The organism is Streptomyces sp. NPDC055815 (assembly GCF_053616475.1).
Window position 1 is genome coordinate 1 of sequence record NZ_JBSHDU010000060.1, and the last position, 52,907, is coordinate 52,907.

The 52,907-nt window shown below is 71.7% G+C and carries 43 protein-coding genes and 3 pseudogenes; 24 read left to right on the top strand and 22 right to left on the bottom strand.

Annotated elements, in window-relative coordinates; all coding sequences use genetic code 11:
• Positions 1-2 precede the first annotated feature (2 nt).
• The 3 genes from ACWGN5_RS30265 to ACWGN5_RS30275 form a co-directional block, all read right to left on the bottom strand.
• Positions 3-1,043 carry a TolB family protein gene (locus ACWGN5_RS30265; RefSeq protein WP_453520997.1) on the bottom strand — a complete coding sequence of 347 codons (1,041 nt, stop codon included), beginning with the start codon at positions 1,041-1,043 and terminating at the stop codon, positions 3-5.
• A complete protein-coding gene (locus tag ACWGN5_RS30270) occupies positions 1,040-2,317 on the bottom strand; it encodes an MFS transporter (protein ID WP_453520999.1) in 1,278 nt (425 codons plus the stop codon). Before ACWGN5_RS30270 ends, ACWGN5_RS30265 begins: the two co-directional genes overlap by 4 nt.
• Before the next feature lie 103 nt (positions 2,318-2,420).
• On the bottom strand, positions 2,421-3,803 hold the full coding sequence (locus ACWGN5_RS30275) for a CBM96 family carbohydrate-binding protein (protein ID WP_453521002.1): 1,383 nt from the start codon (positions 3,801-3,803) through the stop codon (positions 2,421-2,423).
• A 297-nt stretch (positions 3,804-4,100) separates the two neighbouring features.
• Between ACWGN5_RS30275 and ACWGN5_RS30280 the strand changes: the two genes are divergently transcribed.
• Positions 4,101-5,309, top strand: a complete 1,209-nt coding sequence (locus ACWGN5_RS30280; RefSeq protein ID WP_453521005.1) for a HupE/UreJ family protein — start codon at positions 4,101-4,103, stop codon at positions 5,307-5,309.
• 72 nt (positions 5,310-5,381) lie between these two features.
• On the opposite strand, the gene ACWGN5_RS30285 is transcribed toward ACWGN5_RS30280, so the two are convergent.
• A complete protein-coding gene (locus ACWGN5_RS30285) occupies positions 5,382-6,200 on the bottom strand; it encodes an SDR family NAD(P)-dependent oxidoreductase (protein ID WP_453521008.1) in 819 nt (272 codons plus the stop codon).
• A gap of 1,156 nt (positions 6,201-7,356) precedes the next feature.
• Here ACWGN5_RS30285 and ACWGN5_RS30290 point away from each other — a divergent pair.
• Complete coding sequence (locus ACWGN5_RS30290; protein WP_453521102.1) at positions 7,357-9,735, top strand: SpoIIE family protein phosphatase; 2,379 nt, start codon at positions 7,357-7,359, stop codon at positions 9,733-9,735.
• Positions 9,736-9,783: 48 nt separating this feature from the next.
• On the opposite strand, the gene ACWGN5_RS30295 is transcribed toward ACWGN5_RS30290, so the two are convergent.
• Both ACWGN5_RS30295 and ACWGN5_RS30300 read right to left on the bottom strand, forming a co-directional pair.
• A complete protein-coding gene (locus ACWGN5_RS30295) occupies positions 9,784-10,875 on the bottom strand; it encodes a PP2C family protein-serine/threonine phosphatase (RefSeq protein ID WP_453521011.1) in 1,092 nt (363 codons plus the stop codon).
• Positions 10,876-10,904: 29 nt separating this feature from the next.
• Positions 10,905-11,114 (bottom strand): annotated as a pseudogene (locus ACWGN5_RS30300) (aggregation-promoting factor C-terminal-like domain-containing protein); the annotation flags it as partial.
• A 79-nt stretch (positions 11,115-11,193) separates the two neighbouring features.
• Between ACWGN5_RS30300 and ACWGN5_RS30305 the strand changes: the two are divergent.
• Positions 11,194-11,781 carry a DUF2165 domain-containing protein gene (locus ACWGN5_RS30305; RefSeq protein ID WP_453521014.1) on the top strand — a complete coding sequence of 196 codons (588 nt, stop codon included), beginning with the start codon at positions 11,194-11,196 and terminating at the stop codon, positions 11,779-11,781.
• A gap of 113 nt (positions 11,782-11,894) precedes the next feature.
• The gene (locus ACWGN5_RS30310) at positions 11,895-12,533 is read left to right on the top strand and encodes a TetR/AcrR family transcriptional regulator (protein WP_453521017.1); all 639 of its coding nucleotides are present in this window, start codon (positions 11,895-11,897) and stop codon (positions 12,531-12,533) included.
• On the opposite strand, the gene ACWGN5_RS30315 is transcribed toward ACWGN5_RS30310, so the two are convergent.
• Positions 12,530-13,018 carry an ATP-binding protein gene (locus ACWGN5_RS30315; protein ID WP_453521020.1) on the bottom strand — a complete coding sequence of 163 codons (489 nt, stop codon included), beginning with the start codon at positions 13,016-13,018 and terminating at the stop codon, positions 12,530-12,532. The genes ACWGN5_RS30310 and ACWGN5_RS30315 overlap by 4 nt on opposite strands.
• Positions 13,019-13,257: 239 nt before the next feature.
• Between ACWGN5_RS30315 and ACWGN5_RS30320 the strand changes: the two genes are divergently transcribed.
• Together ACWGN5_RS30320 and ACWGN5_RS30325 are read left to right on the top strand one after the other, a co-directional pair.
• A complete protein-coding gene (locus ACWGN5_RS30320; protein ID WP_453521023.1) occupies positions 13,258-15,207 on the top strand; it encodes a family 20 glycosylhydrolase in 1,950 nt (649 codons plus the stop codon).
• Positions 15,208-15,394: 187 nt separating this feature from the next.
• The gene (locus ACWGN5_RS30325; RefSeq protein WP_453521026.1) at positions 15,395-16,762 is read left to right on the top strand and encodes a pyridoxal phosphate-dependent decarboxylase family protein; all 1,368 of its coding nucleotides are present in this window, start codon (positions 15,395-15,397) and stop codon (positions 16,760-16,762) included.
• A gap of 45 nt (positions 16,763-16,807) precedes the next feature.
• On the opposite strand, the gene ACWGN5_RS30330 is transcribed toward ACWGN5_RS30325, so the two are convergent.
• Positions 16,808-25,003 (bottom strand): SpvB/TcaC N-terminal domain-containing protein, encoded by an 8,196-nt coding sequence (locus ACWGN5_RS30330; RefSeq protein WP_453521028.1) that lies wholly within the window; start codon positions 25,001-25,003, stop codon positions 16,808-16,810.
• Positions 25,004-25,248: 245 nt separating this feature from the next.
• Between ACWGN5_RS30330 and ACWGN5_RS30335 the strand changes: the two genes are divergently transcribed.
• From ACWGN5_RS30335 to ACWGN5_RS30350, 4 genes are all read left to right on the top strand, one after another.
• Positions 25,249-25,386 (top strand): hypothetical protein, encoded by a 138-nt coding sequence (locus ACWGN5_RS30335; protein WP_453521031.1) that lies wholly within the window; start codon positions 25,249-25,251, stop codon positions 25,384-25,386.
• A 123-nt stretch (positions 25,387-25,509) separates the two neighbouring features.
• On the top strand, positions 25,510-26,709 hold the full coding sequence (locus tag ACWGN5_RS30340) for an NAD(P)/FAD-dependent oxidoreductase (protein ID WP_453521033.1): 1,200 nt from the start codon (positions 25,510-25,512) through the stop codon (positions 26,707-26,709).
• Between the two features lie 28 nt (positions 26,710-26,737).
• Complete coding sequence (locus ACWGN5_RS30345; RefSeq protein ID WP_453521036.1) at positions 26,738-27,712, top strand: sigma-70 family RNA polymerase sigma factor; 975 nt, start codon at positions 26,738-26,740, stop codon at positions 27,710-27,712.
• A gap of 231 nt (positions 27,713-27,943) precedes the next feature.
• Positions 27,944-28,678, top strand: coding sequence for a DUF899 domain-containing protein (locus tag ACWGN5_RS30350; RefSeq protein ID WP_453521039.1), 735 nt, complete (start codon positions 27,944-27,946; stop codon positions 28,676-28,678).
• Positions 28,679-28,704: 26 nt separating this feature from the next.
• Here the strand turns inward: ACWGN5_RS30350 and ACWGN5_RS30355 are convergent, their stop codons facing one another.
• From ACWGN5_RS30355 to ACWGN5_RS30380, 6 genes are all read right to left on the bottom strand, one after another.
• The gene (locus ACWGN5_RS30355; RefSeq protein ID WP_453521041.1) at positions 28,705-29,571 is read right to left on the bottom strand and encodes an NmrA family NAD(P)-binding protein; all 867 of its coding nucleotides are present in this window, start codon (positions 29,569-29,571) and stop codon (positions 28,705-28,707) included.
• 34 nt (positions 29,572-29,605) lie between these two features.
• Positions 29,606-30,262 carry a DUF1326 domain-containing protein gene (locus tag ACWGN5_RS30360; RefSeq protein WP_453521042.1) on the bottom strand — a complete coding sequence of 219 codons (657 nt, stop codon included), beginning with the start codon at positions 30,260-30,262 and terminating at the stop codon, positions 29,606-29,608.
• 175 nt (positions 30,263-30,437) lie between these two features.
• Positions 30,438-31,274, bottom strand: coding sequence for a DUF2182 domain-containing protein (locus tag ACWGN5_RS30365; protein ID WP_453521045.1), 837 nt, complete (start codon positions 31,272-31,274; stop codon positions 30,438-30,440).
• Between the two features lie 135 nt (positions 31,275-31,409).
• On the bottom strand, positions 31,410-32,261 hold the full coding sequence (locus ACWGN5_RS30370) for a sulfurtransferase (RefSeq protein WP_453521046.1): 852 nt from the start codon (positions 32,259-32,261) through the stop codon (positions 31,410-31,412).
• Positions 32,262-32,286: 25 nt separating this feature from the next.
• Complete coding sequence (locus tag ACWGN5_RS30375) at positions 32,287-33,642, bottom strand: MBL fold metallo-hydrolase (RefSeq protein WP_453521048.1); 1,356 nt, start codon at positions 33,640-33,642, stop codon at positions 32,287-32,289.
• 17 nt (positions 33,643-33,659) lie between these two features.
• Positions 33,660-34,790, bottom strand: coding sequence for a molybdopterin-dependent oxidoreductase (locus ACWGN5_RS30380; protein WP_453521051.1), 1,131 nt, complete (start codon positions 34,788-34,790; stop codon positions 33,660-33,662).
• Between the two features lie 253 nt (positions 34,791-35,043).
• Here ACWGN5_RS30380 and ACWGN5_RS30385 point away from each other — a divergent pair, with 253 nt between their 5' ends.
• Together ACWGN5_RS30385 and ACWGN5_RS30390 are read left to right on the top strand one after the other, a co-directional pair.
• Positions 35,044-35,601 (top strand): hypothetical protein, encoded by a 558-nt coding sequence (locus tag ACWGN5_RS30385; protein WP_453521053.1) that lies wholly within the window; start codon positions 35,044-35,046, stop codon positions 35,599-35,601.
• A gap of 90 nt (positions 35,602-35,691) precedes the next feature.
• Entirely contained in the window at positions 35,692-36,393 is a 702-nt protein-coding gene (locus tag ACWGN5_RS30390; protein ID WP_453521104.1) for a class F sortase, read from the top strand.
• A 24-nt stretch (positions 36,394-36,417) separates the two neighbouring features.
• On the opposite strand, the gene ACWGN5_RS30395 is transcribed toward ACWGN5_RS30390, so the two are convergent.
• From ACWGN5_RS30395 to ACWGN5_RS30405, 3 genes are all read right to left on the bottom strand, one after another.
• Positions 36,418-37,185 (bottom strand): MBL fold metallo-hydrolase, encoded by a 768-nt coding sequence (locus tag ACWGN5_RS30395; protein ID WP_453521056.1) that lies wholly within the window; start codon positions 37,183-37,185, stop codon positions 36,418-36,420.
• A gap of 105 nt (positions 37,186-37,290) precedes the next feature.
• Entirely contained in the window at positions 37,291-38,268 is a 978-nt protein-coding gene (locus tag ACWGN5_RS30400; RefSeq protein ID WP_453521059.1) for a GlxA family transcriptional regulator, read from the bottom strand.
• Between the two features lie 4 nt (positions 38,269-38,272).
• Positions 38,273-39,664: a glycosyltransferase 87 family protein gene (locus ACWGN5_RS30405; protein ID WP_453521062.1), complete on the bottom strand. Its 1,392-nt coding sequence runs from the start codon at positions 39,662-39,664 to the stop codon at positions 38,273-38,275.
• 113 nt (positions 39,665-39,777) lie between these two features.
• Between ACWGN5_RS30405 and ACWGN5_RS30410 the strand changes: the two genes are divergently transcribed.
• Both ACWGN5_RS30410 and ACWGN5_RS30415 read left to right on the top strand, forming a co-directional pair.
• A complete protein-coding gene (locus ACWGN5_RS30410) occupies positions 39,778-40,947 on the top strand; it encodes a molybdopterin-dependent oxidoreductase (RefSeq protein ID WP_453521065.1) in 1,170 nt (389 codons plus the stop codon).
• A complete protein-coding gene (locus ACWGN5_RS30415) occupies positions 40,944-41,363 on the top strand; it encodes a hypothetical protein (RefSeq protein WP_453521067.1) in 420 nt (139 codons plus the stop codon). Before ACWGN5_RS30410 ends, ACWGN5_RS30415 begins: the two co-directional genes overlap by 4 nt.
• Here the strand turns inward: ACWGN5_RS30415 and ACWGN5_RS30420 are convergent.
• Genes ACWGN5_RS30420 through ACWGN5_RS30430 form a run of 3 tightly spaced genes read right to left on the bottom strand, consistent with a single transcriptional unit; the run spans position 41,339 to position 43,304 of the window.
• Positions 41,339-42,001: a class I SAM-dependent methyltransferase gene (locus ACWGN5_RS30420; protein ID WP_453521070.1), complete on the bottom strand. Its 663-nt coding sequence runs from the start codon at positions 41,999-42,001 to the stop codon at positions 41,339-41,341. The genes ACWGN5_RS30415 and ACWGN5_RS30420 overlap by 25 nt on opposite strands.
• The gene (locus tag ACWGN5_RS30425; RefSeq protein WP_453521073.1) at positions 41,998-42,630 is read right to left on the bottom strand and encodes a TIGR04282 family arsenosugar biosynthesis glycosyltransferase; all 633 of its coding nucleotides are present in this window, start codon (positions 42,628-42,630) and stop codon (positions 41,998-42,000) included. Before ACWGN5_RS30425 ends, ACWGN5_RS30420 begins: the two co-directional genes overlap by 4 nt.
• Positions 42,627-43,304, bottom strand: coding sequence for a glycosyltransferase family 2 protein (locus tag ACWGN5_RS30430; protein ID WP_453521106.1), 678 nt, complete (start codon positions 43,302-43,304; stop codon positions 42,627-42,629). Before ACWGN5_RS30430 ends, ACWGN5_RS30425 begins: the two co-directional genes overlap by 4 nt.
• A 135-nt stretch (positions 43,305-43,439) precedes the next feature.
• Between ACWGN5_RS30430 and ACWGN5_RS30435 the strand changes: the two genes are divergently transcribed.
• A complete protein-coding gene (locus tag ACWGN5_RS30435; RefSeq protein ID WP_453521076.1) occupies positions 43,440-44,162 on the top strand; it encodes a response regulator transcription factor in 723 nt (240 codons plus the stop codon).
• Entirely contained in the window at positions 44,159-45,271 is a 1,113-nt protein-coding gene (locus ACWGN5_RS30440; protein ID WP_453521079.1) for a sensor histidine kinase, read from the top strand. The genes ACWGN5_RS30435 and ACWGN5_RS30440 overlap by 4 nt, the downstream gene beginning before the upstream one ends.
• A gap of 47 nt (positions 45,272-45,318) precedes the next feature.
• On the opposite strand, the gene ACWGN5_RS30445 is transcribed toward ACWGN5_RS30440, so the two are convergent.
• The gene (locus ACWGN5_RS30445) at positions 45,319-46,380 is read right to left on the bottom strand and encodes an NAD-dependent epimerase/dehydratase family protein (protein WP_453521082.1); all 1,062 of its coding nucleotides are present in this window, start codon (positions 46,378-46,380) and stop codon (positions 45,319-45,321) included.
• A 200-nt stretch (positions 46,381-46,580) separates the two neighbouring features.
• On the opposite strand from ACWGN5_RS30445, the gene ACWGN5_RS30450 reads away from it, so the two are divergent.
• From ACWGN5_RS30450 to ACWGN5_RS30475, 6 genes are all read left to right on the top strand, one after another.
• Positions 46,581-47,591: a hypothetical protein gene (locus tag ACWGN5_RS30450; protein WP_453521085.1), complete on the top strand. Its 1,011-nt coding sequence runs from the start codon at positions 46,581-46,583 to the stop codon at positions 47,589-47,591.
• A 259-nt stretch (positions 47,592-47,850) separates the two neighbouring features.
• Positions 47,851-48,096 carry a hypothetical protein gene (locus tag ACWGN5_RS30455; RefSeq protein WP_453521088.1) on the top strand — a complete coding sequence of 82 codons (246 nt, stop codon included), beginning with the start codon at positions 47,851-47,853 and terminating at the stop codon, positions 48,094-48,096.
• Between the two features lie 54 nt (positions 48,097-48,150).
• Complete coding sequence (locus tag ACWGN5_RS30460) at positions 48,151-48,516, top strand: SRPBCC family protein (RefSeq protein ID WP_453521091.1); 366 nt, start codon at positions 48,151-48,153, stop codon at positions 48,514-48,516.
• 88 nt (positions 48,517-48,604) lie between these two features.
• Positions 48,605-49,057, top strand: a complete 453-nt coding sequence (locus ACWGN5_RS30465; protein WP_453521094.1) for an SRPBCC family protein — start codon at positions 48,605-48,607, stop codon at positions 49,055-49,057.
• 70 nt (positions 49,058-49,127) lie between these two features.
• Positions 49,128-49,730, top strand: a complete 603-nt coding sequence (locus ACWGN5_RS30470) for a DM13 domain-containing protein (RefSeq protein ID WP_453521095.1) — start codon at positions 49,128-49,130, stop codon at positions 49,728-49,730.
• A 463-nt stretch (positions 49,731-50,193) separates the two neighbouring features.
• A complete protein-coding gene (locus tag ACWGN5_RS30475) occupies positions 50,194-50,670 on the top strand; it encodes a hypothetical protein (RefSeq protein WP_453521098.1) in 477 nt (158 codons plus the stop codon).
• A gap of 72 nt (positions 50,671-50,742) precedes the next feature.
• On the opposite strand, the pseudogene ACWGN5_RS30480 reads toward ACWGN5_RS30475, so the two are convergent.
• Positions 50,743-50,895: pseudogene (locus ACWGN5_RS30480) on the bottom strand (IS5 family transposase); the annotation flags it as partial.
• Between the two features lie 278 nt (positions 50,896-51,173).
• Here ACWGN5_RS30480 and ACWGN5_RS30485 point away from each other — a divergent pair.
• Both ACWGN5_RS30485 and ACWGN5_RS30490 read left to right on the top strand, forming a co-directional pair.
• Positions 51,174-51,566 carry a hypothetical protein gene (locus tag ACWGN5_RS30485; RefSeq protein ID WP_453521100.1) on the top strand — a complete coding sequence of 131 codons (393 nt, stop codon included), beginning with the start codon at positions 51,174-51,176 and terminating at the stop codon, positions 51,564-51,566.
• 777 nt (positions 51,567-52,343) lie between these two features.
• Positions 52,344-52,907: pseudogene (locus ACWGN5_RS30490) on the top strand (transposase family protein); the annotation flags it as partial.

Consider the following 52,907-nt stretch of genomic DNA (forward strand, 5'->3'; position numbering starts at 1 on the left):
GGTCAGCCGAGGGCCGCCGGGGAGTGGGCGTTCCGCTGCAGCAGGCGCGGCTTGCCGGAGCCGTCGGCGGGGACGGACCAGAGGTCCTTGGTGCCGTCGTCGTGCTGCTGGGCGTAGGCGAGGGTGGAGCCGTCGAGCCAGGCGGCCTGGTCGTCCACGCTGCGGGTCTCGGCGGTGGTGGTCACGCGGCTGGTGGCCAGGTCGAGTACGGAGAGGCGCCAGCCGCGGGCGGGGTCGCCGTCGACGGGTGCCTTGAAGGCGATCCTGGTGCCGTCGGGGGAGAGCGAGGGGCATTCGACGCGGTCGCGCAGCGTGCGGACGGTGCGTGCCGCGAAGTCGCCCTGGACCAGGTAGCGGTGGCCCTTGGTGTACATGGTCGCGTAGAAGGTGTTGTCGTCCTTGGTGAACGTCACGCCCCAGTAGTTGACGTCGGCCGCCTGGTAGGGCTTGCCGTCCTTGACGACGGAGAAGGTCTCCAGGGTCTTGAAGAGGGTTCCCGTCCTGGTGTCGTAGATGCCCGTGCGGGTGGCGAAGTTGAGGGTGGCGTAGCTGTCTCCGCCGACGAAGGCGGTCCAGGAGACCATGCGTCCGCTGGCCGAGACGCGGACCCGGTTGGGGACGCCGCTCACCGGGATGGTCTTGCGTTCCTTGAGGTCGGGTGACATCACGCGCATCGTGACGGTGCCGAGGACCCCGTCGGCGTAGAGGCAGGCCACCGTGCCCGCGGCGGCGTAGACACGGTCGCACTTGGTGTTCGAGACGGCCCGTCGGCCGTCAGGGTCGTCCTTGTCGGCCGTCGTGACCTGCCCGGTGCTCGTGAGAGTCAGCAGCCGTGGACCGGGCGCCAGGGACACGGTCTCGGCGGTGACGGTCGTGTCGGGGGCCTGGGCCGACGAGCTGTGCCGGGCGTAGCCGACGGCGACGGCGACGAGCGCGAGGGTGGCGGCCGCCATGGTCGCGATGCGGGCCGTCCGCGAGGACCGCTGCGGCGCGGGGGACGGGGCCGAGTCGGGCTCGGCGTCGAGGGTCGGCTGCGTGGTCATACGGTTTCCTCGGTGTCGGTAGGGGTGGTGGGTCGGACGAGCAGCAGGAACGCGGTGGCGGCGACCGCCGGGACGACCAGGGCGGCGGCGCACCGGACGGCGACGAGCGGGCCCCACAACTGCCAGGCGAGCCCGAAGAGGACGGAGGAGGCGAGGTACGCCAGCGCCTGCCCGGTCTGGATCAGGGCGAGGCCGGTGGTGCGCAGGTGCTCGGGAAGCACGGGACCGGCCAGGGCCATCAGCACGCCGTCGGTGGCGGCGTAGAAGAAGCCGTAGAGCACCAGCACACCCGCCACCAGCGGCCACCCGTGCAAGGAGCCGGACAGGAGCAGGTAGACGCTGAGCAGGGCGGTGTAGCCGCCGAGTACCACCGGAACACGGCCGATGCGGTCGGCCAGCGCTCCGACCGGGACCGCGAGGAGGAGGTAGACCAGGCTGGTGCCGACCGCGAGCAGCGGGAAGCTGCTCAGGGAGACCTCTTCCCGCCGCTGCAGGAGCAGGTAGACGAAGCCGTCGCCGATGACGGCGAAGCCGAGCAGGCACGCCGCGACGAGCAGGCGGCGCACCGGGGCGGACCGCAGCAGGGCGGTGGCCGCGCGTGGCGAGGCCACGGCGGCGGGCGGCCGTGCGTCGTGCCGGTCCCGCACGAAGAGGACGAGGACGAGGACGCCGAGCGCCGCGATGCAGAAGCTGGTGACGAGGACGGCGTCGAAGGCCTGACCGCTCGCCGCGAGGACGGCCAGGGCGACGAGCGGCCCGAGGAACGCGCCGAAGCTGTCCATCGCCCGGTGCACGCCGAACGCGCGGGCCAGGGCGTGCGGCGGGGCCGACAGCGTGATCAGGGCGTCCCGGGGTGCCGTACGGAGTCCCTTGCCGGCCCGGTCGACGGCGATGACGAGCCCGAGCGCACCCGCCGTACGACCGACCGCGAGGAGCCCGAGCTTGGCCAGCGCCGACATCGCGTAGCCGACGCCCGCGACGGCCTTCGGCCTGCGGACCCGGTCCGCGACGTACCCGCCGACGAGCCGCAGCAGCGCGGTCGCCCCGGTGTGGAGCCCGTCGAGCATGCCGTACGCCAGGGGGCTCATGGACAGCCCCACCACGAGGTACACGGGGAGGATCGCGGTGACCATCTCGGCGGAGACGTCGGTCAGGAGACTGACCGTGCCGAGCGCGAACACGTTGCCGCCGACGACCCTGATCCCGAGCAGCCGGGAGGGGCCTGCGGCGGATGCGGAATCGGCCCCTGGCCTGTCGATCGAGGACAGATACATGCGGGCGGACCTTTCGGGGCGGGAGGGGAGTGGGGAGTGGGGGAGGCGCCCTCCCCGAGGTGCCCTCCCCTTCCGGGGAGGGCACCCGTCGCTCACGTGACCGTCAGTGGCAGGAGTTGGTGCCGCTGTCGGTGAAGGTCTTGCCCGCCTGGGGGACGAACTTCCAGTCGTAGCTGTTGGAGTGCAGGGTCAGCTTCAGCACGCCCCACGTGTTGGCGTTGCGGACCTCGCTGTTGGGCTGGATGGTGCCGAAGCCGCCCAGGCCGGTGCCGCCCATGCCGGCGACGAACTGCCGGATGCCGCGGGTGCTGTCCAGGCCGCCGGTGGCGTTCATCGGGGCGAACCGCTCGTAGTTGTGGTTGTGCCCGGTGACGATGACCTCGGCGTTGTTGTCGTACAGCGCCTGGTACAGCGGCTGCACCGAGGTGGCCGGACCGTGGCTGGCGCCGGAGGTGTAGCGCGGGTGGTGCCAGTACGCGACGGTGCACGGCTTCGTGCTGGCCGCCAGGTCGCTCCGGAGCCACTGCTCCTGCGCCGAGCCGGCCGCGCAGGACACGACCGAGCAGTTGGAGTTGAGCGCCACGACGTGCCAGGTGCCCAGGTCGAAGGAGTAGTAGCCCTTGTTCGGGTCACCCGCGGATGCGCCGAAGTAGTTGAAGTAACCCGAGGCGCCCGAGGTGTGGTACTCGTGGTTGCCGGTGGCCGGCTTGGTGCGCGCCTTGAACCGGCCCCACGTCGGGTCGTAGCAGTTGGTGTAGTCGGCGGCGGTGCCGTCGGGGTAGGCCGTGTCGCCGATGGCCATGACGGTGCCGCTGATGCCGTCCAGGAGGTTGGCCGTGGCCTCGTCGCCGCCGGTGCCGCAGTCGGCGATGTCACCGGCGCCGACAAGGACCGGGTCGGCCGACGGCGCCGAGGTGGAGGTCGTGGGCGTGGGGGTCGGGCCGGTGCCGGTGGTGATCACCAGCTGCGGGGCGTCGGCGCCGGACTCGCGGGAGTCGTAGTACGCGCCGTCGGCGTTGCCGGAGGTGCCGCCGAAGCCGAAGGTGCCGTTGCCGGTCACCACCGAGGTCACGTCGATCTCGACCCACTGGTCGTTCGAGACCGCGCCGAGGGACGCGAGCGTGGCGCCGTCGATGACCGGCTTGTTGTTCCACGTGACCGCGGTCTCCGACCACGTGGTGTCGCTCATCGACTTCCAGGTGCCGCCGGCGGCGCTGTTGCCGGTGCTGGTGACGCGGATCCGCAGCTTGGCGCTGGACACGGTGGCGGTGAGGCCGCTGACCGTGAACTTCAGGTACGACTGGCGGACCGGCGAGTTGTCCACGGTGAACAGCGACGACGTGCCGTAGTTCGTGGACGGAGCGGTGTCCTGCACATAGGTGTCGGCGACCGGTGTGAAGGTGCTGGTGGCCGCGCTGGCGGCCGGCGCGAGGGTGAGCAGAGCCGCGACGGCGGCGGTGGTCGTGGCGACCGCGACGGTCGCCAAGGACGCTCTTCGGATGTGGCGGGTGCCCATCACATGAATCCCTTTCGAGATGAAGGTGTCGCCTCCTGCGCGAGGCAGTGAGGAACCTAGGGATCCGCTATGAGCCACGACTACATGCGCCGCATGAATCTTGGGTGCCGTTCACATGAGCTTTCTCCCCTGTGACCTGGGCGTATTGACAAGCCGTCGGAACCCGCCCGTCCGATGGTCGTGTGTCACCGACTGTTCAGCGGGGCACCACGGAGACGACATGGGCACGTCACGCGTTCCCCTTCTCGTCCGGCTCCACTCCTCGGCGTGACGATCGCGACGCCGACGCCGGGACATCCGGGCGCACCCCGCAGAACGACCGGCGCGTGGCTCCGCCTCGCGCTTGGTGCCGTGGTCCTCGTGGGCCTGATGCTGTCGTGGGCGGCCCCGACCGCCTCGGCGCACGTCCCGACGACGGACGGGACGTCCGTGATCCGTCAGGACGGGGCGTCCGTGCGCTACACCCTGGAGCTCGACTACGACACGCTGACGAAGGCCGCCGGCCTCGGCGCGCTGCCGTCCGGCACGAAGGACACCGAGCACACGGCCTTCCTCGACACCCACCGCGCACAGCTAGCCTCGTACCTCTCCGAGCGTCTCACCCTCACCCTCGACGGCTCACCGTGCCCCGCCACGCTCGGCGACACGGGGATCGTGAAGCGGCAGCGGTTCCTCTACGCGCGCCTGCTCCTCACCTACCGCTGTCCGGGCACGGGGAGCGGCGAACTCACCGTGCGGTACGGGGTGTTCTCCGAGGCGGACGCCATCGGCGCCGAGCACACCAACATGGTCGACTACGAACTCGGCGGATCCGGCGGCAGCGACGTCTTCGACACCGGCCACCGCGAGCTGAAGGCCGGCCACAGCGCCGCCGCCGGCCATGGCTCGTCGCATGCCGGCGGCCCGGACCTCTCGTGGTCGTCGACGGGCCGGTTCGTGACCCTCGGCCTGGAACACATCCTGGGCGGCATCGACCACGTGCTCTTCCTGGTCCTCCTGCTGCTCGGCGCGGAAGGATGGCGCAGCGTCGTCCGCCTCGCGACCAGCTTCACGCTCGCGCACAGCGTGACGCTGGCCCTGGCCGTGCTCGGCTGGGTCGAGGTCCCCGCCGAGATCGTCGAACCCCTCATCGCCCTGTCGATCGTGTACGTCGCCGTGGAGAACATCACGCGGGGCGAGTCGCGGCACCGCGTCCTCGTCGTGTTCGGCTTCGGCCTGCTGCACGGCCTGGGCTTCGCCGGGGCCCTGGACTTCACCGGCGACTTCAGCACCCGACTGCTCGTCTCGCTCCTGAGCTTCAACGTCGGCATCGAACTCGGCCAACTGGCCATCGTCCTCGCGGTGTTCCCGCTGATCCTGCTGGCGCGCCGCCGCTCCTGGTCGACCCTCGCCCACGCCGGCGCGGCCGCGGCCGTCGGCGTCATCGGCCTGATCTGGTTCGTCCAGCGCCTGCTTCCTCCGGGCGGCGTCGCGTAGCCGTACGAGCGGCCGGCCCGCTCTCCACTCAACCGAGGCCGCCCAGGGCGGCGGCCCGGCCGTGACCATCGGTCAGGTCCGCGGGGCGCGCGGCTCCAGCCGGAACTCGAAGCCGAGGGTGCCGGGGTCGAGCGCGGTCGCGCCGCCGTCGACCGTGAGCACCGCGCCGTTCACGAACGAGGCGGCGGGCGACAGAAGCCAGGCGATCGCCTCCGCGACCTCCTGCGGCTCACCCGGCCGCCCGGCCGGCAGGACCCGGGTCACCTCCTCGTACGCGGCCTCCAGACCGTTCCCCTCCAGGCCCGCCTCGTCGGCGAACCGGTTCATGCGACGGTCGGCCATGTCGGTGCGCACCCAGCTCGGGCACACGGTGTTGGCGCGCAGTCCCGCGCCCCCGTAGTCGACCGCGAGCGAGCGGGTCAGCTGGAGCAGCGCCGCCTTGGAGGTGGCGTAGGCGGCGTTCCCGACGCCGTTGCGCAGGGCGGACACCGAGGCCACCGCGACCACCGCGCCGCGGGCGTCGAGCAGGTGCGGGAGCGCGGCGCGCAGCAGCAGGAACGGACCGGTGAGGTTGGTCCGCATGACCTCGTCCCAGTCCTCCAGGGTCACCTCACCGACCCCGCCGCCCCGCCCGATGCCGGCGTTGAGCACCAGACCGTCGAGTCGCCCGTACGTGCCGACGACCGTCTCGACGAGCGAGGCCACCGCGGCGGGATCCCCGATGTCCGAGGGCACGGGCAGGGCGCCGGTCTCCTCGGCGACCAGCCGCAGCGGCTCGGGGCGGCGCCCGGACACCGCCACCTTGTGTCCCGCCCGGGCCAGTGAGTGCGCGGTCGCCGCGCCGATCCCCGTCCCGCCTCCCGTCACCAGGTACACGCGCTCGTCCGCCATGTCCGCCGCCTCTCCCGTGTCACGTCCGCCGTCCCGGTGATCTTAGGCGGCGGACCGAGCCAGGAACGTCCCGCTGCGCGGCAGGGAAGGTTCCGGCGGATCTGCGTCATGATGACCCCATGGACGATCAGGCTTTCGCATGGGTGACCCTCTTCAGCTACGAGAACGTCGCCGGCGCCCCGCGGGCAGGCCACCTGATGGCGGTTTGACTACGGGACCGGGGCATCGACTGGCATCCGTTCGCCGACGACGAGCTCAGGGTCGACCTGATGTGCGGCGTAGGCGCGGACGGGCGCTGGCACGGCACGATCGCCGTCCGTCTCCGTGCCGACGCCCTTCACCGGCTCGGGCTGCATCCTGACCAGCCGACATCGGCGCCCGCGGACCCGCTGCCGCCCAAGTGGTGGGGCCCCTGGGCCCGGTGACAGAGTGCCTCGCCCCACACGCGTGGTGCGAGGTTTGCCCCACGAGGCTGCGTGGGCATGGGAAGCGACGCCCACCACTCTGTGGGCGAAGCCGACTCAGGGGGAGCACGGATGCTGGAGCAGGCGTTGACGGCGTTGGCCACCGCGGGCGGCCTCGCCGTGGTGCAGGCCGCGGGCACGGAGATGCGTCGCGGCGCTCGCGAGCCAGGGCAGCTTCTCCGTCGGCGTGGTGGCCCCCGGAGCCCACGTCACCTACTACGGCACCTCACCGGCCTGGGCCGCCGGTCCCGACTACGTCGACGCGCTCTCCGACAGGAACCGAGCGGGCGCGCTGCTGCCCGAGACGTACGTGCCCCTGGCGTTACCCCGGCGCAGGGGCCGGGGCGGAGGCCGAGGGCAGGTCCTCGACAACGTCACGACCCGGCCGTCCTGGCGGCGGCACATTCCCGTACGGCCGACGGCCTCGGCTGGCTCACGCCAGGGTGGCCACGGATCGCCGCTAGGTGACGGCCGGAACCGTACGGCCCGTCGACGGGCTCGACCCGTCGGACCCGGCTCGCCTGAACGGCGATGTCGCGGCGGCGCGCGTCCTGGCCGGCGATCAGGTGATGCGGCAGCCGGCCCACGACGAGCCCTGGGTCCGGCTCGCCCTGGCCTGGCGGAGCTCCGGCGGGAGCGGCGGAGCGGACCGGTGCACTGCGGCCGCGACCGCGCGGAAGGATGATGGGACCATGGAAGGGCTACCTTTCACCCCTCCCGCCGGGGCGGACGAAGGCGGGCACCTCGGTCCGCCCCCGGCCGCTTTCGCCCTGCTCGCCGCAGACGGAGTGCTGGTCGGGTGGAGTCGTGAGGCCGAAGCCCTGCTGGGTTATCCCGCCGCGCAGGTATTGGGACGCCCTGCGGCGGACCTGCTCGTCCCCTCGCACGGCGACCCCGAAGGACCGGACGAGGTGCGGTTCGGTGGGACACGCAGTGCCGTCGTGGACGTGCGCCACCGCGGCGGACACACCGTACGCCTCGCGGTGACGCTGAGTCCCCTGATCCCCGCATCAGGCGGGGACTCCACCGGCCGGGCCCCCTCCGCCGTCCTCATGGCCACCGAGCTGGAGGGGCTTCGCTGGTGGGAGACCCGACAGGCGATGCTGCAGGGGCTCGTGACCCAGTCCCCGGTGACCCTGACCATCTACGGACCCGGCGCGCGCCTCCTGTGGGCCAACGCGTCCAGCGTCCGGGAGCTAGGCGGCGACCTCGCGGCATCCCTGGGCCGCTCCATGACCGAACTCTTTCCCGGCGACGTCCTCACCACCCAGCATCTGGCGCCGCCCGAGGAGTTCGTCCAGCAGATCCTCGAGACCGGTGAGCCGGTCATCGACGTGCACTTCCGAGGGCGCGCCCCGGCCGACCCCCGCCGTGAGCGCGTCTGGTCCTCGTCCTACTTCCGCCTCCTCGACGGCCGGGGAGACCCGGTGGGCGTGTGCGAACAGTCCATCGACGTCACCGACCACTACCGGGCGCAGCAGCGCCTCGCGCTCCTCGCGGAGGCCGGTGCGCGGATCGGGGCGACGCTCGACCCGTCCGGACCGGCGGCGGAGCTCGCCAAGATCGCCGTGCCGCAGTACGCCGACGCGGTGCTGGTCGACGTGGCGGCGGAGGTGCTCGACGGAGAGGAACCGCGGCCCGTCACGGGAGGGGACCTGGTGCGCATGGCCGATTCGGACGAGGAACGCTCCCGGGTGGGCGAGCGGGTCGCGTACGCCGCCGGATCGTCGCAGGCCGAGGGCCTGGCCGGGGGCCGTACGACCGCGGACGCCGCGGTCGCGCCGAAACGGCTGTACGTCCCGCTGATCGTCCGGGGGATGCCCTTGGGCCTCGTCACCTTCGTGCGGGGCGACGACTCGGAACCCTTCGACGACGGCGATCGGTCGGTGGCGGAGGAGCTGGCGTCCCGGACCGCCGTGTGCATCGACAACGCCCGGCGGTACCGCCGGGAGCGCACCGCCGCCTTCACGCTCCAGCGCAGTCTGCTGCCACGATCCCTGCCAGAGCTGAGCGCGGTCGAGGCGGCGAGCCGCTACCTGCCCGCCGACAGCCACCTCGGCGCCGGCGGCGACTGGTTCGACCTCATCCCGCTGTCCGGCGCCCGTGTCGGACTCGTCGTGGGGGACGTCGTCGGCCACGGCCTGGGAGCCGCTGCCACCATGGGGCGCCTGCGCGCGATGGTGCGCACCCTGGCCGAGCTGGACCTCGCGCCCGACGAACTCCTGGCCCGGCTGAACGATCAGGTCGGCAAGGACGCGTCCGACCAGAACGTGAACGGCTCGGACGACAACGGCGCCGTCGGGGCGACGTGCGTCTACGGGATCTACGATCCGGCGTCCCGGACGAGCACCTGGGCGGCGGCGGGACACCTTCCGCCGGCCGTGGTGCAGCCGCACGGTCCTGTCAGCTTCCTCCGTCTGCCACCGGGGCCCCCGCTGGGCGTGGGACGGCTTCCGTACGAGAGCGCGGAAGTGGCGCTCGCCCCGGGAAGCCTGGTCGTCCTGTTCACCGACGGCCTCGTGGAGGCCCGGGGGCAGGGCGCCGACGTGGGGCTGGCCCGCCTGGCGGCCGTACTCGGGGAACAGCGGGAATCGTCGTCCGACCTGTTGTGCGCCCAGATCGTCGCGGAGCTGGCGTCGGACCAGGTGCGGGACGACGCGACGCTCCTCGTCGTACGTACCCGTGCGCTGGACGCACGCCAGGTGGCGGCCTGGGAGCTGCCCTCGGACCCCGCCCTCGTCGCACGCGCACGGTCGATGGCCGCCGATCAGCTCGGGGCGTGGGGGCTGGACGATCTGGCCTTCACCACGGAACTGGTGGTCAGCGAACTGGTCACCAACGCGATCCGCCACGCCTCCGGCCCGATCGGTCTGCGCCTGATCCGGGACCGTTCCCTCATCTGCGAGGTCTCCGACTCGCAGCACACTTCGCCGCATGCCCGTTACGCGGGCAACGACGAGGAGGGCGGACGTGGCTTGTTCATGGTCGCCCAGCTCACCGAGCACTGGGGTACGCGTTACATGCCGACGGGCAAGACGATCTGGGCGGAACAGGCCTTGCCCGTGCCGTGACGGCCACGCGCCGCCGTGGGGCGACACCCCGCCCGCGAGCCTGTCGGCTCAGGTCGTGCGCAGGCGTACGGCCAGGGCGGCGATGTCGTCGTCGAGGCTTCCTCTGCTGTGACGGAGGAGGTCGTGGTGCAGGGCCGTGAGCAGGTCACGGGGAGGCGTGGGGGGCTGTCGGCGCATCCAAGCCGTCAACGGGAAGAACTCACCGTCCCGGGCGCGGGTTTCGGCGATCCCGTCCGTGTAGAGGAGGAGAACTTCGCCGGGCGCGAAGCCGAAGGCGTCCGCACGGTACTCGTCGCCGATCATCTCCGCGAGGCTGAGCAGCGGCGAGGGGACGGACGGCTCGAGGACACGCACGGCCTTGACGCTGTGGACCAGGGGTGGGGGATGTCCGCAGTTGACGATGGTGATCTGGCTGCCCTCTTGCGGGATCTCGACGAGCAGCGCGGTGGCGAAGCGCTCCATCGGCGCCTCGGGGGGATGGGCGGCATTGTGCCGGGCACAGCTGGCGTCGAGCCTGCGGGCGACGTCGGCCATGGAGGCCTCGCCGTGGGCCGCCTCCCGGAAGGCGTTGACGATCGCCGCGGCGGCCCCCACGGCCGGCAGGCCCTTGCCCCGTACGTCGCCGATGAGCAGCCGTACCCCGTACGGAGTGTCGACCACCTCGTAGAAGTCCCCGCCGATGCGGGCTTCCGCGGCGGCCGCGAGGTACAGCGATTCGATCTCGACGTTCCGGAAACGGTGCGGCAGCGGCCGCAGCACCACCTGCTGGGCCGCGTCGGCGACGAGCCGCACCTGAAAGAGCGTGCGCTCCCGCTGAAGCCGGACGTGGCTGCCGTACGCGGCGGCCACGGTGACCGCGATGATCCCCCCGCACGTCCACCACGTCCCGAGGTCGGGGAAGACGAGGCTGAGGCCGATCATCAGGAGCACGCAGACGGTCCCGAGGAGGACGGTCGGGAGGACCGGCCACATGGCGGCGGCCAGGGCCGGCGCCGCGGGCAGGAGGCGGCTGAAGGCCATCTCCGGCGGCGTGGCATAGGCCAGGCCGGCGATCACGACGGTCAGGATCACCGGCGACAGTCGCACGAGCCTGCCGTGGCCGTGGTTCCGACGGAACCGCGACCGTCCGGACTCGATCATGAATCCCAGAGTATCCGCGAGGGGCCCGCTCAGCGACGTGACGGCCGGGCCCCGGGTGCGACGGGGCACGCCTCCCGGCGCGCGAGGTCACTGACTCGCAGGGAGCACGCCGCGCACGGGGTGCCGTACCGCGACGTGATGTAGTCGAGGCCCCACTCGATCCGGTCGGCCGGGTTGGTCTGCCAGTCCGCTCCCGCCACGGCCATCGTGTCGCCGGGAAGGGCCTGCGGGATGCCGTACTGAAGGCAGCGACAACGGGGAAGGGACGGTTCGACCCGCGGTCCAGGCGTCTGTGGGACGACGAGGGAGGACACATCCATGGCACAGGCCCATCGGCCGACCGGCACCGACTCCGACGACCGTGCCCCGACATCCACCCGGCGGAACCGGCTTCTTCGGCTGGGCGCGCCGCCCGTCGCGGCGGCCGCGCTGACGGCGACCGTCGCGCTGTACGTGACGTTGGTCGCCTTCGGGAACATCACGGACTTCGGGACGAACCAGCAGTTCGTCCAGCACGTCCTGAGCATGGACACCACGTTCAAGGACCCCGACCTGATGTGGCATGCGATCGAATCCCCCGCCCTGCAGAACGCCGCCTACGTGGCCGTCATCGTCTGGGAGACACTGGCCGCGGTGGTCCTCCTCGCAGCTACCTGGTTCTGGATCAGGGGCCTGCGTCGTGACGCGTACGAGCGCGCCCGGGCGGCAAGCACCGTGGGCCTGGTGATGGTGCTGCTGCTCTTCGGGGCGGGCTTCCTCGCGATCGGCGGGGAGTGGTTCGCCATGTGGCAGTCGCCCGACTGGAACGGTCTGGACGCCGCGGCCCGCAACGTCGCCCTGGCCGCCTTCACACTCCTCGTGGTGCACCTGCCCGGTGTTCGCCGGGCGGATGCCGAACGGACCTGACGCGCGGAGGTCGAGGTCGGACCAAGTGGTCACGTCAGGGGAGGAGATCGGGGACCACTGAGGCGCGCGAGCCGACTCGGCCTGCGCGGGGCTTCCGTGGCTAGAGTGCCCGCGTGAGTACACGAGGGTCCCGGGGGCCTTACACCAAGACCGCCGCCAGGCGACAGGAGATCCTCGACGCCGCCCTCGCGGCCTACGCCGAAGCCGGCAGCCGGGGGGTGTCCGTGCGGGACATCGCCCAGCGGGTGGGGATGACCGACGCGGGCGTGCTGCACCACTTCGGCAGCCGTGAGGCGCTGCTCACCGCGGTCGTCGAAGCGCGCGACACCGCCGCCTCCGAGGCGTACACCCCGGAGACCGTGCTGTGGCGGACCGAGCTGCTCGCCGAGAACGCCGCCACGCCCGGCCTGGTCAAACTGTTCCTGGACATCGCGGCCGCGTCCGCGGATCCGGACCATCCCGGACACGCGTTCTTCACCGAGCGCTACCGGGGGCTGCGGCAGCGGATCGCGGCCCTGCTGCTCGCCGGTCCGCCCGCGGGGGCGGAGGACGACGGCCCCGCGTCCGCGCGCGACGCCGACTGGGCCGCCCGGGTCCTGCTGGCCGCGACGGACGGCATCCAGCTCCAGTGGCTGCTCGAGCCGTCCATCGACATGGCCGGCGACCTCGGGCGGCTGCGCGACGTGCTGCTCGAAGCTCTGCGCGAGGACGGTGGCGCGGGGCCGGGCCCCGCACCTCAGCCGAAGGATTAGCCGGCGCCCGAGGCGAGCGTCGCGGCCACGCGTGTGCCGCGTGCCGTGCGGACGACCGCGCAGTCCGTGGTGTAGGCCCGGACCAGGTCCATGCCGCGGCCGCAGCACGCCTCGACGCCGTCGGCGGGGAGGCGGGTGCGCCGGGTGCGCCACCGGCCGCGGTCGTGGACCTGGACCGTGACCGTCCCGTCGCCGGCCGTGAGGAGCACGGCGACGTCGGGGCTGCCGCTGTGCCGGACCGCGTTGGCGACGAGTTCGGTGACGACGACGGCCAGGGCCTCGTCGGCCCGGCCGTCCAGGTTCCATCGGCGGGCCGTGTCCCGGGCGAAGCGCCGGAGCGCGGGGACCGCCTCCGCGGTCGCGGCCATGACGGACACGGCCCGCCGGGTGCCGTGGAGGCCGGGGCCGGGCTGGTGGGGGATGGCGTCCGGGGGGAGGCCGGGTGTGTGGGTCCGCACGGCTGCGGGGGAGGCGGGGATGGGCATGTGGGGGGCTCCTTGCGCCTGTGGGGGAGGGGCGCGACCGACGGGGTCGAAACCGTCCGTTAAGCGACAGTAAGTCCCAAAACTTTGGATGTCTAGGTTTTCGTGCCACGACGCGGCTGGTGAGGGTCCCCTTGACGTGAGCCCGACAAGTCGCTGAACTGGTCAAGTGGTGTAGACCATTGGTCTAGGCCAGCCCTCTGTTTGTGGTGGGTCCCCTCCCTGCTCCGATCGAGGTTCCCGTGAGATTCCTGCGCTTGTTCTCCTGCGGCGTGCTGACCGCGCTCGTCGCCCTGGTGCTCACCGTCTCGGTTTCGGCCGGCCCGGTTGCGGCGAAGCCGGCGGCGAATCCGAAGCCCCTGACCATCCCCGCACTGCAGCAATGGACCGGCAGTACAGGCTCGTTCGTGTTCGGCGACACCACGCGGATCGTGTCGTCGACCGCACACGCTTCGGCCCTGGCGTCGACCAGTGAGGTGTTCGCCGATGACCTGCGGGCCTTGTCGGGCCTCACGGTCGCCCGATCGACCGGCACCACCGCCGATCTGCGGGCCGGTGACATCTTCCTGTCGCTCGGCTCGACCGACAGTCAGCTCGGCGTCGAGGGTTACGCGCTCACCGTCACCGACAGGATCACTATCAGCGCTCGTGACGACCGGGGCGCGTTCTACGGCACCCGGACCGTGCTTCAACTGCTCAAGCAGGGAGCGTCGATCCCGCGGGGTACGGCGCGGGACTGGCCGCTCAAGCCGGAGCGCGGTCTGATGGTGGACAACGGGCGCAAGTACTTCACGCCGCAGTGGCTGCGGGATCACGTGAAGGAACTGGCCTATCTGAAGATGAACTACTTCCACCTGCACCTGTCGGACGACAAGGGCTTCCGGATCGAGAGCAGTTCGCACCCGGAGATCGTGTCGACGCAGCATCTGACGAAGCAGGAGGTGCGGGACCTCATCGCGCTCGCGGCGCGGTACAAGATCACGATCGTGCCCGAGATCGACGCGCCGGGCCACATGACCCCGATCCTGGCCGCCCACCCCGAGCTGAAGCTGGTCAGCAGTGCCGGCGTGGTGCAGGACTCGTACGTCGACCTCTCCAAGCCCGCGGCATACGCGCTGATCAAGGACCTGTACGACGAGTACCTGCCGCTGTTCCCCGGCCCGTACTTCCACATCGGCGCCGACGAGTACCACGTCGACTACAGCGCCCACCCGCAGCTGGAGCAGTACGCCAAGGCCACCTACGGTGCCGACGCCATCGGCAAGGACGCCTACCTCGGCTTCATCAACTGGGCCGACGGGATCGTCCGCGCCGCCGGCAAGACCACCCGCGCCTGGAACGACGGCATCGGCGGTGGCGTCGCGGTCGCCGTCAACACCGACGTCATCATCGAGTTCTGGTACGACTACGGCAAGTCGCCGCAGGCGCACATCGACGCCGGGCACCTGATCTCCAACGAGAGCTGGAGTCCCACGTACTACGTGCTCCATGCGAGCGGCCCGGGCGGCCCGGCCAGCCAGTGGGGCTACGACACGTGGAACCCCGACCTGTTCCAGGGCGATCAGAGCATCACCAACGCGTCGAAGTCCAAGAACCTCGGCTCGAAGATCCACGTCTGGTGCGACAACCCCGAGGTGGCCACCGAGGAGCGCGTCGCCTCCGACATCAAGCAGGGGCTGCGGATGCTGGCCCAGCAGACCTGGGGCTCGCCGAAGCTGGTGACTCCCTGGTCGAACTTCGTCCCGGTGATCAACACGATCGGCCGCAACCCCGCCTGGACGACGTCGGTCCAGATCGGCAACCTCGCCGCGAACAGGCCGGTCACCGTCTCCAGCGCCGAGACGGCGAACCTGCTCGGCGTGAACGCGGTGGACGGTGACTACTTCTCACGCTGGTCCAGCAACTACGCCGACAACGAGTGGATCACCGTGGACCTCGGAACGGCGCGGCAGATCGGCCGCGTCAAGCTGTCCTGGGAGACGGCGTACGGCTCGGGCTACAAGATCCAGACGTCGAACGACGCCGCCACATGGACGACCGTCCACACCACGACCACAGGTGACGGCGGCACCGACGACCTGACCGGCCTCTCCGGCTCCGGCCGCTACGTCCGCATGCAGGGAACGGCGCGGGCGACGCAGTTCGGCTTCTCGCTGTACGAGTTCGAGGTCTATGCGCCCACCGGGGTCTAGCACGGACGCGTGACAGCCCCTCGGCGGCGGTGTCTCCCGCCGCCGCCGAGGACCCACAGAGCTCCAGGGAGCTCCGGCGAGCCTGCGAAGTCCACCACCCGCACGCAGGCGCGGCGGGGCGTCGCCCCATCGCGGCCCGTCCGCGGTCGGCTTGCGGGGCGGCGGTGACGGTCGCATAGTCCGAAGTATGGACGCGCGTGAGGCGGCGCTCCGACAGGCGTACGAGCATGCTGTCCGGTGGCTGGCGAGCCTGTCCGACCGCCGGATTCCCGCACGTGCCTCGGTCGACGAGATCGTGACTGCGCTCGGTACCGAACTGCCTGCCGGCCCCGGCACTCCCGCCGACGTCGTCGACCTGCTGGCCACGGCCTGTGAGCCGGGGCTCACCGCGTTCCCCAGCGGCCGCTTCTACGGGTTCGTGGTGGGTGGCACCGAGCCGGCCGCGCTGGCTGCCGACTGGCTGGTCAGCGCCTGGGACCAGAATTGTGTGATGCGCGGCGTCTCGCCCGCGTACGCGGCTGCGGAGGACATCGCCGGCGCCTGGCTGCTCGATCTGCTCGGCCTGCCGAGCGACAGCTCCGTGGGCTTCACCACGGGTGCGACGATGGCGAACTTCACGTGCCTCGCCGCCGGGCGGGACACGGTGCTGCGGCGCACCGGCTGGAACGTCGCCCGCGACGGCCTCACGGGTGGCCCGCCCGTGCGGGTCGTGGCCGGCGAGTCCCGTCACATGGCCATCGACCTGGCCTTGCGCTACCTCGGGCTCGGTCGGCCCGAGCTGGTGGCGGCAGACGATCAGGGACGCATCGAGCCCGAGGCCCTGCGGAAGGTGCTGACGGCCGGCGGACAGGGCCCCACGATCGTGATCCTCCAGGCCGGCGACATCCATTCCGGCGCCTTCGACCCCTTCGCCGCGAGCATCCGCGCGGCGCGCGCGGCAGGCGCCTGGGTCCACGTCGACGGCGCGTTCGGATTGTGGGCGGCCGCCTCGCCGGGCCACGCCCACCTGACGGCGGGCTGCGCGGACGCGGACTCCTGGGCGACGGACGCGCACAAGACGTTGAACGTCCCCTACGACTGCGGACTCGCGATCGTGCGCGACGCGTCCGCGGTCCGTGCGGCGATGGGCCAGCGTGGCGACTACCTCATCCAGCACGAGCACGGCGACCCCATCGACAAGGTGCCCGAACTCTCCCGGCGCGGCAGGGCGTTCACCGTCTGGGCCGCCCTCAGGTCCCTCGGCCGATCAGGAGTCTCCGACCTCGTCGAGCGGCTGTGTCGTCATGCCTCCGCGTTCGCCGCGGGCATCGCCGGGATCGACGGCGCGACCGTCCTCAACGAGGTCGTGTTCACGCAGGTCTGCGCCGCGTTCGGCAGCGACGCACGCACCGACCGGGTACTCGCCCGGCTGCTCGACGACGGCACGTCGTGGATCAGCGGCTCCGCCTGGCACGGCAGACGCGTCATGCGGATCTCGGTGAGCAACTGGTCGACGACCGACGACGACGTGGCGCGCACGCTCGACTCGATCCAGCGCGCGACCGCCGCGGCCTGACGACCGCACCGCTGGTGGCACGGTGTTCGCGCCCACCGACAGTTGTCACGGCCGCTTCCGGATCACTCCCATGACCTCCATCATCTTCCAGTTGCGCAGGATCTCGGCGTGGAGGATCTCTGGGGTCACATCGGCCCCGTACTTGTTGTACAGGTCGATGCCGAACCCGATGGCCTCGATGTCCTCCTTGTAAAGTTTCTTGTTCTCCCACAGGTCGATCGCGCTCGCGGCTCCCTGCAGGATCAGGCGGCCGAACCCCGCCGCCGTGCCGACGTGGCCGTAGTGGGCGTTGGACCAGAAGTCGTCGCGGATCTGGAGGTCGTGCCCGGTGGCCTCGGCCGACCCGGTGATGTCGGTCCAGGAGAACTCGTTGCCCCCGTTCTTCTCCTTGATCGCGCTCTTGTGGTCCCACGGGCCGCCGGTCTTGACGAGTTCCTTCCAGAGGCTCGCCGCTTCCTTCTTGTTCCCCCAGTAGCCCGGCTTGAGCCAGCGTGCCCGGCTGGGGTCGATGTTGAGGGACCTGATCTCCTGTACCTGCTCGGATCGGGAGTTGACCGACATCTGCTCGGCCATGAAGTTCTTGATGTCCTCGTAGGGGGACGCCTCGGGTGCCCGCCCGGTCGGGTCGACCAGCTTGACGGGGTTGTTGTGCGCGTACGTGTAGGCGGCGAGGTTGCGGGGCTCGGAGATCCCGCCCGCGAGCTTGGAGTCGAGGTACTGCGGCAGGGCCGGGTCCGTACTCGCCCACAGCTGGGTGCGCGGGTTGTAGTAGCGGGCGCCGTGGTAGCTGAGGCCCGTCTCGCTGTCGAGTTCCTTGCCGGTGAACCGGTACGGCGTCTCGGCCTGCCCGGCCCGTTCCTCCACCCAGGTCTCCCCGGACGCGAAGTACTCCAGGTGCTCGGTCACCGCCCCCGTGCCGTCCGTGACGTACCCGGACGAGCCGAGGTGGTCGGTGTGGAAGAACGACCGGGCGTTCTCGACTCCGTCCGCCACGGTCTTGGTCGTCAGACGGCTCTCGCCGATGAAGACGTGCTTGTAGCCGGTGCCGTCCCGCTCGCTGTAGTTCCGGTTGGGGTACAGCGCCAGGCTCTCGCCCTTCTTGACCACCCGCTCGCCCGCCGCGTCGTACACATAGGACACGGTGGCGTCCACGCAGCCCGCGGGGCTCTGTTCGACCGTCGAGGCCGTGGTGTCCTGGTTGCAGGCGAGGCGGTTCTCCTCGTCCCACACGTACTGCCGGCGCTTGCCCGCCGCGGCGGTGTTCACCGTGGCGGTGAGGTTGCCGTTGGCGTCGTAGGCGTTCGTGACCGGGCCGACCCGGCTCGGCGCGTGCGGCTGGTCACCGCCGTAGGCGTAGGTGTAGTCGTACGTGGTCCTGTCCTGGACCTCGGCCGGGTTCGACGGGTCGTCGACCGGCTCGATCGGTCCGAGGGGGCCGGTGCCGACCGGAAAGGCGGGGACGCCGCCGGTGATCTCGTGGCGCTGGGACTTGCGCGTGATGTTCTGCACGGAGTCGTAGCCCAGGGTCAGGCTGTAGGTGTTGACCTGGTTGTTCTTGTCCGTGTACTGCCCGGACGCGGACGTCAGCCGGTGCAGGTCGTCATAGCCGTACGTCTGGGAGCTCGGACCGCCGATCTCCGCGTTCCGCGGCGCGGAGTTCGCCAGCGCCGTGACGTTGCCCGCGGCGTCGTAGGTGTAGCCCACGTCCTGGAACGTCGACGCGGTGGGCGCGACGGACTTCAGCGTCGCCAGCCGGCGGTCCTCGGCATCGTAGGCGTAGGTCGTGCGCACCCCGTTGCCGGTCTCCTGGAGGGTCTTCTGGCCGAACTTGTCGTAGTCGAGCCGTTCCAGGTAGGTGTAGTCGGTGCCGCTCTTGGCCCCGGTCGCCCGCGTGACCTGGCCACCGGAGTCGTAGCCGTAGGTGAGCACCTCGCCGTCGGGGTAGGTCAGCTGCAGCACGCGGTTGAAGCTGTCGTAGCGCCACGCGGTCGTGTACGTGCGGGGTGCGCCGGCGACGGCGCTGATCACGCGCGTCTCCCTGGTCAGCTCGCCCAGCGGCCCGTAGCCGCGGGTGACCGTCCCGGCCGCGTCCCGGACCTCGGTGATCCGCGACGCGGCGTTCTCCGCCGCGCCGGGGGCGCCGTAGGAGTACGTGACGTCGTTGGCCGGGAACCTCGGGTACCGGACGGCCTTCAGCCGGGAGTAGTCGTACTCGTACGCGACGGTCTGGTCCGTGGCCCGCAGGTTCGCGGTGGTCTTCGAGGTGATGTTGCCGGCGAGGTCGTAGCGCGTCTCGGTCCGGCCCGCGTCCGGGCTGTCGAGCACCGTGCGCCGCCCGAGGCCGTCGTAGGCGGCGCGGGTGACGTTGTTCCTGTCGTCGGTGATCGTCGTGATCCGGCCGAGCGGGTCGTGCGTGTAACTGGTCCAGACGGCCGTCGGGCCGTCGAACTCCTTCACCGCCGTGGTCGTGCGGCGGACGCCGGTGTAGACGCGGCGCTGCTTGCCGGCGGCGTCGGTCGCCGTGGTCTCGAACCGCGTCGCACCGGCCCGGTCGGGCCCGAATCCGTACGCGTGGGTCGTGCTGGTCCCGTCGGGCCGCAGGATCCTGACCGAGCGGTCCAGGACGTCGAACGACTCCTTCGTCGGGGCCACCGTGTCGAACGCGGCGTTGAACGTCGTGTTCGCCGCGCCCTTGGGTTCGGTCACCGGGTAGTACGTCTCCGTCGTGCGGCCGAGGAAGTCGAACTTGAGGCGTCCGGACACCGTCATCACCGGCTGCGGCGCCGTCCCCGGCGACGCGGCGACCGACGCGTCCTTCTTGGTCTGCAGCACCCGCTTCAGACCGTCGCTGAACGTGACGGTGTCGATGGTGTCCGCCCGCACGCCGCCCGCGTCCCGGTCCAGGTGCTTCGTCGTGGCGTACGGGACCGCCGCCTCCGGGTGGTAGTCGAGGTCGACCGTGACCCGGTCGCCGCCCGCCTCGTACGGGCCGGTGACCGTGTCCAGCCGGCCGACGCTGTCGTACGACATCGTCAGGGGCTGCCCGTTCTGGTCGGTGCTCCGCTCCGGCAGGCCGTACTTCAGGTTGTGCGTCGTGGCCGACCGGTACCCGAAGCTGTCCACGACGGACTCGATGTGCACGCCGACGACGGTGTCGTAGCCGTACTCCAGCCGGTAGCGCTGACCGGACGCGTTCGCCGGTTTCGTCACCGACCGCAGGTTCCCGTCCGGGTGGTACTCCAGGTCCGTGACCGCGACGTCGGTCGGGGTCACGTACTCCCGGATCTGCCGCAGCGCCCCGGTCGTGCAGTCCACCGTGGCCTCGCGGTGCCTGAGCGAGGCGTCGGACGCGGTCGCGCGCTGGGACACGGACCTGGCCAGCCCGACCAGGTTGCGGTCCCGACACGCCGGGTCCGACGTGCTGTACCCGAAGTCGGTCCGGACGTCGTCCTCGACGCCCTCGTCCCCGGCGTCGAACGATCCCGTCAGGTTGCCGTACTCGTCATAGGTCAGCACCGTGTGCGTGGTCTTCACGGCTTCCTGCGCACCCTCGTGGAACTTCTGGTCCACCCGGGTCAGCTTCGGGAACACCGACGCGGTCGTGCCCGCCGGATCGGCCGCCGTCCCCGTGGCGACGTCGTGGAGCTGATAGGTGTGGACGGTCTCGGTGAACGGGCGGCCCGCGCCGTCGGTGGTGAGCGTGCGGGCGAGCAGGCCCCTGGTGTAGGGGCTGTCGGTCCGGTACTCGTCGGTCACCGACCGGTGGAGGGCATCGCCCGCACCGGGATCGCGTACCTCCGAGACGACTTTCCCGAAACCGCGGAACTCGCGCTCCAACCGGTCGTACGTGCCGTTCTCGTAGCGGTACGTCATGAGCCGGCTGTCGGCTCCGTCGCCGGCCTGACCGTCGGACACGGCGGTACGGGACAGGACCCAGCGGCTCTCGGGCATCGCCTGGGTGTTGCCGGTACGGGCGTAGTCCAGGTCGATCCGCGCGCCCATCGGGCGCGACACCGTGCGCAGGAGGTTGGTGCGCCCGGTCTTGTTGGCGGCGACCAGCATCTCGTTGTCTCGGGTGGACTTGACGTGGTCGGCGAGGCCGTCGCCGTTGACGTCGCGCAGGGTGGTCTCGGCCCGGCTGATGCCGGTGGACGCGCTGGCACCGGGGTTGAAGACGAAGATGCCGACGGGAGTGGGCAGTCCGAAGGTGAAGTAGACGCCCGCGCCGAGACTGGCGTTCTTGTCGACGGCGATCGCGGGGAAGCTGCCGCGGAAGGGGGTGGGCGCGGTGAAGCCGGTGCCGGTGTTCACCGCGACCTTGATCGGGTTGGCCCCGTCGGTGAAGACCCGGTCGGTGAGGCCGTCGTTGTTGACGTCCGTCATGCTCGCGTTGGTGAACGAGGTTCCGAGCTCGGCGGAGACGCCGCCCGCGAAGCCGTAGCGGTCGACGTTGAACCCGAGGTTGACGCCGATGTTGCGGGTGGACGCGTCGTTGATCGGTCCGGCCGACCAGGCTTCGCGGGCGGCGAAGGAGTAGCCGAGGTTCAACTGGGCGTCGCCGTTGCCGAACACCTTGTCCGGCAGCCCGTCCCCGTTGATGTCGATCAGTTCGACGCGGGCGTCGGACTCGCCGCCGCCGAGGCTGCCGCCGATGCCGAGCGACGGCTGGACCGCTCCGGTCGTGGCGGTGTTGGCGCTGGTGCCCGCGTCGGGCGCGGCCATGCCCAGGGCGCTGGCGATGGTGGCGGTCTCGCTGCCCGCGGAGAGCGCCACGTTCCCGGAGACGTTGTCCGCCTCGCGGACGTTGCCGCCGAGGGTGCCGCGCGTGGCGCCGAGCGCGCCGGTCATGTCGGAGAACTGGATCTCCTTGGCGCCCACGACGTCGGGGTAGCCGTCGCCGTTGAGGTCGAGGTAGTCGACGGAGCCCGCGGTGATCCCGCCGACCACGGTGCCGCCGAACGGGCCCGCCGCGAGGGTGGCCGACACCTGGCCGGTGACACCGCGGCGCATCACCGCCCGGTCGCCCGCCACGTCGGCGTCGGTGACGATGTCGATGGTGTCCGCGCCGAGGCGGGAACTGGTCGCCATCGCGGCGGTGGCCCAGGAGGACTCGTCCTGAGCGGCCCAGCCGCCCTTGGAGGGAACGGGGGCGAACACCGCGAGCCGCGGCATGGTGAGCCGGGGATTCGCGGCGAAAGGCGCGACGTCCGCTTCCTTCGGCTCCTTGGGAAGGGCGTCCTTGAAGCTCTGGTCCAGCGTGAGTTCGGCCTGCTTGAGCGGTTGGGTGGCGCGGTCGCGGTTGCCCTGGTAGCCGATCACGCCCCAGCCGCGGTAGGGCTGGGCGAAGGCGCCCTGCCCGACGGAACCGTGCATGGCGCTGGGCGCCGGTGTGAAGGTCGGCCAGCTGGAGGTCACGTCGTAGGTGACCGACGCGGACTGCTCGACGAGCAGGCCGAGCAGTCCCGTCTCCGCCGTGGAGTAGTCGATGTAGAGCTCGTCGCCGGCGGTGACCGGCACGGTGAGGTCCAGGTTCGGGCCACCGAAGGGAGAGGTGTCCTTGGCCTGGAAGATGCGTTTGCCGAGCAACTGCCCGCCGCGCTTCTTCACCGTGAGCGCGATCTTGGCATCACCGAGGAGATTGAAGTTGAAGGACACCTTCGGCCGCACCTTCAACTGGCCCGTCCTGGTCGCCTTGTACGTCTGCTGCGGTGCGGTGAGGGTGTCCGCCGGGAACATCGTCATGTCGTACGGCGGGTTGATCACCAGCGTGGGTTCGCCCTTGGCGTCGACGACCGACTCGACCCCCTGCGCGGCCGTGTAGTGCGCCTTCGGCGCCCAGCTCACCGCCGAGGCGTCGATCGGGGAGTCGGTCCTCAGCCGCCACGACATCTTCTCGAACGTGCTGACCGGAATGCTGAGGTCGATCGCGGTGGTGCCGGTCGACGCGGCGGGCAGGACCTTGCGGAACACCTCCGCGGGGGTGTGGACGCCGTTGCCCTTCTCGATCACGACGGTCACGTCGTCCGAGGTCGCCTTGGACTTGACCACGTCACCGGTCAGCCGCAGCGTGCCGTTCACCGGCACCGTCACCAAGGACGGCCGGCCACCGAAGGTGAAGTCGGCCGACGCGCGGAACACGGTGTTCGCCAAGCCGTTCGCGTCCGTGCCGGCCGGCAGGTCGGTGTAGGTGATCGACGGGTCCCACGCCACGGTGTCGTACCTGCCGTCCAGAATGGACTGCGTGCGGAAGTAGAGCGCGTCGCCCTTCTTCACGGGAATCGACGCCACGTTGCCCGGGGTGAACTCGGTGTGGTCGTCGGGGCCGATCCGCTGCGCCCAGAGCTCGGTGTCCTTGTGCTGGATGGTGACCCGCACCCCGTCGGCCTTGGTGTACGCCGCCCGTGCCGGGGAGGGGTCCTGGGTCAGCTGCACGCGCCCGTCCACACGGACGTTTCCGTCGTACGGCGCGACCCAGCGGCGCACCGTGTCGAGGAGCGGCGAGTTGTCCACCTGCTGGTTGAACTGGGCGGTCTGGTCGCCGACGATCTCGCCGGCCACCGCGCCGCCCCCGACCGGCGCCGGGGTGCGGGTGGAGTCGGCGCTGTAGGCGGGCTGCCCGTCGGCGTCCAGGTAGCCGAACAGTACGCCGCCGTTGTTCACCAGGTCGGTGATGCCGTCGCCGTTGACGTCGCTGAAGAACCGGTCCGAGGTGGTCGTGGTGCCCACGAAGTCCAGCTGGGCCGAGGTGGTGAGGACGTACGACTCGATGCCGATGGTGCCGGACAGCGTGCGCTCCGTCGAGATCCCCGGGAGGCCCGTGAGCTTGACCGGGGTGTCGCCGAACTTCGGCTCACCCCCTGGTGTGGCGAGATTGGGCCGGTAGAACACGTCGTTGTTCTTGCGGAACACCTTGTCCGGCAGGTTGTCGCCGTTCACATCGGTCAGCGTCGACAGGCCGTCGGACTGGCCCGCGTTGAACCCGACCTTCAACCCGACGGAACCCTCCTTGGTCGGCAGCCCCTGCACGTTGTAGCCCGCGAACAGGTGAGCGCCGAAGCCGGCCGAGGTGTTCGCCGAGATCGCACTGGCCTCGCCTTCGCGGATGTTCACCCCCAGGTCGTCGTCCGGCACCGACCAACCCGCGGCAGTGGCGAAGGCGTTGTAGCCGCCCGACTGGTCGCGCACGTCGTCGAAGTAGTCGAACGTGTGGGTGTGGAACAGCTTGTTGTCCTCGCCGAACTGCGACACCGAGGCGAGCAGCGTCTTGGCGAACGCGCCGGTCCGGTAGTTCAGCTCGTAGGCGCGGATCAGCTGGTCGTCCAGCTTCACCTCGACGCGCCGCAGCAGGTCGGCGGTGACCCTCTTGAACCCGTACCTGGCATCGACCCGCACGTCCGCACGGCGGGGCTCACCGCGCTCACGGTCCCGGACGAACGTCACCGAGTACCTGCCGTCGGTGTCGCCCCGGCCGGTGTAGGTGATCTTCTGCGGGTACAGGTCGCTGCCCGGCACCGTGGAGTTCGCCGTGCCGCCGTCGGCCACCTTGGCGTACCGGTAGCGCAGGACGTTGTCGTTGCCGTCGCGGACTTCCCGCGCCGCCCAGGTGGCGACGCGCCCCTTGCCGTCGGCCAGCGTGCTGTCGCCCGTGCCGCCGAAGAGCGTGCGGACACCCTGCTTGTCGGTGACCTCCCACCAGTAGTTCGTGGGGCTGTCGCCGTGGCGCACGATCCGGTCGAACCGGCCCTCCACCCGGGAGTGGAACACCTTCTCCGCGGTGCGCGCCCGCAACGCGCTCCGGTGCGCCACCGGGGTCAGCTGCTCACCGTTGAGCAGGTACGTCTCGGTCTCGAGGCCGGCGTCGTAGCGCGGCACACCCCACCGTGTGTCGACCGTGACCACCGGGGTGGTGACGTCCCACCCGACGCCGAGCCACCCGTTCGTCCCCGAGGAGTTGTAGGTGACGGCCAGCTTCGGCTGGAGTCCGGCGCGGCCCTTCGGCACCTCCAGCGGGTACGACAACCGCGCGTCACCGCTGTTGTTCGCCGAGGGCGCCTCGATCAGATTCACCCCGGAGCCGGGGTCGGCCGCCTTGATGTCCTTGATCTGATTCGGGTTGAACGACGTGCCCTCGGGATGTTCGGGGGCCTTCACCGCCGATTCGGCACCCGCCTGCGGTTGCGCCACCGTGACCCACTCGGGCGGCGCGACCCCCAGCGCCGGCAGGGTGACGACCGCGGCCACCAGCAAGCTCTTGAAGCGCGCACGAGCCGACGCGAGGACCATCACGCCCCCGACCCCCTCTGGAGACTGAATTCGACCTGGACACGGCACTTTCCGTGGAAGCGCGGCCAGTGGACCCACCCCGGCGACCGCTTTTTGAACGTACACATTCAAAAAGAACGCGGACAAGGCGATGATCGGCCTAACTCCAGGCCCGTCCGGCCCCCCTGGACCCTCCGTTACGGGAGGCAGCCGGCGCGCTGCGCGTGCGCCGGGTCGAGGGCGTCGAGGACGAGCTGTTCGGCGACCGGCTGAGCGACCCGGGCTTCCGCTTCGAGGCCCTGCTCGCCCTGCGCACCCACGCCCTCGACGCGGGGCAGGAGAAGGGCGAGGGAGGAGCGTGAGGGGCGGCAAGCGGCACACTCCCGCCGTCCTGTGACCCATGTCACACGCGGTTCCTGTCAGGAATCGGGGCGCTGTCCCGCTCAAGTCACGACAGGGAGCAAGCGAACCGACAGGAGCAGCTCATGCGGCACCGCATCGTCGTCCTCGGCGCCGGCTACGCCGGGGCCTACGTGGCCGGGAACATGGCCCGGCGCATGTCCCCGGCGGACACCGAGATCACCGTGGTCAACGCCGAACCGGACTTCGTCCAGCGCTTGCGGCTGCACCAGCTCGCGGCCGGCCAGGAGATCGAGGCGCCCCCGCTCGCCGACGTCTTCGCCGGCACCGGTGTACGGCTGCGCCTGGCCCGGGTCACCGCCGTCGACCCCGAGCGCCAGGTCGTCGCCGTGGCCGACGCCGACGGCGGCGGCGAACTCGGCTACGACACCCTTGTCTACGCCCTCGGCAGCCACGTCGCCGACCACGGCATCCCCGGCGTGACCGAGCACGCCTTCCACGTCACCAGCCGCCCGGCAGCGCTGCGCCTGTGCGCACGCCTGGACAGCCTGGGCGGGCGGAACGGCGGCGGGCAGGTGCTGGTCGTCGGCGACGGACTGACCGGCATCGAGACCGCCACCGAACTCGCCGAATCCCGGCCCGGCCTCTCGGTGACCCTCGTCGCCCGCGGAGAACTGGGCGGCCGGCTCTCCGCCGGAGCCCGCGGCCATCTGCGCCAGGCCTGCGACCGGCTCGGCATCACCGTCCTGGAGCACACCAGCGTCGAGGCCGTCGAAGGGACGCGGGTGCTGTGCGCCGACGGCACCGCCCTGGCGTCCGACGTGACCGTGTGGACGGCCGGGTTCGCGGTCGCCCCCATCGCCGCCGCCGGCGGTCTCGACGTCACCGAGGACGGCCGGATCGTCGTCGACCGCACCATGCGGTCGGTGTCGCACCCGAACATCTACGCCGTCGGCGACAGCGCCCACGTCATCGGCGACCACGGCCGGCCGCTGCCGATGTCCTGCGCCTCGGCCGGCTACACCGCCATGCAGGCCACGGCCGCGATCGTCGCACGCCTGACCGGCGGCAGCATCGCGAACACCAAGCTGGAGTACGTGGGCAACCACATCAGCCTCGGGCGGCGGGACGGGATCCTGCAGATGGTCGACGACGCGGCGGAGGCGAAGCCGAAGTACCTGGCCGGCCGGAAGGCCGCGCGGATCAAGGCGGGGATCCTGTGGTTGTCGCTCTGGACGACCTCTCACCCGACCTTCGGCCTGCCCAAGCGCAAGCGCCACCTGACCGCCGTACCGGACGCGTCCGTCGAGACGGCGATCGCCTGACGGCCCGAGAACCCCCCCGAGAACCAAGGTGATCCATGTGGACAGCACCGACACCGAGCGCTCCGACGCCGAGCGCTTCGACGCCGGTCGGTTCGAGGCCGGCCGGAACCGGCTGGCCTCGCTGGCGTACCGGCTCCTCGGCTCCGCCACCGACGCGGAGGACACCGTGCAGGACGCTTTCCTGCACTGGCAGGCCGCGGACCGGCAGCGGATCGAGGTGCCGGAGGCCTGGCTGACCAAGGTCGTCACGAACCTGTGCCTCGACCGGCTCCGCTCGGCACGGGCCCGCCGCGAACGCGCCGCCGGCGCCTGGCTGCCCGAGCCGCTCCTCGACGGCGACCCGATGCTCGGCCCGGCCGACACCTTCGAGCAGCGCGAATCGGTCTCCCTGGCCGTGCTGACCCTCATGGAGCGCCTGTCACCCGTCGAGCGGGCCGTCTACGTGCTGCGCGAAGCGTTCTCGTACGGCCACGCGGAGATCGGGGAGATCCTCGACATCAGCGAGTCCGCCAGCCAGCAGCACCTCCATCGGGCCCGGCGCCGCATCACCGCCGCCCGCCGCGGCGCCGAAGTCGACCCCGTATCCGCCCGCAGGATCGTCGAGGAATTCCTCGCAGCCGCCACCTCGGGCCGCACCGAGCGGCTGGTGGCCCTGCTCACCGACGACGCCACCGCGGTCTCCGACGGCGCCGGCCTGACCGAGAAGCTGCTGCGGTTCGACACTCCGCAGCGCATCGCCGCCCTCGCACGGGCAGGCTTCACGTCCACACCGGTGAAACAGCGACTTGTCGGTGGTGCCTCCGCCGTCCACTACGCGCTCCTCAACGGCGCCCCCGCCCTCCTCTTCGTTCCCGGCCACCGGGTCGTCGGCGCGGTGACGTTCGACCTCGCCGACGGCAGGATCGCCACCGTGCGCGGCATCGCCGCCCCCGCCCGCCTCGACCGCCTCACCGATGCCTGGCGGCGGCACGAACCGGACGCGCCGCTCATCAGCCAGTGGTGACCCGACCCGGATCCGCCGCGCGCTCGACCGGCTCCGAAGGGAGAGAAGAACCCATGACATACGACGAAGGGCCGGCCGAGCGGATCCGCGGTGACGCGCAACGCCGCCCCGTGGGCAGACGCAGGGGATGCCTTTAGCCTTGAAAGAGAAGCATCTCCCGGCGCGACGCCAGAAGCCGGGAGACCGCCCGACGCGATCGGGTGGGCTCCTCCCGCACAGGAGGGAAAGGCGATGCGCGAGCACACGGTCGGCACGCAGGAGGAGTACGAGGCAGCCCGCGAGGCGCTGCTCGCGCAGGAGAAGGAACTCACTCGGCGCGGCGACGAGCTCGCGCGGAAACGGCGGGACCTTCCCTGGGTACCGGTCGAGAAGGACTACCGGTTCGAGACCGAGCGCGGGACCGCATCGCTCGCGGACCTCTTCGCCGGGCGCTCGCAGCTGCTCGTCTACCACTTCATGTTCGGCCCCCCGTACGAGGCCGGATGCCCGGTGTGCTCGTCGATCGCGGACACCCTCGCTCCCAACGCGGTGCACCTCAAGGCCCGCGACGTGACACTCATCTGCTCCTCGCGGGCGCCGGTCGACAAGCTCCTCGCCTACCGGGAGCGGATGGGCTGGGGCTTCGACTGGGTCGGCGCGGGAGGCGGTGACTTCCACCGCGACCTCGGTCTCCAGTACACGGAGGAGGAGCTGAGGCCGTTCCTCGAGGGCGACATTCCCGCGACCGTGCGGCAGATGGCGGAGGCATGCGGTACGGACGTGCTCGGCTACGTCAGCGAGGGCCCCGGGATGAGCTGCTACGCGCTGTCGGAGGGCACCGTCTACCGGACGTACGTCACCACGGCCCGCGGCCTGGAGCCCGCCATGGCCTACTACGGCCTCCTCGACCGCACGCCCCTGGGCCGCCACGAGGAGGGCGAGGAGACCCACTGGCTGCGCCGCCACGACGAGTACGAGAAGACCTGAGACCGGCTGCCGGTCTCCCTGCGTCCTCAACGGGCCAGGAGCGGTGCCATGAGGTCGCGGGCGAAGTCGGCGACGGGCCGCGGGTCCTGCCCGGTCAGCCGGTGCACGGAGTCGGTGGTGTGGTCGTTCACGCCTGCCCGGAGCAGCTGGAAGATCCCCAGCACGCCCTCCGCGAGCCACGACGGCATGCCCGCCCCCAGCATGCCGTCCAGGGCTGCCTCGTCGGGTACCGGGACGTACTCCACCGTCCGTCCGAGGGCGGTGGAGAGCCGGCGGGCGACCTCGGTGAAGGTGAGGGCCTCGGGGCCGGTGATCAGCTGGGTGTCGCCGTCCGTGCTCCGGCCGGAGAGCACCGCGACCGCGCAGGCGGCCACGTCACGGGGGTCGATCATGGCGACGCGGGCGTCGTTCGCGGGCAGGAAGATCCGCCCGGCCTGCCCGATCGTCGGCAGTGCGCCGAGCAGGTTCGACATCAGGAAACCGGACCGGAGAATCACGAAGGGGACGCCCGCCGAGCGGAGGTGCTGCTCGATGCGGCCGTGCTGATCGGCGAACGTCTGCGGGGCGCCGACCTCGGCGCCGACGGTGGACAGCAGGACGACCTGCCGGGCACCGGCCGTGGCCGCGGCCTCGATCGCGTGTGCCGCGTTCTCGACCTGCCGCGGGTCGTTGGCGCAGATGAGGAAGGCCTGTTCGGTGCCCGTGAAGGCGGCACGGAGCGATGCGGGATCGGTGAAGTCCCCTTGCGTCAGGTCGGTGCCGGGGCCGAGTACGGCGGCGGCCCGTTCCGCGTCGCGGGTGAGCGCGCGGTGGGGGATGCCTCGCCGGCGCAGCTCGCTCACGACGTGTCGTCCGACGTTCCCGGTCGCGCCGGTCACCACCACTGTCGCCATCTCTCACCTCCTCGCGCTGATTCGAGGGAGCCCTTCAGTCAGGGCCGCTCCAGTCGAAGGGGAAGTACTTGCTCGACTTCCCGGTGCGTTCCCAGGAGAAGCCGAACGCGTCGGCGCGGTCGACGGTGGCCCGCCCCCACGTCGCGACCTGACCCGGCCCCACCTCGGAGCCGGGGGAGTTGAGGACCTGGACGCGTGCGCCGTCCGGGGTGGTGGGGCCGGTGAGCGCCTCGGCGGCCGCCGTGACACGGCCCGGGATCTCGGCCCGCCACGTGGCGAGATCCTCGTCGATCTCCACGTGGATCGGGACGACGTCCATGCCCCGCATCTCGGGGTGGAACATCGCCCCGAACTCCGCGGGCCATCCGCCCGCCTCACCGCCGAAGACGGCCCCGAGCGCGGCCCGCTGCCGGTCGTCGGCACGCTCGTCCAGGAAGACCGCGGCGTACGGCTCGGTGTGGGTCCCGGCCCACGGGTTGCCCTCGAACGACCCGAGCATCACGACATTGAGGTCGTCCAGCCGTACGTCCCCGAAGTTGCCTTCGCGGATGTGCCAGACCATGACGCCTTCGCAGTCGCCGTAGGTCGGGGGCTGCGCGAACGTGCAGGGGCACGGAATCGCGCACTTGCACGCGTCGAACCAGTCGCCGGCCAGATGCCAGCGCGTGCCCTGGGTGGCCTGCTCTGTCATGGCGGTTCCTCCAGCCGAGCTCCGGGGAACTCACTCGGAGTGGCGAGACCGCGTGTCCCGAGCCCGTTCCCCGGGGTCGGGTCGGAGCACGGTCTCCCTTCCAGCTTGCACCTCATCTCCCGGGTCGGAAACCGGCCCACGTCCACGAAGGAGGTGACCGGGCGCGTACAGAGGCTCACATACCGTCCATGGACGGCATCGAGCCCTCAAGGCCCGGCAGCATCCAGTCCTGGAACGGTGCGAGCACCGCGAGGACGAGGAACGCGACGCCCACGACACCGCTGAGGAGCACGCCCCGGGACCACAGCTTCTCCACGAAGATCACCAGGGCCAGCCCGGCCATCGCGGCCACGTTCATCATGCCCAGCGGAACGAGGACGACCATCAGACCGGCACAGCAGCCGACGCAGTACGCGCCGTGGTGGACGCCCACCCGCAGGTCACGGGCCGGTCGCCGGAAGGCGGCGTAACGCACCAGATGCCCCAGCGGGTCGCGGCAGTGCCGCAGGCAGACGTGCTTGAGGGGGCCGAGCTGGTACAGGCCGGCGAGCAGGAAGGCGACGGCGCCGATCCAGCGTCCGGCGGTGGGATGGTCGTGCACGAGGTCGCCGGTGAAGGCCAGGGCCGCATAGGCGAGCAGCCCGAAGGCGGCCCACACCAGCAGGTATCCGGCCACGAACTCGACGGTGCGGGCGGTCCGGGTCCAGCCGGAGGACTGACGGCCGATCCCCCGTACCCAGGTGAGGGCCACCGGCGCCATGGACGGCAGCATCATGGCCGCCATCATCGTCACCCAGAGCAGCAGGAACAGGGGCAGCGCCATCCCCATCGTGCCGGGCTCGACGCCCATGTCCCGGGCCTGCCCGATCGTCAGCACCCAGGCGGGCACGGTGATCAGGACGACGAGTGCCCAGGCGGCCGCGAGTCTCCGCGTGGGCTGCAAGCCACCGCCGGCTCCGGTCGGGGCGGCCGGCCGGGCGGGCGCGTAGGTGGAGGTCAGGCTGCGACGCATCGGCGTGCCTTCCTGCGGCTGCTTCCAGAACAGCACACGTCCCCCTGCGATGCGACCGGGTCCGGCGCGGCGGCGCCCCTTCCGCGGAGGGGGCGGCCACCCGACCCGGAGGCAGCGACCGCGGTGCCGGCCAGGTCACCCCATCTCGACCGGAGCCCGCACCAGCGAGCCGTACTCGGTCCAGGAGCCGTCGTAGTTCTTGACGTCCGGGTAGCCGAGCAGCTCGTGGAGCGCGAACCAGGTGTGCGAGGACCGCTCACCGATGCGGCAGTAGGCGATGACCTCACGGTCGGAGGTGATGCCCTTCCCCGTGTAGAGCGCCTTCAGCTCATCGGCAGACTTGAACGTGCCGTCGTCGTTGGCCGCCTGCGACCAGGGGACATTGGCCGCGCCCGGAATGTGGCCGGGCACCTGGGCCTGCTCCTGCGGCAGGTGAGGGGGCGCCAGCTTCTCGCCCCGGTACTCCTCCGGGGACCGGACGTCGACCATGCGCACCGCGGAACCCACGCTCTCGAGCACTTCGCCGCGCAGCGCGCGGAACTGCGGTTGCTCCTCGCCCGGCACCGTGAAGTCGGTGCGCTCGTGGTCGGTGACCAGCTGCGTCATCCCGCGGCCCTCCAGCTCCCACTTCTTCCGGCCGCCGTCGAGCAGCTTCACCTTGTCGAAGCCGCGCAGCCGCAGGATCCAGTAGGCGTACGCGGCGAACCAGTTGTTGTTGCCTCCGTAAAGGATCACGGTGGTGTCGTGGCCGACGCCGGCCTCGGCGAGCAGCCGCCCGAGCGCGTCGCGGTCCAGGTAGTCCCGGCCCACGGCGGTGTGCAGGTCCGTGGTCCAGTTCCAGCCCACGGAGCCCGGGATGTGGCCCTGCTCGTACGCGGTGGTGTCCTCGTCCACGTCGATGACGCGCACGGCGTCGTCGTCGAGGTGTGCGGCCAGCCACTCGGTGTCCACCAGTGTCTCCGGATGTGCGTAGCCGTTGCCGCCCATGGTCTTCTCCTTTCTTCCTTCCTCTTCACTCCTGTGTCTTCAGGTCCCGCACGCCACCCCTGACCACCGCCGTCACGGAGATGCCCGCCCGGTCGAGGAGGCTCGCCGCGAGGGTGGCCCGGCGGCCGCTCCCGCAGACCGTCCATATCTCGCGGTCCCGGGGCATCTCGCCGAGGCGTCCGGGCAGTTCGGCGAGGGGCACCGCGAGCGTGCCGGGAATCCCGCCCTCCGGGCGCTCCGGGCGTACGTCGAGCACCCGCCGTTCGGCGAGGTGCCCGGCCAGTTCGGACGCCTCCGCGGTACGGAAGGAACGCAGCGGCCGGCCGGCGGCGACCCAGGCGTCCGTCCCACCCGCCAGATACCCCGCGACGTTCTCGTATCCGATCCGCAGCAGCTGGAGCATCGCCTCGTCGGCCGCCTCTTCGGCGGGCTCCGGCAGGACGAGCACCAGGCGCGTACCGAACGGGACGACCTCGCCGACCAGACTGGCGAAGCGCTCGTCGAGCTCGTCGCAGAGCGAGCCGGGCAGATGGCCGGCCGCGAACGTTCCTCGGTCGCGACCGTCGACGACCTGTGCGCCGCCCCCGACCAGGCCTTCCACCAGGGACGGCGTGAGGGGCCGGAGCACGGGCGGGCCGCCGAGGACGTCCGGCCCGGACCGGTTGATCCCCGCCATGTACCGGTAGTAGGCGGGGTACGGCGGCAGGCCCGCCATCCGCCCGTTGACGAACTCCTCCTCGTCCCGGGTGGTCAGCGCGGGATTGGTACGCCGCTCGATGCCCAGCACGGTCGTCCTCGGCCCCGACACCGGCCCGGCGGCGCAGGAGCTCCCCGCACCGTGGGTCGGCAGGACCCGCGTGGCATCGGGCAGCAGCGCCAGCCGCCGGAGCGAACGGAACTGCGCCCGGGCGAGCTCCTCCGTGTGGTCCTCGCCGGACAGGTCGGTGCGGCCGGCCTGGCCGACGAGGAGGCTGCCTCCGGTGAAGACGGCCGTCGGGGGTCGCCGCGTGTCGTCGAAGACGAGATACGAGGTGTGCTCGGCGGTGTGTCCCGGCGTCTCCATCGCCCGTACGGTCGTCACGTCGCCGAAGACGATCTCGTCCTCGTCCGCGAGACCCAGATGGTCGAAGGCGTACGCGGCGCGGGCCGGGCCCGCCACCGTGGCGCCGGTCGCCGCGTGGACCTCCAGAGCACCGGAGACGTAGTCGTTGTGCACGTGCGTCTCCAGGACGTACCGGATCCGCACGCCCCTGGAGGCACAGGACTCCATCAGGTCCCAGCTGTCCCGCTGCGGGTCGACCAGCGCGGCCTCGTCGCCGCTGACGAGGAGATAACTGGTGTCACCGAGCGACACGGTCGTCATGATCTCGATCTCGTTCATGCGGTCTCCCGGTCCCCTCACACGACGACCACCCCGAGGGAAGCCACGGGATTGCAGCCGTAGCCCCCGGCGTTCCACGGCGCCCGCGGCGGCTGGGTGTCGCCGTGTGCGTCGGTCGCGCGGGCCTGCAGCCGGTACGCACCGGGCAGGCGGGGCGTCCACCGGTACGACCAGCCGGTCCAGGCGTACGGCCCCGACGGCGGTTCGAGCACGGCCTCGTGCCACTCGCCCGCGCCGGGCCCGCCCTCGTCCCCGTGGCCGTCCTCGCCGGGGCGGCCGTCCACGTCCTCGTACGCGGCCCGCACCTCGACCCGCCGGACGGGAACCCCGCCGCCGGACCAGGCCCGGCCCCGTACCAGCGTCTCGTGGTCGCGCCTGAGAGCCGAGTCGGGTTCGGGGGTGGTGATGAGGGACTTGACCCGTACGGTCGTCACCGGCCCGTCGGGGGTGCCGCGCGACGCTCGATAGACGTACTCCTCGGTCTGGAAGACCCCGCCGAAGGGCTCCGTCACGGCCCGCGCCTCGACCAGCCACTTCACGTCGGCGACCGCGTACCGCCCGGGGACCACCAGCCGGACCGGCGCCCCGTGCTCGGGCGCGAGCGGCTCGCCGTTCATGTGGGTGGCGAGGAGGGTGTCCGGGTGAAGGGCCACGGCGAGCGGGAGGCTCCGCTCGAAGGCCGTCCGCCGGCCGTGCACGGTGCCGGAGTCGGCTCCGGCGAACACGATCTCCGCGGCCGCCCGGTCGACCCGGGCCAGGGCGGCGACCTGGCGGAAGGGCACTCCTGAGAAGTGCGCGCATCCCACAGCCCCTTGCCCCCAGGGCAGACCGGAAGGCCGGGGCGACATCTCGCTGCGGCCGTTCCCCGCGCATTCCAGGACGACATCGAACCCGCGGCGCTCCATCGTGAGCAGCTCGTCGTAGCCGATGTCGTACGGCTCGGCCACGGCTCCGCGGAGCCGTAGCCGCCATCGCCGTGGTGTGGTCCGCGGGATGCCGAAGTGATCGCGCACGAAGAGGGCGCCCACGGGTGTGACGGGTTCGGCGAGCGCAGCCGACGGCGTCTGGGCGTTGTACGGATCCGCTGTGACCGTCTCGGGCGCCCAGACCGTGGCGCCGGGTCCGCGGGGGATGGGCCACGTGGTCACGGTCACCCCTTCCGTCGGGCTCCTGCTGGGCACGACGCGGGTCCCCTCCAGTTTACGTCCGGGACCCGGTCCGAGAGAGTCCTCCGGTGACGTCCGGACGGGGGCCGGCCCCGAGACCGGAAGTCACTCCAGGTATCGGATGCACTACCTCAAGTAGCGGCAGCCGTCGCCGCGGCTGACTGTGGGTCATGTCGCTGCGAACGATCCGGCCGACAGTCCGTCAGCCGGCGCGAGCGACGAAAAGGAGTCACCGATGCGCTCTGCCCGCATTCTTCTTGCCGCGACCGCCGCCGCCGGCACCCTGGCGCTCGCTGCACCCGGCGCTTACGCCAGCACCGCAGGCGACTGGGACAAGGACGACTACTCCCACAGCCAGGAGCGTGACCACGAGAAGCCGAAGGGCGGCATGCACACCGGAGCGGGTGCGCTGTCGTCGGTCAGTGGTGACGACTGGTCGAAGGGCGACCACGAGAAGTCGAAGGGTGACCACGAGAAGGGCGACCACGAGAAGGGGAAGGGCGACCACGAGAAGCCGAAGGGTGGCATGCACACCGGCTCCGGCGCCCTCTCCCTCGTCAACGCGGACGACTGGTCCAAGGAGAAGGACAAGGACACGGAGAAGGGCAAGGAGAAGGACACCGAGAAGGGCAAGACCGACGGCTACCAGCACGAGAAGCCGAAGGGCGGCATGCACACGGGTGGCGGCGGCCTCGCGAGCGGCGGCACGAACGTGACCGGTGCGCTGGTGGTCGCGGGCGGAATCGCCGCCTTCGCCCTCCACCGCAGGCGGAAGGCCGCAGGCGCCGCCTAGCGGCGCACAGCCGGAGGCGGGGTGCGCCGCTCAGAGCGGCCACCCCGCGTCCGGCCCGTCATGGCCCTCCGCCGCATCCGAAAGGTGTCTCTGGTGACCACGCGACCAGACCCCGTCCGCCCGGGAACGACCCGAGGTGCCGCACGGTGGGTCGTCCCTGTCGTGTTCTGGGCATTGGTGCTGGCCGTGCTCCTGTTCGTCTTCGGCTCGAAGGTGTTCACACAGGACGCGACGTCACCGGTCGAGCCCGCGGTGCCCTCCGCGACCGGACGTGCTCCGGCCGCCGCGCCGGAACCGGCGAGATCGGTTTCCCCGCCGAGCAACCCGGCGATGCCGAGGTCCGCTCCCCTCCGTCTGCGGATTCCCAAGATCGGTGTGAACGCGCCGTTCACCGGCCTGCGGATCGGCCCTTCCGGCGCTCTGGAACCGCCTCCCGCGGACGACACGAACCTGGTCGGCTGGCAGAGCTCCGGAATCACGCCCGGCCAGCGCGGTACGGCGATCATCGCGGGTCACCTCGACACCGCCACCGCTCCGGCCGTGTTCGCACGGCTCGACGAACTCCTGCCCGGAGACCGCTTCGAGGTCGACCGCGCCGACGGCACCACCGCTGTCTTCCTCATCGACTCCGTGGAGAACTTCGACAAGGACGACTTCCCCGACCGGCGCGTCTACGACGACACACCGTCCGCGCTCGCGCGACTCATCACCTGTGCCGGCGGCTACGACCGCAAGGCGAAGGACTACACGGAGAACCTCGTCGTCTTCGCGCACCTCCACCCCGATTCCTGAAGGACCACAGGCCGGCGCGATGGGTCAGCGTGATCCCGGTGCATCGCACGCGCCGCGGGTACGGAGGCGTCCCGCGGCGTCGCGTCGCGCGAGGCGGCCGTGCTCCTCGTCGGCCCACTGCCTGACCCGCCCGGGGTCGAGCGGGGTGCCGTGACCGACGTGGAGGCTGGTCGGGTTGAGGGCGAGCATCTCGCGCAGGCTGGCGAGGTTCTGCCGGGGGTCGTCGTGGAAGGGCGGGTTGGCGGGTCTGCCCGGGATCAGGCCCATGAAGGAGCCGGCGACCAGGTCGCCCGCGACGAGGTCGCCGTCGTCCGTGAGGACCGAGACCGATCCCGCGGTGTGGCCGGGGGTGGGCATGATGCGCGCCGCGAGCCCGAAGTCCTCCAGGCCGGTCTCGCCGCGCAGGAGCACGTCGGGTTCGACGGGCTCGACCCGGGCGTGGAGCTTGCGGTTGCGGGCCATGAGGCGGCCCATCGGACCGGTGGGCAGGTACGGTGCGCGGACCCGGCCGGAGCGGTACGGTCCGAGGTCGGCGACGTGGCCGGCGACGGGTGCACCGGTGAGCCGGCGCAGTTCGGCGGCCGAGCCGAAGTGGTCGATGTGGCCGTGGGTGATGACGATCAGTGAGACGTCCGCGGGGTCGACGCCGAGGGCGGTGATCCGGTCGTGGATCTTCTGGCCGCTGCCGGGAGTCCCGGCGTCGACGATGACCGGCCGCCGGCCGAGCAGCAGATAGGCGTTGATGTGGTGCCGGCCCATGACCGGGATCGGGACGACCTTCGTGCGGGACAAGGCTTTCCTCCGAAGCGTGAGGGTGGATGCCGTGCCGTGCGGGCATGGCGGAGCTCCGCCTGTGCGCGGACGCGGACGCCGACGGCAGGCAGGTGGGGGTTCGGGTCAGAAGCGGCGGCGGTACTCGGCCGGGGTCGTGCCCAGCCGTCGCCGGAAGACGCGGTGCAGCGTCTCCACGGAGCCGAGACCGCTGGCGGCGGCGACCTCCGGCAGGCCCCGGTCGCTGTCCTCAAGGAGTCGTCGGGCGGCCTCGAGCCTCGCCGCCTCCACGTAGGCCGCCGGTGTCGTGGACGTGCGCTGGTGGAACAGCCGGGTGAAGTGGCGCACGCTCAAGTGGGTCCGGCCCGCGAGGACTTCGAGGGACAGGTCCTCGGTGAGGTGTTCGGCGATCCACATCCGCAGCTCGTCGATCCGGTCGTCATCGGAGCTCTGGACGGACAGGGGAACGCTGAACTGGCTCTGGCCGCCCGAGCGTTTGACGTACATCACCATCATCCGGGCGGTCGCGAGCGCGAGCTCCTGGCCGTGGTCCTCGGCCACCATCGCCAGGGCCATGTCCATCCCGGAGGAGACGCCCGCGCAGGTCCACACCTGCCCGTCCCGGATGAAGATCGGATCGGGGTCGACCCGGACGCCGGGATGCTCGGCGGCCAGCCTGGCCGCGGTGAGCCAGTGCGTGGTGGCCGGCCGGCCCTCCAACAGCCCGGCGGCGGCCAACAGGTGCGCTCCCGCGCAGATCGATCCGATCCGCCGGGCCCGGGGCGCCGAGTGGCGTAGCCAGCGGGTGACCTCGCGGTCGACCAACGGCTCCACACCGCCCTCGTCGACGATCTCGATCGCCCCCGACACCAGCAGGGTGTCCATCGGCCCCGTGGCGTCGTCGAGGGTCAGGTCGGCCATCAGCCGGACGCCGCTGGAAGTGGTCACCGGGCCGCCGTCGGCGGTCGCGATCTGCACGAGGTAGGCGGGCCGGCCGGCTCCGGCGACGCGGGAGGCGACCGAGAACACCTCGGCCGGGCCGGTGACGTCCAGCAGTTCGACGCCGGGGAAGGCGACGATCACGACGCGGTGCGGTGGGGGCATGCCCTCATCCTTCCGCCGGCCGGACAGGGCCGCAATGACCAGGATCTGTCACATCGGGCCATCGGGGAGAGGAGGACAGTCGCGCCCACCAGCCCGCGGCCACGAGCAGCGCCGCCGCTCCGTACGCCGCGGTCACCCACGCGACACCGATCACCGGTGCCGCGAGGTAGGCGACGGCGCCGGCGACGGCGATGCCCAGCCACTCCCAGCGGCCGTCCAGTGCGACGAGGGCGACGAGCAGGAGCGCGTACCAGGAATAGCCGGGGGTCAGGAGGAGGAAGGCCGCGCCGGTGGTGAACAGGGCGCCGCGCCAGGGGCGTTCGGGATCGCCGCGCCACCAGACGGTGAGCGTCACCGCCGTCATGACGAGCAGGACGGCCGGCGGCGCCCACGCGTCGGGCAGGACGAGGCGCACCAGGGCGTACCGGCCGCCCGCCCCCGCGCTGTCGTAACCCTCCTCCTGCGCGTAGCCGCCCAGATAGCCGAGGACGGAGCCGTCGGAGAGCAGGACGTACGGGAGGTACACCATCCCGACGACCGCCACCGCCGGAACCACGACCGCCAGCAAGCTCCGTGGCCGTCGGAGTCCGGACACAGCGCCCGGGAGCAGGACGGCGGGCAGCAGTTTCGCGGCGATCGCGAGGCCGAGCAGGACGCCGCCGGTGACACGGCGGCGGGCGACGACGGCGAGGGCGGCCACCGAGAACAGCACGGCGAGGACGTCGACATGGGCGTTGTTGACGGCCTCGACCGGGACGGCCGGACACCAGGCCCACAGCGCGGCCTGCCGAGGATCGCCCCGCCGGCGCAGCACGGCGACCAGCAGGCCGGTCACCGCGAGGGCCAGGACGGCCGCGCCGGTCTGCGGCGCCTTGTGGCGGCTGTCGGCCGGCGCCAGGGCGTGGACCAGGAGGAACCAGCCTTCGGCGACGGGCGGGTAGATCGTGTGCACGGCCGGCCGGTTGATGCGGGTGCAGCCGCCGTCGGCCAGCGGCGCGAGCTCGCGGCCGCGCGCGCAGGCCGCGGGGCCGGGGAAGAGCCACGCGTCGCGCAGCCCTGCCAGGGCCGGGTCGGCGGGGGCGTGGTCGTACGGGGAGAAGCCGGCCGCCTGCACCCTGCCGTCCCACGCGTACCGGTACGAGTCCGTGCTGGTGCGCGGCGCCGCGACGAGCCCGGTGGCGGTGACCGCGACCGCCCCCGCGAGCACCAGCGGGACGACCGCGCGGGCGGGGACCCCGCGCAGGGCGACCACGCCCGCCGCGAACAGCGCCCAGCATGCCCCGTAACCCGTCAGGAAGGGGACGCCGCGGGCGGCTTCGCGGAGCAGCACGGCGAGCGCGGTGGCCAGGGCCGCGAGCAGGAGGGCGGTGACGACGAGCGGGCGGGCACGCAGCATGGGCGCAGCCTGGCAGCGGGCACGGCCGCCCGGCGGGCGACCCGTCGGGGCGTTCGGGTTTCGTAAGGTGTCGGACCCTCCGTACGGAGGCGAACGGCGGTGTCATGGACGTCATGACCTCCCGCTTGCCCAGACCGCCTCGGACCACCCTGCCCGCGCTCCGGCCGCCCGCCTTCACCGGCCGTCTCCACGACGCGCGCACGGCGACCGCCGTCGGCCGGTGGCTCGGCGTGGCCTTCGCCGTCTGCTTCGCGACCGGCCTCGTCAGCCACTACCTCCAGCACCCGCCGGACTGGCTCGCCGACGAGCTGCCCACCCGTCCGGTGTGGGGCTACCGGCTCACCCAGGGGCTGCATGTCGCCACCGGACTCGCGGCGATCGTGCTGCTCCTGGTCAAACTGTGGACGGTGTACCCGCGGCTGTTCGTCTGGCCGCCGGTCCGGTCCGTACTGCACGCCCTCGAGCGGCTGTCCGTCGCGGTCCTGGTCGCCTCGGCCGTCTTCCAGGTGTTCACCGGGCTGCTCAACATCGTCGAGTGGTATCCCTGGCCCTTCTCGTTCGTGCCCGTGCACTTCGCCGTCGCCTGGATCGCGACGGGGTCCCTCCTGCTCCACATCGCCGTCAAGGCTCCCGAGATCAGGGCCCACTGGGGCCGGAGGTCGGCCGGGACGCTCGCCCTGCCCGCCGAGGACGCGCGCGACCGCCGCTCGCTGCTGCTCGGCGCGGGCGCCGCCGTCGGTGTGGTGACGCTGACGACGGTCGGTCAGTCCTTCACGCCGCTGAAGGCGTTCGACCTGCTCGCCCCCCGGCAGCCGGACCACGGCCCGCAGGGCCTGCCCGTCAACCGGACCGCCGCCGCGGCCGGCGTCCAGGCCGCCGGTCTGGGCGAGTGGCGGTTGGAGGTCGTCGGGCCACGCCCGTACACGCTGTCGCTCGACGCGCTGCGGGCCCTGCCCCAGACCCGGGTCCGGCTGCCGATCGCCTGCGTCGAGGGCTGGAGCGTCGAGGCGCACTGGGGAGGAGTACGGGTACGGGACCTGGTGGAGCGGGCCGGCGTGTGGCCCACTGGCGTCGCCGTACGGGTGACCTCACTGGAGGTGCGGGGTGCCTACCGGGTGATGGAGATGGGCGCCGACTACACGGACGATCCGCTCACGCTCCTCGCCCTGACCCTCAACGGGCAGCCCCTCTCCCTCGACCACGGCTTCCCCGCCCGGATCATCGCCCCCGACCGGCCCGGGGTGCTGCAGACCAAGTGGGTGCACCGTCTGGAGGTGCTGTGAGGACCGCGAGCGTGTTCCGGTACGGGGTCGGCGGCCTGGGCCTCGCCCTGATCGGCATCGGCGCGTGGCGCGTGGCCGAGCAGCCGGACCCGCCGGCCGTACTGCTGTGGCTGGCCGGGGCGGTCGTCCTGCACGACGGGATCATCGCCCCGCTGGTCCTCGCCATCGGGCTGCTCGTCGTCGGACGCCCCGAGCGGGGTGTGCTGCGCGGCACGCTGGTCGTCGCGGGAAGCCTGCTGCTGATCACGCTGCCGCTGCTGGTCCGGCCGGGGGAGCCGCCGAACCCCTCCGCCCTGCCGCTGCCGTACGGACGCAACCTCGTGATCGTCCTCGCGGCGGTGGCCGTGGTCGCGGTGGGGGCGATCCTCGTACGGCGGTGGCGGGGGCGTCCTCAGCGGAGCGCGGACGACGACTGACGTGTGAGGGTCGCGAAGTGACGGCCCCACAGGTCCCACCGTTCGGACACCGTCCAGCCCGTGGCGGCCGCGTGAGCGGACAGGGCCGGTATCCCGACGCGGGCCCAGGGGAACGGCGTACCCCGCCCGCCCCGTCCGTCGTCCATCCGCACCTCGCAGCGTTCGTCGACGTCCACGGGCACGCATTCCGCGATGACCCGGCCCGAGCGGGAGACGACCTGTCGCAGCCGGCTGAGCAGAGCGGTCGGGTCTCCGCCGATGCCGATGTTGCCGTCGATGAGCAGGGCCGTGTCCCAGCGTCCCTCCCCGGGCAGGGAATCGAAGACCGAGCGGCACAGCGCCGTCGCGCCGAGCCGCACGGCACGGGCGACCGCCTCCGGACTGACGTCGACCCCCATCGCGCGATGCCCTTCGGCGGCGAGGGCGGCGACGAGCCGCCCAGGACCGCAGCCGACGTCGAGGACCGTGCCGTGGCAGCGGTCCAGGACGGACCGGTCCGCGCGGTCGGGCGCCTCGCACCAGCGCTCCACCTCCAGGGGCAGGAGCCAGCCGTCGTCACGGCGCAGGAACAGCGGGCCCCGCCCGGTGCGCAGGGCGTCGCTGTACGGATCGGCACGCCAGGCCGTCGCCGTGGTCACGCGCCCGCCCCCGCCGCCGTCGCGGTCAGCGCCGAGTGCAGGGCGGCGAAGCGGGTGCCCGGCGTCCTGGCCGCCACGAGGCGCGCGTCCTCGGCGGTGTCCACGTCCCGCAGCACCGGCAGGGCGCCGATGCGCAGGCCGGCCGCGCGCAGCCGCGCGTACTGGACGGCGCCGGTGTCGGGGCGCGACATCGGGACGCCGAGCAGGAGCGCGGGGTCGGGCGCGGCGAGGCCGAGGGCCCAGAAGCCGCCGTCGGCCGCGGGGCCGAACCAGGCGTCGTACGCCTCCCAGCGCAGGGCCGGCGCCAGCAGCGCGGGGGTGACCTGCGGGGTGTCCATGCCGATGAGCAGCGCCGGACCGTCGCAGGCGGCGAACGCGGCGGCCAGGCGTACGTCGAGCCCGCCCGCCACCTGCGGGACGAGCCGGAATCCCGGTGGCAGCCAGCCGCCGGGCTCCCCGTCGAGCACGAGGACGTGCCGGTCGGCGGGGACCCCGAGAGCCGCGGCGAGCGTGTCGGCGAGGGCGGCCTCGGCCAGCGCGGCGGCCTCCTCGGGCGGGAACGGCGGAGTGAGGCGGGTCTTGACCCGGCCCGGCAGCGGCTGCTTGGCGATGACGAGGAGCGTGGTCACGGGCGCCCACCCCCGACCGCCGCCGGCTCGTCGAGCACGCGCCGCATGTCGTGCACGGCCTGCCAGGTCCCCTTCCAGGTGCCGGTGACCTTGGAGCGGCCGGAACGGGGGAGGTAGGGCACGTCCACCTCCCGTACCCGCCAGCCGGCGTCGGAGGCCCGGACGACCATCTGGAGCGGGTAGCCGCTGCGCCGGTCGGACAGGCCGAGGCCGAGGAGCGCCTCGCGCCGGGCGACCCGCATCGGTCCCAGGTCGTGCAGCCGCAGCCCGGTGCGGCGGCGCAGCAGCCGGGACAGCGCGAGGTTCCCGGCCCGGGCGTGGGCCGGCCACGCGCCGCGCGCGGTGGGGCGGCGACGGCCGAGGACGAGGTCGGCGGAGCCGTCGGCGACGGACCGTGCGAGGCCGGGCAGCAGGCCGGGGTCGAGGGAGGCGTCGCAGTCGCAGAAGCAGACGAACTCGGCGTCGGCGGCGAGCAGTCCGGCGTGGCAGGCGGCGCCGAAGCCGCGCCTGGGCTCGTGCACGACGGTGGCGCCGAGGCCGGCCGCGAGTGCGGCGGAACCGTCGGTGGAGCCGTTGTCGACGACGATCGCCCGCCACCCGGCGGGGATCCGGGCCAGCACCCACGGCAGGGCCTCGGCCTCGTCGAGACAGGGAAGGACGACATCTGCGGTCATGGTGGTCACGGCTCTCACCGTAGGAACCACGGGCTGTTCCGGGGCCATGGAAGTCCTTACGAAACGCGGACGGCGCCCGACGACCGCCCGGGTGGGCGTGGCCGCCGCACGGGAGCGGATGCGAGTCTGTGCGGCATGAGCGAGCACACCGCCCCCGGGACCGGGGGCAGGATCCTGGTGGTGGACGACGACCCGACGGTCGCCGAGGTCGTCACCGGCTACCTGGAACGGGCCGGTTTCTCCGTCGAACACGCGGCCGACGGCCTCGACGCCCTGCACCGGGCCGGGGAGCGCCGGCCCGACCTCGTCGTGCTCGACCTGATGCTGCCCGGCCTGGACGGCCTGGAGGTGTGCCGTCGGCTGCGGGCCGCCGGACCCGTTCCGGTGATCATGCTGACGGCGCGCGGCGACGAGGAGGACCGGATCACCGGTCTCGAGGTGGGCGCGGACGACTACGTCACGAAGCCCTTCAGCCCGCGCGAACTCGTCCTGCGCGTCACATCCGTGCTGCGCCGCGGCCGCGCGGCGGCACCGGCCGAGCCCCGGAGCGTGCTGCGCGCCGGCGACCTGGCCGTCGACCCCGCGACCCGCAGGGCCAGCCGAGCCGGCGCGGAACTCGCGCTCACCCTGCGGGAGTTCGACCTCCTCGCGTACTTCATGGAGCGCCCCGGCACCGCGCACAGCCGGGAGGACCTGATGCGCCGGGTGTGGGGCTGGGACTTCGGTGACCTGTCCACCGTCACCGTGCACGTCCGCCGCCTCCGCGCCAAGATCGAGGACGACCCGGCCCGGCCGTCCCTGATCCAGACGGTCTGGGGCGTCGGCTACCGCTTCGAACCGGAGGGCACCGAAAGATGAAGGACGTCCTGCTCATCGCCGCGTTCGCCCTCGGGGGCGCCGTCTGCGCCGGGCTGGCAGGGGCGGTCGTGCTCCGCCTCGTACGCCACCGCTCGGTCGCCGTCTCCCTGGCCGTGGTGGCCGCCGTGACGGTGTCCGCGATGCTCGCCGGAACGCTCGCCGTCGCCCAGGCGATGTTCCTGTCCGGGCACGACCTGTGGGTGGTGACCGTCGTGGTCGCCATGGCCGCCCTGGTCTCCCTGTGCACCGCCCTCGTCCTCGGCCGCTGGGTCGTGGCCCGCAGCCGGGCGCTCGCCCGCGCCGCCCGCGACTTCGGCGACGGGGGCAGCTTCTCCGCGCCCGACGGGGCCGCCACCGCCGAACTCGCCGCCCTCACCCGCGAACTGGCCGCCACCAGCGCCAAACTCGACGCCTCCCGCGCGCGCGAACGTGCCCTGGAGACCTCGCGTCGAGAACTCGTCGCCTGGATCTCCCACGACCTGCGCACCCCGCTCGCCGGACTGCGGGCCATGGCGGAGGCCCTGGAGGACGGCATGGCCGCCGACCCCGCCCGCTACCACCGCCGGATCCGCACCGAGGTCGAGCGCCTCACCGCCATGGTCACCGACCTCTTCGAACTCTCCCGCATCCACGCCGGAGCGCTGACCCTCAGCCCCAGCCGGATGTCCGTGTACGACCTGGTCGACGACGCCCTGAGCGGCGCCGACCCGCTCGCCCGCGAACGGGGCGTCCGGCTGCTTGGGGAGGAGGTCGCGGCCGTGCCCGTCGAGGTGGACGGCAAGGAGATGACCCGCGTCCTCGCCAACCTCCTCGTCAACGCCATCCGCCACACCCCCGCCGACGGCACGGTCGCGGTGGCCGCCGAACACCGGGACGGCGCCGTCGTCCTCTCCGTCACGGACGGCTGCGGCGGCATCCCGGACGAGGACCTCGACCGCGTCTTCGACACCGGCTGGCGCGGCACCGAGGCCCGCACCCCGCCGGCCGGGGCGGGCCTCGGCCTCGCCATCGTCCGCGGCATCGTCGAAGCACACGCGGGCCGCGCCGAGGTGCGCAACGTGCCGGGCGGCTGCCGCTTCGAGGTCACGCTGCCGACGGCGGCGGGCTGACGGCGCCATCCGCTGCCTGACACGCCATCCGCCGGCTGACCGCGCCATCAGCCGACGGCTGCCGAGGCCCGCAACTCGGCCCCGGCGAACTCCGCCATCCCCTCCTCGAAGCCGACCTCCGGACGCCAGCCGAGCTCGCGTCGCAGCCGGGACGAGTCCGCGGTGATGTGCCGAACGTCCCCGAGCCGGAACTCCCCGGTCACCACCGGCCGAGGGCCGCCATGCGCGCGGGCCAGCGCCGCCGCCATCTCGCCCACCGTGTGCGGGTCTCCGCTGCCGGCGTTGTACGGGGTGAGGGTGCCGGCCGGCAGCCCGCCCGCGGCTTCCAGCGCGAGGACGTTGGCCGCCGCCACATCGCGGACGTGGACGAAGTCCCGGCGCTGGCCGCCGTCCTCGAAGACGCGGGGCGCCTCGCCCCGGGCGAGTGCCGAGCGGAAGAGGGAGGCCACCCCGGCGTACGGGGTGTCGCGCGGCATCCCCGGCCCGTAGACGTTGTGGTAGCGCAGCGAGACCGCCGATCCGCCCGTCGCCCGTGCCCAGGCGGCGGCCAGGTGTTCCTGGGCGAGCTTCGTCGAGGCGTACACGTTGCGCGGGTCGGCGGGCGCGTCCTCGCCGACCAGGCCGGGCGCGAGCTCGGAGCCACAGGCGGGGCAGCGAGGTTCGAACAGCCCAGCCTCCAGGTCCTCGGGGAGGCGGGGGCCCGGCCGTACGAGGTCGTGGCGGGGGCACGCGTACCGCCCTTCCCCGTACACCACCATCGACCCGGCGAGGACGAGCCGGCGTACGCCGGTCTCCGCCATGGCTGCCAGCAGAACGGCCGTGCCGAGATCGTTGCAGCTCACATAGGCAGGGGCATCGGCGAAGTCCTTGCCGAGGCCGACCATGGCGGCCTGGTGGCAGACCGCGTCGACGCCGCGCAGCGCCGCCCGCGTACGTGCCGCGTCTCGGACGTCGGCGTGCAGGAACTCCGCCTCGGGCGGATCCGGGACGGTGGCGTGGGCGCTGGGCAGCAGGGCGTCCAGCACGACGGGCTCGTGGCCGGCCCGCCGGAGCGAGGTGACGATGTGCGAGCCGATGAATCCGGCTCCTCCTGTGACGAGTACGCGCATGGGCGCGACGCTACGGACCACCCGCGGGTTCCGTGGCCGCCCGCGCCGTGCCGTAAGACTTCTGTCATCCCGGCGGGGGGCGATGCACGCCACAGGACGGGGCCCGCGTGCTCCGATTCGGGCTGGACCGGCCCCGCGTTCGTCCTGATCACCTGCGGGCTGACAAGGCGTACGCTTCCCGCGAGACGAAGGGCCGCACATTGAACTACCCCCGCGTACCCGCACGGCTGCTCGCCAGTGAGGCGGTCCCGGGTGTCGGCGAGGCTTTCGGGAACCTGGACGGGGTGCTGCTGCGCGACGGGGCGCAGTGGCTCGTGACCCGGAACGAAGGCACCATCACCCTCGCCAAGGTGGACGCCGATCCGTCCCGGGTGCTCGCCGGCGTCTCCGCATGGACCGACCAGGTTCCCGGCACGTCCGACACGTACTGCTCGCCCCTGCCCGGCGGCGCCATGGCCCGCAGCGGACGGGAGACCGTCACCGTCCACGAGGCCGACGGCACGGTCCGCTGGGAGCACCGCCACCGCGACTGGCAGCACTCACCCTCGGCCGCCGGCGCGTGCACGCCCGACCCGGCCGGCCGCGTCCTCCTGGCGACCATGGCAGGACCCCTCGGGCCTGGCAGGTCGTACGCGGGGGACATCTGCCGCGCCCTCGACCTGATCACCGGCGAGGTGCTCGCCGAGCACGTCCTGCCGTCCTTCTCGGCGACGTACGCCTTCCACCAGTTCCCGAACGGACGCCCTGAGGTCCTGCTCACCGGCTCCATGGGCCAGGACGGTACGGAGTGTCTCCTGGTCACGTACACGGCCGCCGGGCTCGACGTCCGGGCGGCGGGTACGGCCGAGGAACCCTACGTCGGCCTCGGTGGGGACGGGGTGCTCATCAGCCAGGACGTCGGCGGCGGCTACCTGTGCCGTACGCAGGACGGCGCCGACGACGTGATCATCGAGGCACGCGAGGTACTGCCCGAGGGCTGGGTGTTCGCCGGCTACACCCCAGGCTTCGTCGACGGCACGCGGATCCTGGTCGCGGCAGCCGAGGAACCATGGGCGGAGGCAGGCACCCACCTCCTGATCGACGCCCGTACGCTCCGGCCCCTCGCCGCACTCGACTACCCGCAGACGCCTGGGGTTGCTGCGGTGCCGCTCGGCGACGGTACATGGCTCACCCACGACGCAGAGACGGTTCAGCGCTGGGCCACGGCCTGATCCGGATGTGTCCGGCGGCCGGTTCGCCCGTGGCTTCGGGCCACCGTCCGGCCCCTTGCCCCGGTCACGGCCCCGTTCCCTCACCTCCAGTCGTCGGGGCCGGGGTCGCCGCCCTCCCCTCGCGGCGCCAGGCGCTCCATGTAGTGCGTCCAGCCTTCCTCGTGGCGATCTCCACCCAGGAGGGCGTGGCCGGCCGGTTCACCCCGGGGGGCGAGATCGCGAGGGCGTCGGCGCCCTGCACCAGTTGTCCTTCCCCGGCGTGCCCATGACCTGGGACTTCCGCATCGACCAGGCGGAGGAGGGCAAGGGTCTGACCCGGACGGTCGTGGCCGGCCCGCCCCAGTGGCTGGACACCGAGATCGCCTACCCCCTGGAGGAGCACCCCGAGGGCGGCACGCGCGTCCGCTTCGACCACACCGGCTCACGATTGGGCTGGGCGGGCATGTTCATGCGCCTGAAGGAGTACGTGGAGGGCGGTCGCCCGGTCCCGTACTTCACGGTCTGAGCCGCCCCCCGTAACCCCGCCCCTAACCCCCTGACATCGCCCAGGAGCACGACCATGACCGACAGCACCGCGATCACCGGCGTCACCTTCCAGGTCGACATCGACGCCGACCGGGCCGCCGTACTGCCCGCCCTCAACACCCACGACGGCCTGACCGGCTGGTGGACCAGCGCCGTGGACCGCAAGGACGAGACCCTCTTCTTCGACTTCCCGCAGATCCCCGAGCCGTTCCAGCTCCGCCGCGACCGTGCCGACGAGGACCGGGTCCAGTGGACGTCGGTCGGCGCCTTCCCGCCCCACTGGTCGGGCTCCGTCATCTCCTGGGACCTCTCCGACGTCCCCGACGCGACCGGCACCCGCGTCCTCTTCCGTCACACCGGCTGGCAGGCGGACGACCCGGGCCTGCCCCCGGCCGCGTAGACCTGGGGCCAGCTGATGACCCGGCTCAAGCAGTACGCGGAGACGGGCACCCCGCAGCCCCTGTTCACCGTCTGACGGGACCTACGTCATGGCGATCGACGAGAGCGCACAGCGGGTGATCCCGCTCCCGCCCGACGAGGTGGCGGACTACGCCATGGACTGGCGCCACGACGCCGAATGGACCCAGGACATCCGGGAGGCGGCGCTCACCCGGGAGGCGGACGGGGGCGGGTTCGGCGTCGGCGCCGAGGTGACGCGCACCGCGCCCTTCCTCGGCAAGCGCATCGACTACGTGCTGCGCGTCGCCGCGCACGAGCCTGGTCGACTGCTGGACATGGTGTCGGTGGCGGGCCCCATGCCGATGCACATCACCTACACCTTCGCCCCGCATCCGCGCGGAACCCTGGCGGGCATCCGGGTCCGGGGCGACGCGGCGGGCTACTACCGTCTGGCCGCGCCGATCATGGCCAGAAAGGTCCGCTCGTCCCTCGGCAAGGACCTGCGCGACCTCGAACGCGAGCTGCTGCCGCACTCTCGATGACCACTGGCTTGATGACGTAAGCCTTTCGTCATCAGGACGGGGCTGTCCGGGGATCGCTCGATCGCCTTGAATGACGGACGAAGGTGAACGGCAGACACGGAGGAGGGGCGTCGTGGGGCGCGGCACGAGGAAACAGCGGTGGGCCGTGGTGGCCGTCGCGGGTCTGGCGGTGGCGGTGGCCGGGCTGCTGTGGTTCAAGCCCTGGGCGCTGTGGGTGGATGAGACGGTGAAGGAGGCGCTTCCCTCCGCGCAGGCGACTCCGCAGGCGCCGACAACGGGTGCGCTGCCCTCCGCGTCGGCCACGGCCCCACCGGCCGGCCCGGTCACCGTCGCGCAGGGCAGCTTCATCAGCCACGAGCACGACACCACGGGTGTGGTGAAGGTCGTCCGGCTCGCGGACGGCACCCACACGCTTCGCCTGGAGGGCCTGGACACGAGCAACGGCCCGGATCTGCGCGTTCTGTTGAGCGATGCCCCCGTGAAGGAGGGCAAGGCGGGGTGGCGCGTCTTCGACGACGGGAAGTACGTCACCCTCGCCAAGCTGAAGGGCAACAAGGGAGACCAGAACTATCCGCTGCCCGCGGACGTTGACTGGTCGAAGTACCCGAGCGTCAGCATCTGGTGCGACCGGTTCGACGTATCCTTCGGGGCTGCGGCGCTCGCCCGCGCCTGATCAACGCTGTGGCTCGCAGAGCTTGAGCCCTCACGGGGGGCTCGCCTCGGAGGAGCGGCACCGTGTCGGCGGGGGTGAGCCGCCTGTTGGGGCGAGCCGAAAACCCTGTTCAGGTGTGGGCAACTGGTCTCGTTTGGATCAGCAACTAAACCCTGACTACTGATCTTGATTGAGTGATGTCGGAGTCGTCTTGGCTGACAGCGTCTGCTCGGGTCCGGTACCCCTGGACCGTGAGACATGCCCAGGGCGGTGGGTTGACCGACGCAGGGAGGTCCGCGCGGGAGCGTCCGGGGGCCGCTCGCCCTCAAGCCCTGGCGGCTCCTCCGCACATCACGAACGTCGTGCAAGCCGTCCTCACCCTCCAACTGGCCAGCTCAGACTGAGACCGCGTTTGAGATCTGCGATGAGTGAGGTGGGCGGGCATACGTGACGTGCTGTCGTGGTCGGCACGTAGGGTGCGGCCATGACTTTGCCTGATCTGGTTCCCATTCGGCATGAGCCGGACTACCGAACGTCCACCATCGGACAGTGGGACGGAGGCCAGTTCTTCGCTCACGTCAGCGGTGTTGTCGCAGGCCGGGAAGGTGATGGCCGGGTGGTGCGGCGGTGGTACTCCGTGCTGCACGAGTTCGACGCCGATGGCCGACACCTGGGTTCGCGCATCAGGTCGGCAGGAACGGTCGCCGACGGACCTGGGAAAGGGCCAGTGGCGGCAGCCGCGCAGCGGCTCATGAGTGAGTGGCTGGACTCGCTGCCCGGCCGGCGGTTCGCCGACATCGCAGTCGCCCCGTTCGCTGTAGAGGTCGACGGCACACTGTTCGGTCTGGTCCCTGAGTGCCACGGGGAGTATCCCGATGGGGAGGAACAGGATGACTGGGCGGAGTTCTACCCGAACCGGCTTGGATTCAGCGCGCCGTGGGACGGCTCGTACGACACATGAGGGGATGTGCGATACGTCAGCCGATGACGCGTGAGAGGGATCGCGGGCCTTGCACGGTTGCCGGGCGGCCTCGGGGAGCCGGCGGACCATGATGCCGATCATCGTCTCCGAATAACCGGGGCTGGTCTCGTAGGCGCGGGCAAGGCGGCGGTGGGCGGTGAGCCACGAGAAGGTGCGTTCCCCCGCCCACCGCTGGGGCTGGACCTGAAAGCCACGCTGGGCGGGAACGGCTGTCGGCCTCACGGACCTTGCCGCGCAGGGCGTCGTGGATGCGCTCAACGGTGCCGTCGTCGTGCTATCGCGTGAAGTACCAGTAGACCGTCGGCCACGGAGCGTGTCCTTTGGCAGCAACGGCTCCACCAGCACCCACTGCCCATCCGTCAGGTCCGACGGATACCCACCCCCGACACCGCTCATGGTGAGATCAACGGGCTCCCCAGCAAAGGGAGACGGCAGATCTCGAACGCGGTCTGAGGAAGTCACCGAACCCGTACGATCTCGCGGTGAGGATCTGGACGCAGCACCCTGCCAAGACGGACGTCGAAGCTGTCGTTCGCTGCTACTTCAGTCTGCTCCGCGCCGGGAGGATCCCTGAGGCCGAACAGCTCATCGATCACAACCCGGTCCGTCATGTGCTCAAGTCGCTGTGGACCGGGTCCGTCGAAGCAAGCGCGGCTGGGGACGTGGCGAGCAGAAGCCCTGCTGCCGACGAGTGGGAGCAGGATCTGTCCTGGCTCGGCGAACTCAGTCTCGCGGACTTTCACTGGGGCGACACCGGCAGCCATTTCTACGTTGAGATCACCTACCGCGCGCGGGTTATCGAGGTGGCATTGAGCTTCTGGGTCAAGCCTGTCGACGCCAGCTGGGTTATCGCGGGACCGGGCACCCTCTGGTAAGGCGCACGCAAGAGCAGCACGATCCAGGTGTCGGCGCGACCTTGCCGGTGGCGGACCATCACATGCCGTCGGTCAAGGACCCTGCCAGTCCCAGCATCCCGACCTCGCCCCCACACCAGCCCCGTGAGCTGCAACCTCAGCTTGGTCCCAGCCGTAGCCCCACTGCCACAACATTCCCCCCTCCGGGCGGCGCATCACCGCTTTCGGTCAGCCATGGATGTGATCGTTGCCCACAGGAACGTGCCGATAAAGACCACGACCGCTGCTGACCCGATCCAGCGATGCACGTCCTCGCCGATGTGCGCGAACCGGGAGGCAATCGCTCCGCCCGGTGTGTTGCAGCCCGCGGCGCTGTTTCTGCCCTTGCAATGGTGGCGATACGGTGTCGGATGCCTCGGCGGGACAGTGATTTCCACAGGTAGCGCTAGTCGTGGCACTTGTCGGCCTGGAGCTTGCGCGCCCGCGCCGACGTGGGCCGCGGAGTGAACGGATCGTAGGCCTGCCCTTCACCACCGGATCTGGATCGACACACTGGGAAAACCGGTGGTGAGCCGTGGTCTGGACGGGCCGAAAGACTCTGCAGGCGGCACCTCGTGTGCCCGACTGGTAACCCTTCGGCGCCGCGCGCTGGAACAGGCCCCACAACTCACCCCGATGCCAGCCGCTCCACGAGGCCGCCACGACCTACAGCCCACTGAACCTGTTTCATCCTGTGCTGGTGGGTGAAATGGGCTGGTCAGCGGGTGTGGTGACGAGGCAGGGCCCCTCGTCGTCGGCGTGGTGATTCCACTCATCACACCGGCGACCGAGGGCGCCCTGTTGGTTCCGTATCCTGCCACGCTCGACGTCCCGCAAGAGCTCGTCGAGCATGTTGCCTGGCTGCTGTACGAGGACCGCCGGACCCGCAACACCCGCTGGCGCAAGCTCGGCTGCTTCGACCAGGCACTGCTCACCCTGGTCCACCTGCGCAAGAACGAGACGTTCGCCCAGCTCGGTGCCGGGTTTCGCTATATCGCAGGCCACCGCCTGGCGCTACGTGGACGAAGCCCTGGACGTCCTCGCGGCCTGGGCGCCAGGTCTGCACGAGGCTCTGACCGGGCTGGGCGAGGGCGACTTCGTCATCGTCGACGGCACGCTGATCCCCACCGACCGTGTCCACGCCGACGAGCCGTACTACTCGCAGAAACACAAGAAGCACGGCATGAACGTGCAGGTCATCGCCCGTCCCGATGGCACACCGCAGGGCTTCTCCCGCGCGACACCCGGTCGCACCCACGACCTGACCGCGGCCCGCGCCCATGGCATCGTCCAGGCCTGCCTCACCCGGCAGATTCTCGTCCT

Coding starts and splice junctions, on each gene's coding strand:
- ACWGN5_RS30445 (WP_453521082.1), bottom strand. CDS start 46,380: ATGCGCGTACTCGTCACAGGAGGAGCCGGATTCATCGGCTCGCACATC.
- ACWGN5_RS30295 (WP_453521011.1), bottom strand. CDS start 10,875: ATGATCGAGTCCGGACGGTCGCGGTTCCGTCGGAACCACGGCCACGGC.
- ACWGN5_RS30460 (WP_453521091.1), top strand. CDS start 48,151: ATGACCGACAGCACCGCGATCACCGGCGTCACCTTCCAGGTCGACATC.
- ACWGN5_RS30285 (WP_453521008.1), bottom strand. CDS start 6,200: ATGGCGGACGAGCGCGTGTACCTGGTGACGGGAGGCGGGACGGGGATC.
- ACWGN5_RS30360 (WP_453521042.1), bottom strand. CDS start 30,262: ATGACAGAGCAGGCCACCCAGGGCACGCGCTGGCATCTGGCCGGCGAC.
- ACWGN5_RS30350 (WP_453521039.1), top strand. CDS start 27,944: ATGCGCGAGCACACGGTCGGCACGCAGGAGGAGTACGAGGCAGCCCGC.
- ACWGN5_RS30465 (WP_453521094.1), top strand. CDS start 48,605: ATGGCGATCGACGAGAGCGCACAGCGGGTGATCCCGCTCCCGCCCGAC.
- ACWGN5_RS30470 (WP_453521095.1), top strand. CDS start 49,128: ATGACGGACGAAGGTGAACGGCAGACACGGAGGAGGGGCGTCGTGGGG.
- ACWGN5_RS30405 (WP_453521062.1), bottom strand. CDS start 39,664: ATGCTGCGTGCCCGCCCGCTCGTCGTCACCGCCCTCCTGCTCGCGGCC.
- ACWGN5_RS30290 (WP_453521102.1), top strand. CDS start 7,357: ATGGAAGGGCTACCTTTCACCCCTCCCGCCGGGGCGGACGAAGGCGGG.
- ACWGN5_RS30340 (WP_453521033.1), top strand. CDS start 25,510: ATGCGGCACCGCATCGTCGTCCTCGGCGCCGGCTACGCCGGGGCCTAC.
- ACWGN5_RS30355 (WP_453521041.1), bottom strand. CDS start 29,571: ATGGCGACAGTGGTGGTGACCGGCGCGACCGGGAACGTCGGACGACAC.
- ACWGN5_RS30315 (WP_453521020.1), bottom strand. CDS start 13,018: ATGCCCATCCCCGCCTCCCCCGCAGCCGTGCGGACCCACACACCCGGC.
- ACWGN5_RS30375 (WP_453521048.1), bottom strand. CDS start 33,642: ATGAACGAGATCGAGATCATGACGACCGTGTCGCTCGGTGACACCAGT.
- ACWGN5_RS30410 (WP_453521065.1), top strand. CDS start 39,778: ATGACCTCCCGCTTGCCCAGACCGCCTCGGACCACCCTGCCCGCGCTC.
- ACWGN5_RS30475 (WP_453521098.1), top strand. CDS start 50,194: ATGACTTTGCCTGATCTGGTTCCCATTCGGCATGAGCCGGACTACCGA.
- ACWGN5_RS30325 (WP_453521026.1), top strand. CDS start 15,395: ATGGACGCGCGTGAGGCGGCGCTCCGACAGGCGTACGAGCATGCTGTC.
- ACWGN5_RS30365 (WP_453521045.1), bottom strand. CDS start 31,274: ATGCGTCGCAGCCTGACCTCCACCTACGCGCCCGCCCGGCCGGCCGCC.
- ACWGN5_RS30385 (WP_453521053.1), top strand. CDS start 35,044: ATGCGCTCTGCCCGCATTCTTCTTGCCGCGACCGCCGCCGCCGGCACC.
- ACWGN5_RS30400 (WP_453521059.1), bottom strand. CDS start 38,268: ATGCCCCCACCGCACCGCGTCGTGATCGTCGCCTTCCCCGGCGTCGAA.
- ACWGN5_RS30270 (WP_453520999.1), bottom strand. CDS start 2,317: ATGTATCTGTCCTCGATCGACAGGCCAGGGGCCGATTCCGCATCCGCC.
- ACWGN5_RS30430 (WP_453521106.1), bottom strand. CDS start 43,304: ATGACCGCAGATGTCGTCCTTCCCTGTCTCGACGAGGCCGAGGCCCTG.
- ACWGN5_RS30305 (WP_453521014.1), top strand. CDS start 11,194: ATGGCACAGGCCCATCGGCCGACCGGCACCGACTCCGACGACCGTGCC.
- ACWGN5_RS30440 (WP_453521079.1), top strand. CDS start 44,159: ATGAAGGACGTCCTGCTCATCGCCGCGTTCGCCCTCGGGGGCGCCGTC.
- ACWGN5_RS30265 (WP_453520997.1), bottom strand. CDS start 1,043: ATGACCACGCAGCCGACCCTCGACGCCGAGCCCGACTCGGCCCCGTCC.
- ACWGN5_RS30370 (WP_453521046.1), bottom strand. CDS start 32,261: ATGGGCGGCAACGGCTACGCACATCCGGAGACACTGGTGGACACCGAG.
- ACWGN5_RS30435 (WP_453521076.1), top strand. CDS start 43,440: ATGAGCGAGCACACCGCCCCCGGGACCGGGGGCAGGATCCTGGTGGTG.